The sequence below is a fragment of the Egbenema bharatensis FJBBOT/2019 genome (assembly GCF_048077055.1).
GTDB classification, from domain to species: domain Bacteria; phylum Cyanobacteriota; class Cyanobacteriia; order Elainellales; family Elainellaceae; genus Egbenema; species Egbenema bharatensis.
On sequence record NZ_CP182236.1, the window covers coordinates 1,985,344 to 2,043,014 of the forward strand.

The following is a 57,671-nucleotide window of genomic DNA, read 5'->3' on the forward strand; positions in this document are numbered from 1 at the left end:
GTCAGTATTCGGCGGCAGTCAAAATCGGATCCCAAGCCCACCGAAGACTTCATTTACACCGACTTGTACAATGCCATTTGCGAACGCCATCTACCGCCAGATACGAAGTTGGGTGAGGCGATGCTAGCGGATCACTACGGAGTGAGCCGTACCATCATTCGCCAGGTGCTCCTACGGTTGTCGAGCGATCGACTGGTGAAGCTGGAGCCAAACCGTGGGGCGTTTGTGTCCCGGTTGTCGCTGGAGGAAGCCCGGCAAATCTACGAGGCCTGGCGGTTAGTGGAAGCAGCTATTATTCGGGATGTTACCCGATCGATCACTCCAGAACAGGTGGCTTCTTTGCGCGCACTGATTGCCGCTGAACGGGTTGCGTGTGATGAACAAAACTATCCCCTGCTGACGCGCCTATCGACTCAGTTTCATATGCAGCTCGCTGACCTGTGCAGCAACAAGTTCCTGAGCCGGTTTTTGAAGGAGCTGATTCCGCAAACTTCTCTGGCTTATTTCTACGAAATCCGCAAGATGCCCGTGTGCACCAAGGATGAACACAGTGATATTTTGGAACTGATCGTCGCGGGAAATGCGGAGGCTGCCGTCGAAACCGCTCGCAAGCATTTAGATGGCATTGAGGCGGCCCTGAATGCCCGTGCCGCAGTCGATCGGCGGATCAGCCTGGTGGACAAGCTAAATTCTCGACTTTCTTCTTTGTCCTGAGGCTTGTTTACCTTGAAGGTTACATGGGCGGGCAAGCTGCCCACCCCATAATGCTTTCAGGTTAGTCGTTATTCAGTGATGGTTCAAGCTTCTGGCTCGATCTCTGGAGTCGGAGAACCGATGTTGTAAGGCAGGAGCCAGTTGAGCAGAATTGCTGTCAGACCACCGGTGGAAATTCCGGAAGAGAGCACATTGCGAATCAGGGCGGGTTTGCCCTCCAGGATTTCCGGTACGTATACTACACCCAGCCCTAAAGCCAGCGATGCCGCAATAATAATCAGTGCCCGTCGATCGATTTGGGTAGAAGCCAGGATATTGATGCCAGCAACTGCGATCGACCCAAACATGATGATTGTGGCTCCACCGAGAACCGGCTGAGGGATGGCCTGGAAGATCCCGCCCACCAGAGGCAGTAAACCGAGCAGGGCAAACAATCCAGCCACATAAAATCCGACATAGCGGCTACCCACGCCCGTCATTTGGATTACCCCGTTGTTCTGGCTGAACGTCGTGTTGGGAAATGTGTTGAAAATGGCGGCCATCAGCGAGTTGATGCCATCTCCCAGGACTCCACCCTTAATCCGACGAAAGTAGACTGGCCCTTTAATCGGCTGTTTGGATACGGCTGAGGTCGCAGTCAGGTCGCCGATCGTTTCAATCGCCGTAATCAGGTACAGCAGGGCAAAGGGAAGATAGGCCGCAAAGTCAAAATCCATCCCATAGCGGAACGGAATCGGCAAGCGCACCAGGGGTAAATCACTTAATGCACTGAGATTCACCATTCCCAACGCCAGGGAGATGATGTAACCAATGGCTAATCCAATGGCGATCGATCCCATGCGCAGGTAGCGGTTGCCCATCATATTCAGCACAATGATAATGGCCAGCACAAACCCACCCAAAGCTAAATTTTGGTAGCTGCCAAAGGTTTCGTTTTGCTGGGCGATCGCCCCTCCTGCCAGGCTAAACATGCCTGTGCGAATCAGGCTCAGTCCAATAATCAAAACCACCGTACCCGATACCACCGGGGTAATAATTTTCTGGGCCAGGTGAAGAAATCGGCTCAGAATGATTTCTACAAACGCGCCGAAAAAGCACAATCCAAAAATCAAAGCAAGGGCCTGTTCTGGGGTTTGTCCGGCTCCCGTTGCGGCTGTTCCCACCCCGATGATCGGCCCCAGGAAGGCAAAGCTCGTGCCCTGCAAGCTCAGTAACCCCGAACCCACCGGGCCAATGCGCCGACATTGGATAAAGGTTGCGATACCGGAAACAAACAGCGACATACTGATGATGTAACTGGTCGTTGCCGCATCCGCCCCCAGGGCCGAACAGATCAGCAACGGTGGTGTAATGATCCCCACGAAGGATGCCAAAACGTGCTGCACTGCTACAAACAGTGACTCAACAACCGGAGGGCGATCGTCCAGTCCATAGAGTAACTCTGAGCCAGGTGTGACTGGAACCGCCGCCTGGGTTTCATCAACAGTAATTTCTTGATTGGATTGGGCCATGTATCCTCCAATAATCTAAATCATGGTCTGGAAATGAGCGTTTCTGGATCACCGCAGAGGGCCTGCCATAATCACTTTGGTGATAGCATCCGTGACATCGGTTGGTTTTTCCACTGCCAGTTGGCTATACCATTCCTGAGTAATCGCTGGATCTTTTCCGTGAATTTGTTCAGCCCGTTTGCGAGCTTTTTGGACGACTGCATTCGCTCGTTCAGTGCGTTCCATTTCGTACCGCTTCAGGGCATATTCAACGCCCAGATTGGTTGTCATCAGGTATTGCGTCAACACCCAGGCATCTTCCATCGCCTGACACCCTCCCTGACCCATATCCGGACAGGTGGCATGGGCTGAATCTCCCAGTAACGCAACCCGACCTTTGACATAGCGATCGATCGGCCCCACATCGTGAATTTCAGGACGAGCCACTTCATTGGGATCAAATAATTCAATTAAGGACTGAACGGGAGCTGCCCAACCCTGGAAGTGTTCTTTTAGTTCTGCTTTATAGGTTTCAGGATTGGCAGGTGTCCCTTTTGGTAGGGGCACATCAAAGAAAAAGTAAAAGCGATCGCCGGCAATGGGCATCATGGAGACTCGTTTGTGATCACCGACGTAGATAATCCAGCAATCCTTCGGGGCCAGGGCTGCATCGGCAGGCACTAACCCATTCCAGTTGGTATAACCGCCGTATTTCGGTTCAATCTGCTGCCCTAATACATGCGTCCGCAGAATCGATCGAATTCCATCGGCTGCGACGACCAGATCACCCTGCGCTTTATGACCATTTTCAAAAATCGCCGTTACGCCCTTCCCATCTTCTTCTACGCCAATACATTTATGCCCCAGCTTCACCTCACTGGGAAAAGCTGCCAGCAGCATGGTCTGCAAATCCCGACGCGCCACTGGATACGGTCGCTGACCGACGGTATGGATCAGGGGAGAGAGCGTAATGTTATTCAGCAGTTCTCCCGTTTTCGTGCGGTATTCCATCCGCTCCATTTTGCCGCCAATTTTTGCCATCTCCGCCCCTAAACCCAGGCGATTCAGCACCTTCACGCCGTTTGACCATAGGGAAATTCCGGCTCCTACGGGGCGTAGTTCTTGAACGCGATCGTATACTTCGACTTCGTATCCTGCCTGCGACAGCGCAATACCAGCCGTCAGCCCACCAATTCCAGCGCCGATCACCACCACTTTAAGGTTGTTCATGCTGCTTGTCTCCAGAAAAATCTACTTGCCATTGTGCAGGGTGGAGGCTGGTACACCCAAAAATCAAAACAATCCATTGCACCTGGTTCATGCCTAAAAGAAAAAATAGAGATAAATATTTAGGAGCTTTTTCCTTGCCCTAAAGATGGAGGTCAGGCAGGCTTTGCCCCTTCAGATCCGCACTAAACCAGACAAGCTGAAAATTTGCAATGTAAACAGTAAACGAGAGTCAATGCCTGAAATTTGTATTTAAGACTACGGTTTTCGTTTCCATAGAAGGGAATCTTCACGATCGCCCAATCCTACTTTTCTTCCTATAAATCCATGATTTGCTTGTGGTAGTCTCTGGTTACGGCAGATCTGAGCAACCTTTGCAGATCCAATGCACGAGTAAGGTGAATGATTATGGTGGTGGTAGCAGTACAGTCCAGTTGGGATTTTTTAAGAGGGGCATTTCAGCTTAATCCTGAAGCATTTCAGCAAATTAGCACGGCTTCTGGCGGTTTGATGCTGGCCCTTGCGGTTGTAGCGGGGGCGGGACTGTCGATCGCCATTGCCCAGAGTATTATTCTATTTATTAATCAAGTTAAACCCGCTCGCTTCGTCTTCAGCCTGCTGCTCAATGTGGTGCTGTTCACAGCAGGTTTTGTATTTTTGGTGTTTAGCACCTGGTTAATTACCCTGCTTCCCTGGTCAACGCAGGTTTCGTTTTTCCGCCTGGTGGCGGTGTTGGGACTGAGCTATGCCCCGATCCTGTTTGGCTTTTTGGGCAGCTTACCCTACCTGGGCAGTCCCCTCTTGTCCCTGCTGTCGGTCTGGCACTTGCTGGCAATGGTTGTCGGGTTTGAGGCGGTGACGGGAACGGGGTTAACTCAGGCGTTTGGATACGTGGCGTTTGGCTGGTTGGTGCTACAAGTGCTTCAGCAAACCATTGGACGGCCGATCGCCGACCTGGGACGACGGTTGGCGAATAGGGTGGCTGGCGTGGAGCTAATCACCAGTCGGCGAGAGGTGGCAGAGGTGGTTCGCAGCCGGGGGAATGCGTCTGCAACGGATTGGCAGCAGGAGTTTCTGCGGCGGGTTGATGAACTGCGGCAAGGGGATTTAGTCGGTGCGCTGACGGGAACGGAGGGACTCATTCCCAGCACTCCGGCTGCTTCAGTGGGTGGCATCGGCACAGTTGGCGATCGATTGGTTGAGGGTTCTGCATCCTCGACCAGGACGACTTCAGCCCGACGAGCCGATGCGGATCACACGATCTTAAAAACCCTGGTGGCCTTAATTGGGATTGCCCTGCTGACGTTTCTGGTCGTCATTTTCCTCAGACCCGTCCGAGATGCCTGGTTTGGCTGGTATACCAGTTTGCCAAGGGTGCTGCGGTTTGTGTTTAATCTGGGCTGGATTGGGGTGATTGCCCTGGTGGTAGCAGGATTGCTGGCTCCGCTGGAAACGCTGGGCTGGTGGGCTGGCTGGTATGACGATGAAGTGGATACAACCGTCAATGCCGGCGAATTGGCCCAACCCGTCGCCAATCCCAAGGAAATTTCTCGCTACGTGGTGTATTTAGATGGCATTGGCAAATCCACCTTTGAGTATCTGCCGGATATTGAAGATTTTCTCAACGGATTAGCGCCCACACTGCCGGAGGATGTGGCGTTGGTGCGGGGAATTATGCCCTATTCGGTGATGAATAATCCCCTGGTGGAGGATCGACCGCTGGCATTTTTGTGGAAGCTAGCCGATCGCAATCGCTACGATAACCCTGCAGATTTACTTGGACTCCTGGTGAACCTGCGGAATGTGTTGATTGTGGGGGTTTCTGCCGATCGGCGGTATGGGCCGCTCTACAACCAGGGCATTGCTCAGGTGGTGTTCAATGGATTACTCAAGAATGGATATCAGTTGGGCAGTGGCATTCCAGTCACGCTGATTGGCTATAGCGGGGGTGGGCAAATGGCCTGCGCCTGCGCTCCCTTTCTCAAAAAGGCCCTCCGCGCTCCGATCGATGTGATTTCGCTGGGGGGAGTGATTAGTGCCAACTGCAATTTTTTAGCCCTGGAACACCTTTATCATTTGTCCGGACAGAAGGATTCCGTTGAGCGGATTGGTGCGGTCATGTTTCCCGGACGCTGGAAGTGGCTGCCGTTGTCCTACTGGAACCGGGCTAAACGACGCGGGAAGATTTCGTTCTTTGACATGGGGGATGTTGGGCACCAAGTTCCGGGCGGCATTCTTGACCCTAAGTTAGTCCTGTCGGATGGCCGCAGTTCCCTCCAGCACACCATCGATACCATCAACGGCATCTTGAAAGAAGAAATTTTGCCAGCGGAAGACCTGACCTCCGTTAAGCTGAGTAACTACGAACACTACATTCAGGCGGGCGCATTCAACTGTCCCAGCTATTACCCGATTCAGCAGTCCTTATCTCCAGAGTGGTATCGTCCGATCGGTAACTGGATGGGGCGATTGATTTTGCCCAAGGCGGAGGAACGCAAAACGGTGCGCGGCGTACTGTTTGAGGTCTACCACACTGATACAGCCCATCAGCATCTGGTGGGTCAAATCGTCCAACTCCGCTGGAACCACGACCCGATCGTGCAAATGCTGGTGAGAGCCGTCAAGCAGGACATTCACTTCAGTGCTGAAGCATCCTACACCAGCAAATACGGTGGCATGGTGCATCCCGATCGCCTGAATCACTGGTTGCAAGTGGGGCCGCTGGAATCTCTGGCCGGGTCACGTCCAGAAGATGACATCATCGTGATGTTGAATGAACCCGTTGAAGTGGAGGGATCTATTCTTCGCATTGGCAGTCAGCCGGTGCAGATTAGCGGACGCTTCTATGCCCTGGTGCAATTTTTGGAGTCGATCGCCAACACGGATCAGTTTCGGGTGGTTCACTTCAATCGAGCCTCGCGTCAGTTTGATGGATTGCAAGAGGTGATTCGTCTGCCTGCGGTGGTGAAGTCAGAGGAATATGGCAGTACTCCATCCACCACCCGCGATTTGGAAAAATCTCTCCTGAACGAAACAGGTTGGTACATTTACGGTGCCCAGGATGCCAGCGGCATGTTTGTGGTGCAATCCCTGGGGCTTCGGGCCCTGTTTCGGTTGCAGCCGGATGAGGTGGTGTTTGGCAAAAAAGCCTCCTATCACTACATCCGCAAGCGGGCCTGGGCCGATGCAAAGGCGCAAAAGGGGCGAATCACCTCAGTGTTATGTGCTGGACAGTTGGATGCTGCTTCCTCAGCCATTCAGTCCGCGATCGATGAGTGGCAGGAAGGCGATCGAGCTTTAGTGGTGCATACCTACGGAGGAATTGGGGGCAACCATAAAGAGCCAGCCGCTGCAACCCCCATCTTCTTTGGACATTTTGCCTTTGGATTGGCGATCGTCATCCGGGAACCCCTGGCCAATGAACTGCGCTTTGACCTGCGCTATGAGCAGGTTTACACCCACAATACAGACGGCATCATTGCTGGAACGCTGCACTGGTCACGGTACATGGGCGATCGACAGTTTGGCTGGTTGGGGAACCGTCCCGTTTGCGATTTGTTAATTAAACAAGATGCCTTTACCAAAGATTTTGACTTTAACGGTGTCCAGCGATCGGCTCTGTATTATACGTTGATGCAGCTTCAGGTCATGACGGCTCGATATCGCACCGGAGATGGTACAGGAGGAACCTACGTCGGGCCGGCCAACAATTGTGCCCAGGATTCCAACCAGGCCCTATTTGCCAGCCTGAAATATATGGAAAATCAGGTACGGGCAAATGTGGAAACAATCCGGCAATGGCAGGCAGAAAATCCGGCTCAGGCAGAACGGTTTGAGCAACTCCTGCAACTGGGACACGAACTCCGGCAATATTTGCAACCCTTAAGTGGAGATTACTCTGCCTGGGAACGGGGCGAATTTAACCTGGGCAGCAGCCTGGAAGATCAACCCCTCCGCAATTTAATTAATGGATTGGGCAGTTGGCGGACGATGTTCCCCCGCTATGCCAGCGACACGGTAGTCCGGATTTTCCTCAAGTACAATGCTTCCGTTTGGGTTTTGCGAACCAATCAAGTCGGTGGCTATGATCCCGATATTGAGCCGATTACACCAATGACGTTGTGAGTGAATTCCGTAGCGCAGGCATCTTGCCTGCCATTGCAACACCACCCCCTACGATCGAGCGCATGCTTACAACGAGGAATACCTATCGTAGGGCAGGGGTTCCGAGGGCAGGGGTTTGTTATTCTAAAAAAGCCGCAGTCGTACAACCGTTGATTTTGACCTATGTCTGCTTCTAAACCACTCAAAGGAATTGAACTTGTTGATTGTGCAAAGGCGAATGCACGTCAGGGAGTCGAGGTCGCCGCTGAGCTATGTGGCTACGGTCAGGATATTATTAGTTTTCAGCAGGAACTACAGCAAGCCTGTCAGGGTATGGGCGTAGAAATTTCGGAATTGAGTGATTTAATCACGGAGCAGCAAACCGTACGTCAAAGAGGTGGGGTAGAAATCGCGCCCGATAGCCCCTCTAGTTTGTGAAGCCGATCGCACAACATCATTGCGTGATCTCGATCGTTTAATCTCGATCACGGAAAAATATCCGGCTTAAAGCTTCAGGCTCAAAACTTCAGGGCCTAAAACTTTAGGGCCCGAGACCTCATTTACAGAACCTTTATCGATAGGTGGGAATTGCACGGTCGTCCTAACGGGTTTACGATATCTAGACTAGGTTTATCAAGCTCAAGTTTGCTTTACATTGGTTCATCACAACTTGTTTATCAACTTTTAACAAACTTTAGTCTGGGCTAAACCTGTCATGCTTACTAGTACCAGTTCTCAGCTAGATACTGCTCTAGCTGCACCTGTATCGACCAGGGAGCTGAACGTGACCTATTCAAATCATATTATTGGTGCTGCAATTTTCGACCTCAACGGCTTACCGAAAGAATATTTCACAACAAACGAAAGTTCTGATGTGAACTGGGTTCAAACCATTTTCCAGGCATTGGGACTGCAATCGCTGCTGCTGTCTTCCTTACAGCTTGAGGGCTTTCGCTATGTCGTGGTTCACGGGCGTGAATGTCGGGCGATCGTCATTAAACAAAAATCCTGTTATACCGCTATCTTATTCCGGCAGGTAAGCGAGGTTGCTTCCGAGATGTTTGTGAAATGGGCCCAGGAGTTTGAACCCGCCTCTCTGCGGTCTGATTCCCGCTTCAAGGTGATTTGATCTGTTCAGGGGTAATGCAGGATCGCCATACCATCCTGCAATTTCGAGCGAACTCCCATTGCCCATCCCTTGACGATCGCCGTTTCCTCTTTAACAATAGAGGTATAGTATTAAGTTTTGTGTATTTAAGCCATGACGAACCCCCAACCTTCCGTTACCCCCAAATTAGAAGAACCCAAGTTCGGTTTTAATTCCTACGCTGAACGGTTGAACGGTCGCGCGGCCATGATTGGCTTCGTTGCCACCCTAATCATTGAGTATGTGACGGGTCAGGGATTGTTGTCCTGGTTAGGACTGTATTAGTGGCATCAACAGTGAATTAGCAGGCGAAATTAGAGGTTCGACAAGGCTCCCCCTGATCGAGTGAGCCTTGTCGAACCTCTAAACGAGGGTGCAGTGAGGTGATGTAACTTTATGGATGGAACTGTGTTTTCGCTCCTCCAATTTCACCCTTTATGCAGCATCCATCCTTGCGGGGCGGGCATCTTGCCTGCCCTTTTATATTAGGGTGGCGTTCTGTAAGCGCATCCGATCGTCTCCCCAGGCAAACTGCTAACGCTCCGGTCTTGGTAGGGGCAAACTATTTTCCTACAGCCCCCCCTACTCTACAGCCTGCGATCGAGCTACCATTCTCTAATCCCCATTCCCCACTCCCGACTCCCCACTTCCCCATGCCCCATTCCCCAGCATCTACCTTGCAAAACTACATCAATGGTCAGTGGTGCACCTCCAGTGCCACTGAATACTCAGATGTCATCAATCCTGCTACCCTCGATCGCCTGGCTTCTGTGCCGCTTTCTCCAGCCACCGAAGTTGATCAAGCGGCTCAGGCTGCTGCTGTGGCGTTTCAATCCTGGCGACGGACTCCACCCACGAAGCGAGTCCAGTATCTCTTTCAGCTCAAGTTTTTGATGGAAGAACACTTCGAGGATTTAGCTCAGACCATTACCCTGGAGTGCGGCAAAACCCTGGATGAATCGCGGGGAGAACTGCGGCGGGCGATCGAGAATGTGGAAATCGCCTGCGGGATTCCCATGATGATGCAGGGAACCAACCTGGAGGATATTGCTGCGGGCATCGATGAATTTATGATCCGGCAGCCGTTGGGGGTAGCGGCGGTGATTGCGCCGTTTAACTTTCCAGGGATGATTCCGTTCTGGTTCATGCCCTACGCGCTGGCCTGTGGGAATACCTACATTGTCAAGCCCTCGGAGAAAGTGCCGCTGACCATGCAGAAAGTATTTCAACTGCTGGAGCAGGCTGGGTTTCCGCCGGGAGTAGTCAACCTGGTAAATGGTGCAAAGGAGGCAGTAGACGCAATTTTGGATCATCCATTGATTCGAGCCATTAGTTTTGTTGGTTCCACACCTGTAGCCCGCTATATCTACAGTCGCGCAGCGGCAAATGGTAAGCGGGTGCAGTGTCAGGGAGGGGCGAAAAATCCGGTGATCGTGCTGCCTGATGCGGACATGGAAATGACCACTCGAATTACGGCCGATAGTGCCTTTGGCTGTGCAGGTCAGCGTTGCCTGGCAGCCTCGATCGCAGTCACTGTGGGAGCAGCAAAACAGACCTATACAGAGGCGATCGCCCAGGCGGCAGAAACGCGCGTGGTGGGGTTTGGTCTGGATGAGGGAGTGCAGATGGGGCCGGTGATTACGTCCCAAAGTCGGCAACGCATTGAACAACTGATTCAGCAGGGAACTGAGTCAGGCGCAACGCTTTTAGTAGACGGTCGATCGCCTCAGATTCCCAATTACGAACGGGGTAATTTTGTGCGCCCCACGATTTTCCAAAATGTCGATCCCCAAAGCGAGATTGCGAAAACTGAAATTTTTGGCCCAGTGTTGAGCCTGATTCATCTGGATACGATCGATGAGGCGATTCAGTTCATCAACAGCGGCCAATACGGCAACATGGCCTGTTTATTCACCAACAGTGGCGCGGCGGCCCGGAAGTTTCGCTACGAGGCAGAAGTCGGCAACATTGGAATCAACATTGGAGTGGCGGCTCCAATGGCGTTTTTTCCCTTTAGCGGTTGGAAGGAAAGCTTTTTCGGTGATTTGCACGGGCAGGGTCAGCACGCGATCGAGTTCTTTACCCAAACGAAGGTGATTGTGGAGCGGTGGAGCCAGAAAGTGTGGTCGAGAACGTTTTAAGGATCGTTGACTGGGCGGGCAGGATGCCCACCCCACAAGATCAGAACCCCACAAGATCAAAACCCCATAAGATTTCCAGATTATTCAGTTCGCATTCCCAAGCATAGAAAGTTAATCACTGGAGTTCTGGGGGGGTAAGGAACGCGGATTAAATAAAATCGAAAATTTAATCTCCAGAAGGGGCGCACAGCAGTGCGCCCGTACAGAAAAAATCGGAGTTATTTAATTTGCGTCCCTAAGTATCTTGCCTGTTTAACGAAGCCTACAGAAGTCTTGAATCGCTTGCCAGAGGTCAGATTGGACGTTTGCCAGACTATGATCGCTGGGAAGTTCGATCAGCTTGACCCAGGGACGGTGGGCAGCAAAGGCTCGGCTGGCTTGCACCGGGATCACCTCGTCCTGTTCTCCATGCAAAATTAGGGTCGGAACCGGGCGTTGGATCTCAGCTTCATCGTACTGAGCCAGATCGGTGACAAAGCCATAGTCGATCGCCATCGGTTTGGCTTCCCCGTAGTGGTAGGTGACGAGTGATTGCTCTGACTGCCACTGCTGCATTTGGGCTGCTCCCAGTTTTGGTTCCCAGTGGGCTAAAAACTGGAAGGCGGGGGCCAATAGAATCAGGCGATCGATCTGGGGATTCCTTTCTCCCAACCAGGCTGCCGTCAATCCGCCAAAGCTAGAACCCATTAATGTGATGGGTGGGTGGGTCGGAAGTAAATCCTCAACCTGATGAATCTGGCGAGATAGGGTGAGGTGATAAAAGTCTCCCTGGTTTAAGTCGGGGATCGTGAGCGAGATCCCCAATGCCTGGAAGCGATCGGCGAAATACTGAGCCTTGGCAGATCGAGGACTTGAAGCAAATCCATGTAAGTAAAGGTAAGGGGCTATTGGTAAAATCATGACCAATCAAACCTGAATTACTATGTCTTCCTCACTTCGCCCCCTGATCGCTCAACCCATTACGGCTGAGGCTTTTCGCCCCTATGGACAGGTTATTTTTGCTAGCCCAGACGGAAAACCTTACGATTCAGACGATGCGCAACTTCACTTAAACCAGGGAACTCCCCGCTTTTACATCATGCAGTTGCAGAACCGGGGCAAGCAGTTTTCCCACATCACCCGCCATCAAAAGTGTACCCAGTGTTTGGGTGCGCTGGCGGATCAACCGTGGCTCATTGCAGTTGCGCCACCGGGTGAGTCCTCCCACCCTGCCCTGGAGGCGATCGTTGCCTTTCAGATTCCCGGAAACTGCTTCATCAAGCTCAATGTCGGCACCTGGCACGCTGGCCCCTACTTCGATCATGCAGTGGTGGAGTTTTACAACCTGGAACTGGCAGATACCAACATCACGGATCACGATACTTGCAATCTGCGGACAGTGTATGGCGTTCACTTTGAGCTAATTGAGCCAAAACAATAGGAGGATCTCAATACAGATCCTCCCGATATAACAATATATGAATCAATTCATCCATCAAGAAGTTGATGGGTAGAACCATTGATTAACCCGATTAAATGAACTAGCTCCTGTCTAGACGGTTTGCCCTCAAGGTAGCTTTTAAGGCGATGAGCAACACTGACACCATTGATTTCAACATCAACAGCCCCATTGATCTCCATCACCATATTGACGAGTTTAATCAACGTACGCTGGCTGGGAATTTCCCCGATTAAAACTACAACTGCTCCCCGCTGCTTGATCCGCAAGTTACCAAGCTCGTCAGGGGCAAAGTTTTGCTCAACTGCCAGAGCGACCCGCTTTGCTAAACCTCTATGATCATACTCCCCGAACAACCCGATTCGTTCTGGGGGAATGGACTTGAATAGTGGAGTAAAGGTAGACTGACCCATCGATCACCCTTCGTTCTCTATAAACCAACTGAATGAAAGTTGTAGCTGCACCCTTTTGAAACTCAGGCTCCACCGATCGAAACAATGCATGAAATACACAAATCTTTCATGGAGCTGTACCGTAAGATTCGATGAATACTTGTTAAGCCTCTATGAAGATTACAGACACTCTAGCATAAAAATCTGTCGTAGATACTACATAAAACCACTGGATACGGAGAAACGATGGTTTATGGCTGCTTGAGTGATTTTGCCTGATGCTTACAATTAAGTTCCGCAAAACCTTATGGAGTCAGCATTTTCTAAAAATGCCCCAAGCAAGCTGCCGTTATTCACAGCAACTTATTCAAAAACGGCTACAGACGCTCGCTGTAGCAAACTCTACCAGTATCTTCACAGTTCCCTTGAATTCCGCGAATCAGCTTTCAATTCGGATCTGGCCCAGAGGTCACCTCTAAAGGGCCCATCCGTAAACTCATCCTGGCTGCTGACTAGTCGCTAGAGAAGTCGCTCAGGGAACCGCCAAGGGAGGCTCAGGGAACCGCCAAGGGAGGCTCACCTACCTAGAAGGACGATCGCTAACTGTGAATAGTTCCATCCGGCATAATTAACCCTGACAACTTGGCCCCTGTTAACTTCACCATCAGGCGATCAGACACACCGATCCGTGCTCCGCTTAAGTCGGCTCCGCTCAAGTCGGCTCCGCTCAGGTCAGCACCAATCAAGTTCGCCCCTTGCAGGTTGGCGTTCTTTAAATTTGCTTCCAACAGGTTGGCTCGGAACAGGTTTGCTCCAGCCAGATTTGCTCTAGCCAAGTTTACTCGGTGCAAAAACGCATCACTGAGATTTGCATTACTCAGGTTAGCATCACTCAGGTTGCGTCCCGACAGGTCTTTTTCTCGCAGATCAGACCCACTCAAATTTATACCACTTAGATCTTTGGAATTGTTCCAGGTGCGACAGTAGTTTTTTTCGGAAGAGTCGTGATCGGCACGAGGAGACTGGTGGGATCGAGAGTAGGAATGATTGGGGGGAGATGAGGATTTGGGCGGGGAGGAAGGGGGACGAGGAGGTTGATAGTAATGGTAGCGGGGCGGGACTGTATGTCCCGACGCAGAGGGGCGGGGGGGCGGCGCGGGGGAGGGCGAAGGCGAGGAGGAGGGGGGTGGGGAGGAGGAGGGGGGTGGGGAGGGAGAGCGGGGCGGCGCGGTGTAGGGACGGCTCTGAGCGCGATGCTGCGTCCAGGGCTGATACCCATGCTTTTGCCCGTTGTTCTGCCCGTTGTTCTGCCCGTTGTTCTGCCCGTTCTGCCCGTTCTGAGAGCGGTTTTGCTGATGCTGGCGCAGGTGCTCTCTGGCCTGGTTCAGCTCCTTCAGCTTGGCCTGAGCTTTTTCCTGGAGGCGCGGATTATCCTTGGGCAGGCGATCGGGATGCCAAACAAACGCCAAGTCCCGGTAGGCCTGGTTCACATCATCTAACGATGCGCCAGGCTCCAGTCCCAGTATTCGATAGTACCGCTCTAAATCACTCATCTAAAATCAACGCCACGTTGTTGGACTTTCTTAAAATCATTACAAACACGTTGCTGCCGCTTCAGCCAAAACGATCGAACCACGGGAAAGTCGTGATGAGTGCAAGTAGGATCCAGTTAGGTGACTGGAGATTGGGCAGCAAGAACTGTTGAGTTGAACAGTGTTTCACCTGGGGAAGATGATCAAAAGCAATTGGCTAAATTACTCTTATTCTACAGAGCCGATCGCTGAATCGATAAATTGCAATGGGAGTTCGTGTGCTGAGGAGATTGAGAAATGCTTAAAAATGTAGAAGTTCTGCCCGATAAAGCGGCATTAGTCCAGCGATCGTTGGAGTTGGTTCTGGAGCGACTTCAGACTGCGATTCAGGAGCGGGGTATGGCCTCGATCGCCCTTTCAGGGGGAAGTACCCCCAAGCCGCTGTTTGAAGCCCTGGCAGAGCAGGATTTACCCTGGGATCGCCTGCATATTTTCTGGGGAGATGAACGTTATGTTCCCCCAGACCATCCAGACAGCAATGAGGGAATGGCTCGTGTTGCCTGGCTCAACAAAGTCCCGATTCCACCCGGTAATATTCATCCCATGCCCACCGATGAGCCAGATCCAGCCCTTGCTGCCCAACGCCATGAGCAAGAAATTCAGCAACTGTTCCAGACAACACCAGGAGAGTTTCCCGCCCTGGATGTGATCCTGCTGGGCATGGGGGATGATGGACACACCGCTTCCCTATTTCCCCATACCGAGGCATTGCAGGTGCGCGATCGGCTGATTACAGTCGGGAATAAAGACGGTCAGCCCCGCATTACCTTTACAGCTCCACTCATCAATCATGCTCGATGCGTGATTTTTATGGTGGCAGGGAGTAATAAACGCCCAGCCCTGTCTCAGGTCTTTGCTGCCGAGGCAGATGCCATGCATTATCCTTCTCGTTTAATCCAACCGCAGGGGGAACTTTGGTGGTTGCTGGATCAGGCGGCTGGAGACGGAATTGTCTAGGAGCAGGGGTGATCTGGGATTGCGGGTGGAGTCATCTCTCTTAAGGATCGTGGATTAAATAACCTGTCCACCGTTCTGCTTATCTAACCAGGCGGGCAAGATGCCCACCCCACAAGTCATAGTGCGGACAAGATGCCCACTCCACAAGAGTTACAGCGAGCGGGATAGAGAGTTGTCGATGGGTAAAACGGGCCCAGGCTTCATACGAAATGGTAGGGGGGCAGGGCATCCCCCAGGCTGATCTGCCAGTAGGACGATCGCATCTGCCATTCCTGTACCTGGGTTTTGAGCTGGGACTCATGGCGGCGATCGTCCAAAAGATAGATGCGCTCGATTCCGTCGGTAGCTCCAGTCTGCACCACATTGGGGTAGGACTGACTAATAAACTGCTTTAAGGTTTCCAGTTCTAACTGCTGACCCGTTTGCCATTCCGTTTGATGTTGGTATTGCTGCTTTTTAGCCAGAAAATACGATCGTCCTTTTAATTCTGAAGAAACAACGGCATCGGGCAGTGAAACTGGCTTTAGTTTTAATAGGTATTCTGCTTGCCCAAAGAGGTGCTCCAACTTTTCTAAGTATTCAGCACTGTGGCTACCTAAATGCTCTACAAGTCCCTGCCGTGAGACGAAGCAGGTTCCAAAGCGTAAGGGGAGAACTGGAGTTTGCTCAAACACCTCGCGGATCACCTGGTCATGGTACAAAACCGCCCGCATCAGCACATCATCACTCGTTTGCAGGAACTCTAACGATAAATCGGGTTCTACTAGTGCCGCCAGTTGGTTAACTATTATGAGCTGAAGGGAGCCTGAAATCCCTTCAGGGAGGTCTAAACCGTTGGAAATGGGTAGAAATGCATAGGTGTACATTGTTGGATTGGGGGTTAATAGAGCAAAAGCAGTCTCAACACCTTTCTCTATTCTGCAAAAAGAAAGCAATATAAGGAATTGCCCAGCCTCCCATCGTTAAATGGATTCCAGAACTGGGCAATTGATTAACGCAAAGGTTCAGATACAAGGATCGACGGTCAAACACCAGGGATCGGAGACAGGAAAACCCAATAATGGTTTGGATCACAGATATCTAGGCTCGATCGCCGATCTTAGACTTCCAACTACCGATGTCCCATTGCCGAGGCTGCCTCTTCAACGGAGTGATCTTGAGCCGTCTTAGCGTGTTTTCCATTGGTATGCCCATTGCCATTACGCGGTTGAATCACACCAAATCCGCCATGATTGCGTTCATAGATTACGTTGATTTCACCTGTCTCAACATTGCGAAACATATAGAAATCATGATCAACCAGTTCCAACTGCTCCAGTGCTTCGTCGATGGTCATGGGCGGCATCGCAAAGTACTTCATCCGCACCACATCGGAGGGTAATTCAGGGGCGCGATCCTGAACTAAGTTAGGAGCGACAGGTTCCTGGGGCAGCACTTCAGGCGTTCTGACGGAAGCATGCAGTTGTTTCTCCCGCCGCTTCTCTTTATATTTCCGCAATTGGCGCGCAATCTTGTTAGACACAAGATCAATGCTGGCATAGAGGTTTTCGCTGCTCTCTTCAGCCCGAACAACGGTTCCGTTGGCATAGATTGTCACTTCAGCCGTTTGCTTGGGGTTTATCCGGGGATTGCGAGCAACCGACAAATGAACATCAACTTCTGTGGTTAAGGTTTGAAAATGACTAACGGCCTTTTCGATTTTTTGATGTACATACTCACGGATTGCATCGGTAATCTCAATGTTTTTGCCCTGGATAACAAGCTTCATAGTTAAGCTTCCTCCCCTAAAAACTTGGGTGTGTCCCCTAACATTTGGGGTTATATCTTCACCCTAGCACCTTGTATTTTGTACGACAGACTCGTTTAAAATGTTTTGCATCCGTTGATAATTCTTGACCAGAACTAGCCCCATTAGGTAACAATTTACGTTGATCCACGCTTGATCTGTGGGAAAAGGAATGAGTTAAGCTAAATAGTTGGGGGTGAAAATCGATCGCTTCACGTCGCTGTTTATTTTATGCTCCGGGACTTGTTTCCTATCGCGTTGCCTGGGACTGGCAGCGATCGCTAGTGGCGGCCCGTCGGACTCAACCCCACCTGGAGGATGTACTGATTCTGCTAGAGCATCCCCCGGTTTACACCCTGGGACAAGGTAGCCGTTTAGACTTTCTTAAGTTTGTTCCCGAACAGTCTCCCTATGAGCTACACCGAATTGAGCGCGGTGGGGAGGTCACTTATCACTGTCCAGGGCAGTTGGTTGGCTATCCCATTCTCAATTTGCGCTACTACCAGCAGGATTTGCACTGGTATCTGCGGCAACTTGAGGAGGTCGTGATTCGAGTCTTGGCTCTGTACGGACTGGAAGGAGAGCGCATTGCAGGACTGACGGGAGTTTGGGTGGCAGGATATAAAGTGGCTGCGATCGGCATTAAGGTGAGTCGCTGGATTACAATGCATGGATTTGCCTTAAATGTATGTCCAGAGTTAGCCGGGTTTCAGCAAATCGTACCCTGTGGAATTGCCGATAAACCCGTTGGTAGTCTGGCCCAATTTATTCCTGATGTGAATCTAGAAACAGTGCGCCATCAGCTCATGCACTGCTTTGCTGAGGTATTTCAAGTCCACCTGGTTGAAATGGAAGGGCCACCCGTTGATGCTGTTGCAGTCAGGGGCTTTGATGCCTGAATCTAGATCAGCTTGGCAATCTAAAATGAGCTTCACGGTTTTTCGTACAGATTTTTCGTACGGGTTTTTCGTACAGGTTTCTCATACAGGCTAAAAGATATCGCTTGACTGATTAGTTTCTTTAATGTTCTATTTTTGACCGATCTACAGATTCAGGGATTTACGAGGAATTGACGTTGCTGATGATGAATCTTCAAATTCCGCCCTCAACCGCATCAAGTTTTGATGTGCTTTTAATCACCTGCACCTACCCGCAAAAATACTGTATATACTCGTAATTATCAGGGTGCTGATGAGGAATTGTATCGGTTGTTTCGCTCAATTAAACCGCAAAAGCTTTACGATGCACTCACTACGCTTAAACACGTAAATGAAGGGTTCAAGCGAACCTCGTACTTGCTTTATTGGTTTTATTCGTATGAAAGCAGCCCCCAGTGATTCTCGATCGCTTGAAACAGATCGCTATACTAATGCCCCGCACCACTACATAGATAAACTGCTGCGGAATGATGAACGAATGCAAAGTGTAACCACTGATGCCCCTTCCGAAGGTTGCCTTCCCAGTCATACGGCGACATTGATACCTTTGCGCAATCGAGATCTGGAAACCCTCTCTGAGTTATTTACCCTGGATGAAATTGAAGCGATCGAGGCAGATATTTTGTGTAACCTCACCCGTCGGTTGCCGGAACCCTGCTGGGAGGATAATCCGTTTGACTTTTTGCAGGACTATCTGTAACCTTGCCGTGGGTCATTCAGGTTCGCATTGCAGTTTGTATTAGTTAGGGTTTTCCAAGGATCTGTGGAAAACTCCCGGAAAGTCTGTGGAAAACTCAGGTTTGCCTGTGGAAAACTTGAGGATCAGGGCGATCGTTACTGCAAGGCTCATTGCGAGACTCACCGTCCCATTTGCCGCTTCAGGTCTTCCAGTTCCTCATCGGTTTCCCATCGTCTGAAGGTTTGTTCTAACGGATCCGCTGAAGTGGAATAGCCGAAGCCCCGGTTCCAACCTGTGGTTTGCCACTGCTGTTCTGTTTGAGCCTGATAACTGGACTGAGCCGCCGCTGCATGAGCCTCTGCTACTTTCGCTTTTACCTCTTGGCGACGAGCCTGAATCTGTCGTTGCAGCTCAATGGTTTGCTGAATTCGCTGTTTTACCATCTCCATCTGTCCCCAGAGTTGGTTCCCCTGACGCAGGAGTGCCGCTTCCCGTTCTTCCGCAGGTTGAGCCAGATCTAGCCGTTGGGCTGCCTTTGCCTTCTCGACCCGAACATGCCAACGCTGGACTTCCTGCGCAGTCGATAAAATTTCATCCTGTAACCGCTTCTCTCGCAGACGTAAATCACCCAGCAGCTTAATTGTTTCCTGCTCCTGATCCCGCAATTGCTCTTCTAAAGCCTGTAACTCCAGGTGCGGATTGTTTCGCAGAAATTCTTCCAGTCGGGTTTCCAGGAAGGTGCTAAAGTCTTCAAACAAGCCCATTACAGGCACTCCTGTTCAAGGTACGCCGCTCCTATCCTAGCAAGGGAAGGGGGGAGTGGGGAGGAGGGAGGAGAGAGGAGAGAGGAGGGAGGAGAGAGGAGAGAGGACTGTTGCTTGAGGCAGAAGGGGAGGGAAGCCCGGATTAGAATGGGAGTAGGGAGCGGAGGCGTTTCCTGTTTGATGTTTTGGGATAAGAGATTTAGATTCAGGAGAGTGGGCTGCTTTATGAATCGCGTGTGGACTCGGTTGGTGCGATCGCCCCAGGGAAGAGAACCAATTTCTCGGTTTATTTTGACGGCTGGACTGGTGGACGCTGTGATTGGCGGCGTGGGCGGGCATTGGTCACTGCTGGCGGTGGGATTGAGTGCAGTGAGTGTGGCGATCGGGTTACGTTGGCGATCAAGACGATCGAGGTTCGAGCCGATTCAGCCGAGAGAAAAACCTCCCACACGGTATCTGACAGCTCAGTCGTCACGGACAATGTTGCCAACGTTAACATCATCCCGCCACAAGAGGTAGAGGCACATCGCAACGCGCCCGCACAAGGCATAGGGTAGGGGCGCATTGCATACGCTCGTGCAAAGAGAAAGGAGTGGATAGTGACGGCAACATCGATTAAGCATTGGTTGAAAATTGGTGAGGTGTCGGCAATGAGTGGTCTGCCGATCAAGACCATTCGCTATTACGAAGAAATTGGCTTGCTGAAACCAACCGTAGAACGATCGCAGTCAGGCTATCGGTTGTTTACGCCGGATGTGCTGAATCGGCTGGCCTTTATCAAACGATCGCAATCCCTGGGGCTTAGTCTGGATGAAATACAGCAAATTCTGGTGGTACATGATCAGGGAAATTTGCCCTGTGGCGAGGTGAAGCAGCACCTGGAAGCAAAGGTTAGTGAGATTAATCAGCAGATCGAGGCGTTATTGACGCTCAAATCGGAGCTACAGGGAATTCTTTCGGGCTGGCAAGATCACCCCTCACCAGAGTTGGTGAATCATACGATTTGTCCGAATTTGCAGGGAAGTGGGGAGTCGGGAGTCGGGAGTCGGGAGTCGGGAGCATCCCATTTATAGAAAATCGATTGCCGTAGCGCAGGCAGCGAGATATTTGTTACTCCCTACTGCAAGTTTGGAATAATTTGAGTTTCTACTCTACCGCCACTAACGACGATCGTTTGATCCTGCAATTTGCCAACGGCTCTGGGCCCACGCAGGGTGGTGGGGGGATCGGGTTGGGTGTAGACGACGTTACCTTCGGCATCCACTTGTTGGGAGGCGATATTCCAGGTGAGGCGATCGGAGGTTAGTAAACTCTGGTCATCCAGTCCACTGGCGCGAACATTACCCGTGAAGTAGGCAATTTGAGGGTCGTACTCGATCCTGCCCTGGTTGGCAGTCATGATGATATTTTCTTCTCGCTGGAAGGCGGTAATGGGCTGATCGGAAATCAGGGTTTGCTGATCAATATTCCAGAGGAAGGCATCGCCCGACAGTTGTAGAGGCGGATCCGCTAAAGTCAGGATGGCCGTCTGCATCAGCCGAATTGTTTTAGCCTGAAGATTGACTTCAGCGGCATTACCGTTTGCCTGATTTGTCACCTGCTCTCCTTCAAATTGCTGCACCTGGACTGGACGTTCGCTGATCACCATTTCCTCATCCAGTTTCCAGATCAACCGTTCCCCTTGCAGTCGCAGTTTTGGCTCCTCTTCAGTAAATGCTTCGATCGGTGCGCCGAAGAGTTCAATCTGGCGATCTTCATTGGTTGCTCTAGCTTCAATGGCGGTGAATCGGAGTTGGGGATGGGTTCCGGTTAAGTTGCCTTTTACAATCAGCAGATCTTCGTAGGGTTGCCATTCCATTTCATCGCCCCTTAAAACTGCTCCGCTTTCGATGTCAGTCGCAACGACATTGCCTCGCATAAAAATCCGATTGCCATCTCGCCGGATTTCACCCTTTTCCGCCTGAATCTGGTAAACCGCTTTGCCCCCCTGATAGAGTTCACCATCAGGGTTGATAATATCGGCATTGCGCTGATCAGGGCTGTAGACGGCCTGTTCTGCATCGACCTTCCACAGCAGTTCCCCATTTTCATCCACCTGCTCCAGGGTAATATTGTTGAACACCAAATTGGAGTCAACTTCATCCGCTGCAGAGCTACTCTCTGCTAAACGATCGGCTCCTCGCCCCTCAGGACGACAGCCTACTCCTGTGATTAACAGACTAACCAGCACCACTGGCAGCGCGATCGACCTTATCCAGCCCATTTTCTTCACCCCGTTGACTCTCTGCCAACGCCATTGATGGTTGATATTAGATACCGATTGATATTACTCGATTATCCGGTGTGATGCTTCCCGTCGGTTGACTACACCTGAATTGGGATCATCTGAAACGGAATCCAAAAGTGATATAAAGGCGATTCCTCCAAAAGTCATCCTGTAGCGTTAGACGGATATCCTCCCTTTTGCTTCCCACGATCACTCCTCTACATCCAATATAATGAAAATTAGAAAATGTAAATATTTGTAAAAATACCTCATGACACAACAGAGCTTAAAGCAGATCGCAGTCCAACTGGAAAGTGAAGATACCAAAGATCGAATGCTGGCCCTGGCTTCTTTGCGGAATGTTCCAGCAGAAGATGCAGTGCCTCTAATTAAGAAAGTTCTGGATGATGAGAGCCTTCAGATTCGATCGATGGCAGTTTTTGCGTTAGGACTGAAGCCGACAGAGGACTGCTATCCCATCCTGGTGAAGCTGTTGGAAACCGATCCGGACTATGGGATTCGAGCTGATGCAGCAGGTGCTTTAGGATATCTAGAAGATTTACGGGCCTTTGAACCCCTGGTTCGAGCCTTTTACGAAGATACAGATTGGCTGGTTCGCTTCAGTGCGGCGGTTGCCTTAGGGAATTTGAAGGATCAGCGGGCCCACGATGTGTTGGTTCAGGCACTGGATAGTGAAGAAGTCGTCCTTCATCAAGCGGCCATTGCAGCGATCGGTGAGATTCGGGATGTAACAGCAATAGACCATATCCTGCGGTTTGCTCAGTCGTCCGATTGGCTGGTGAGGCAGCGGTTGGCTGAAGCTCTAGGTCATTTGCCGACAACCAAGAGTGTGTCTGCTCTGAAGTACCTGGAGAAAGACAGCCATCCCCATGTATCGGCAGCAGCAACGATTTCATTGCAGCGATTAGCGGAGAGTGGAGAGGCGATCGAAGGCTAACTTGTTGATTTTTTGTAACGGTGAGAGCAGACTGACGTAGTCATTTAATATCCTGTATTGGGATATTCAGTATCAGGATATTACGATTCCTTCCAGTCGAGGGAATCAGCATGACTTCATCTGTTTTCACAGAGCAATACGGAAGATGTCGGGAACTGCTTGTTCAGTATCGTCAAGCGAAATCAATGACTCAGGTACAACTTGCAGAGGCATTGAACCGTCCGCAATCTTTCGTATCCAAGTACGAGAGTGGTGAACGTAGACTTGACCTCGTTGAATACCTCGAAATTGCAAATGCCCTTCAATTTGACCCATGTGAGTTGATCAGGCTAATCAGCAACGAGGTCTTGTCAGAACCGACCATCATGGATGAGTGGGAAGTTACCGCTCAAGAGTTAACAATTCTTGTACGGGAAAATCCAAGTCTTCGAGGCATGCTGTTTGGCTACGTGGCAGAACTCAAGCTTCGGGAAATTGTTTCTGCTTTTCCAGGAATCAGGGCGATCAAGAAGTTCGACGACCACGATAGGAAGAAAAAAGGCGATTTACACATCATCTATCACCATCGTGCTTTTAATGTGGAGTCCAAATCCTTACAAACTAGCCAGATTAAATTTGATGCGGAAAATCAAACTTGGTCAGGCAAAGCTCAAGTAGATGCGAGTGACAGCCGTATCGTTACATTGCCCAGTGGCCGGACTTTGAAGACAACCCTTTTGTTACGGGGTGAATTCGACATCCTCGCTGTCAATTGCTACGAATTCAACCAGACATGGCATTTCCAGTTTGCCCGAAACCGAGATTTACCCTGTTCCTCCTACAAGAAATATAGTCCAGAGGAGCAAGATGCTTTGATATCAAGCCTAATTCCAGTCACTTGGCCACCTCGATCACCTTTTCATAGTGACCTGAGGGTATTACTGGATGAAATGTTAGAAGCTGGTGAAGGCTCTGATCCTTCAGAAATTGGCTTGGATTGCTAAGCTGAAGCCTAGTTCTTTTTGACAAAAACCAAAAAGTAGGAATGGTTCTTCCTAGCATGAACTTGCCTTTTTAATCTGCTGACTGAAGGCTTATTTGTTCTTACCACTACAAACAAATCTTTTGTGTAATAACCATTCTTTTCGTACTCATTGATGATTTCAACGTGAGTAAGCCATTGCTTTCCAGCACTCACCTCATCCTGGCACTTCACAATCAATACTCCGTTTTTCTTTAAAACTCTATAGGCTTCAATTCCGGCTTTGAAGTACATATCTGTAACAGCAGCATGCCATTTCTTAGTGCCCGTATTTTCGGTATCGCCGTTAACCTCATTACCATTGGAGTACGCCTTTGAAAAAGCCGAATGCGTTCCAGAACCAGCTTTTTGCGAGTTCTCCCTTCTATAAAACCCTTCCATGTAGGGAGGGTCTAAAACGACGCAATCAATAGATTCGTTTTCATAAGGCAAATTGCGGCAATCAACTCCTGTAGAGATATCCGTTGCCAGCACTTTGTACTGACAGCTTGGGACATTTCGCCAAAACACACCCTTACCCCAAGTGACATCTGCAACAACTGCTCCATCAGGCACATAAAGCTCAAGGATTTTCGGGAAAACTTCTGCATTGCCCGCTGAATATGCCGACATCACTAGATCTGAGGTTGTTTCACCTCCTTGCTGCCGTTTTCTTACAGAAGCATCGTCGTCAGATTCCCAGATTGATGGCTGTAGGTATCGCATGATCCAAGTTGTGTTTGTTTGCCCCACTCAATTTTGCCCTTTTTACTCCCCCCTCGCAGCAGCAAAAATTCTGGCAGCCTCTGGTGAACCGACAAACCGCCAGTGCCAGGGTTCAAAGTCAATGCCCTGAGGGTTATTGAGGGGAAAAGATAGCTCAAAGCCAAATTCATGGGCGTGAACCTGCATCCACTGAAACGCTGGGGTCTGTTCAAAGGCATAGAAACCCAGACCAGACCCATCTGTTACATCGATCGCATACCCGGTATGATGTTCGCTATATCCAGGGGGGGCAACAAACTTTGCCGCTTCCTCCACTGACCCCACCACTCCAGTTCGGTCTTCAAAGAGTCGCTGTTGGGTGGTTAAATCGCGGAAGCCAGAGACTAGAACAATCCAAACGCTATCCGATCGGGCCGCATTGATCATCGCCTCCAGGGCAGCAGCGGCATCCGGGTGTAACGTTTCACCGGAACGACTGGCGTAGGGATAGGGCGAGGCCTGGTTGGGAAAAGGGATGAGGGAGGGCAGATCCGCTTTCGGGTAAGGGAGATGACCGAAATGGGCAGCCAGGGTAGCAGCATGGCTCCAGAGGGACGGTTGAGTCAGTCCGACGGTGGCGCGGGGCAGGGCATCGGTCTGGGAACCGGTAGATAGAGGCGCAAAGGACTGGATGGTTTGAACCATTGACTCACCCCATACATGCAGGACGGAAGATCGCGATACCTGGGCAACGGCGATCGGCATGAGGGCAGTCAGAATTCCCAATATCCAACTCACTACCCAAATAAGCCAAATTCGTTGTCGCCACGGTGCTGGAATAACTAGAAACCTGGCTCGTGTGGCTCTGTCGTTCTGACCTCCACCGATCTTCATAGACTTGGAAGAATTTGACCGATCGGGGCGATCGCGCTTCTGCTTTGAGGGATTTACCCAGATTTTGACTGATTTAGACGAACCATAGCTAGACGAACGATGGCTAGACGAACGATGAGATGAATCGGGCTTCTGTGTCACGCCGCATTGACTCTCCACATTGTAAAGCAGCAAGCAAACAAACAAGCAAATAAACGAACTCCCAGACGTAAGTATAAGCAACAATTACAATTCTTGATGGGTATCAGTGGACGCTTTGCTCCCATCCTGAGGGAATGGCCCTCAAGCCAGGCTGAATGAATTTTCCTGCTATGGTTTTTCGATGCTTTGCGATACTTTCCGATTTAGATTTCACGACTACAATGATCACAAAATGACTGGATGACCTAACCACCTATAGGAATAATAGAGACAGATTGATGCTGAAAAATTTGTACATTACAGCGATCGAACCGGGAAGTGGTAAGTCACTGATTGTCCTTGGCATCATGGAACTGTTATCAAAGCGAGTGAAGAAGCTGGGATTTTTTCGTCCCGTCATTCACGATGGCGATTGTCCGGACAATGATATTCAACTGATCCGCAGCCGTTATCAGTTGGACTGTGACTATGCCTCCCAATACGCGCTCACCCATCAGGAAGCCCAACAACTGGTTGCGGCTGGTCAATTTGATGAATTACTCAAGCGGGTGGTGGAAACCTACAAAAAGCTGGAGCGATCGTGTGATTTTGTGGTTTGTGAAGGCATTAATCCCACCGATATTGATCCAGCTTACGTGGATAACTTCGATACACAGGTGGCCAACCATTTAGCCGCTCCTTTAGTCATTGTGGTGAATGGATTTGAAAAAACGCTGGATGAAATTTTGGCCACGGTACGAGCCGAGCGGGAAACCTTTCTGGGGGAAGGATGTGCGATGGTTGCAACGATGATTAATCGCGTGGCTTCAGATCGGGTTGAGAACGTTTCTGAGGCATTAAAAAATTTATGGAATTATCCCGATCCAGTCTTTGTTTTACCGGAAGAAGAACTTCTGAGCAAACCGACGATCGCAGAAGTGGTAGAGAATCTAAACGCAACGCTGATCTATGGAGAAGAGGAGCAATTTCGCCGTGAAGTTTTGAGCATTAAAGCAGTCTCAATGCAAATTCCCAACTTTCTGGATCACCTTCAGGAGGGGGGATTGGTGATTACGGGGGGCGATCGGGCAGATGTTGTGCTGGGCTGTTTTGCCTCAACGCTGTCTGAACAGTATCCCACGATCGCAGGCATGATTCTGACGGGCGGATTGGATCTGGCACCGCAGATCAAAAAGCTCATTGATGGCATCAATCGCTGGACTTTTCCCCTATTCAGCGTTCAGACCGATACCTATGAAACGGCGACAAAGGTCTACGCCCTCCGAGGGGAAATTACGCCAGACAACGATCGCAAAATTGCCTCTGCCCTGGGAGTGTTTGAATCGAACGTTGATTTAACCAAACTTCAGGAGCGAATTGCCATTGCCCGATCGACCCGCATTACGCCCATCATGTTTGAGTATGAACTGATTGAACGGGCCCGATCGAACAAACAGCATATTGTATTGCCGGAGGGAACGGAGGAGCGGATCTTAAGGGCGAGCGAAATCCTGTTGCGGCGCGGAGTTGTGGAGCTAACGCTGCTGGGCAATGAGCAAATTATCCGTGAAAAGATTGCGGCTCTGGCTCTGAATTTGGATGGAGTGAACATTGTTGATCCCCTTCAGTCTGCCTGGCTGGAGGACTATGCAGCCACCTATTTCGCTTTGCGCAAACACAAGGGAATCACGGAGGATTTTGCCCATGATGTGATGCACGATGCCAGCTACTTCGGCACAATGATGGTCTACAAAGATCTGGCGGATGGGATGGTATCCGGTTCCGTTCATACGACAGCCCATACCATTCGTCCTGCTTTTGAATTTATTCGCACCACCCCTGATGTCTCGATCGTCTCCAGCGTGTTTTTGATGTGTCTGGACGATCGGGTGTTGGTGTATGGAGATTGTGCGGTCAATCCCAATCCCAACCCCCAGGAGTTGGCTGATATTGCCATCAGTTCGGCGGCCACTGCGAAAACCTTCGGCATTGATCCGTTGATTGCCATGCTGTCCTACTCCACCGGAGAATCGGGGAAAGGGGCAGATGTAGATAAGGTAAAAGAGGCAACTCATCTGGCCCGTCAGCTTCGTCCAGATCTAAAAATTGAAGGGCCCATTCAGTATGATGCCGCGATTGATGAGAGTGTGGCTCAAACGAAACTGCCGGATAGCCAGGTAGCAGGACGGGCAACGGTATTTATTTTTCCTGATCTGAATACGGGAAATAATACTTATAAAGCAGTTCAGCGATCGGCAAATGCAGTTGCGATCGGCCCCATTTTGCAGGGACTCAAGAAACCTGTTAATGATCTCAGTCGGGGCTGTACTGTAACCGATATTGTGAACACAGTAGCGATTACGGCGATCCAGGCGCAGGCCCTTAAACAAGGTTAGGAAAAACTCGTTAAGAGAAAATGGTGTAGAGCGTCAGAGAGAATACCTTGAGGAGAAGGTAGTCAAGTAATGGGCTAATGTATCTCTGCGTTCTACACCAAGCTTTGCATACTTTTTGTCATGAAGACTGAATGTCATGAAGACCGAAAGGCAGTTTCCCTATGCTGATCTGGTGCTCATCTAAAATTACGATGCTGTAGTGCATAGGTAGATTGGACTCGATGAACAGACTTCATCGCCTGGTGATGGGCCGATCGCTCCATTGATTCAGTACACTGATCCAAAACTGAGTCTGCATGAATGGAACGTGACTCAAAAGATGGCTCAGGACGGGGTTGAAACGTTGGAAAATGAATGTAAAACATGGCCGGTATTCTCTGAGGTGAATGACAGGGCCAGCCAATTCGATCGCAACTAAACGAAAGCTTCGGTCGGCAGGCTGGCGATGGAAAAATTATTAAGCATTTTATTGTGCATCATTCGTATCGCCATTACCTCCTCAGATTGGGTTGAATTCGGTAGCCTGATCGTAGGGGACGGGCAGTTCATCGTACTTCACCCAATGTGCTCATCCGATCGGGTGAACGACTGAATTGCCTAATTGTAAACTTCCAGTTCAGCAATCTTTCGATCGCACTTCACTGTTTCATGTTTAACTTCATTGTAGAGATCAATCAGATTTGCCTGAAGTTCCTGCTGGGTTTCGGCTTGAGTCCAGTAGTCGGGATAATCTTCTAAATACCCTAGCCAGAGATTTTCATCCTGCCAATAGATGTATTTTTTCCGTTGCGCCATCATTTGTAATGCAGCCTATGGTTGGGAGAAATGAAAGGGTTTCTGCTCTTAGTTTAACGCAATGTAGTTCAAATGTACTAATTCATTCGCGGCAAAATGGGGTACTCTCCAAACGGGTCTGCGTGGAGAAAGTGGGTGAAAGTTGCGTTACTTACGTTAATCATCGGTGGGATGATCAGCCTCTTGCTGCTGGAGTTGGGCTTGCGCTGGCGATTTGGCTTCGGCAATCCTCTGCTGTATGTAGCGGATTCTGAAATTGGGTACTTGCTGGCTCCCCGGCAGCGAACTCGGCGTTTCGGCAACCGGATTGAGGTCAACCAATACTCAATGCGCAGTCCTGAGATTTCTCCAACCCGCTCAGAACAAACGTTTCGGGTGTTGCTGTTGGGAGATTCTGTGGCCAATGGTGGCTGGTGGACGGATCAATCCGAAACCATCTCTGCCTTGCTGGAACGGGAATTGGCCCGATCGCCCCAGCAGTCCCATCCGCAGATTGAAGTGTTGAATGCTTCAGCCAATTCTTGGGGCCGCGGAATGAGTTGGCCTATTTGCAGCGGTTTGGCAGTTTTGAGGCGCAGGTGGTTGTGCTGATCATAAATACCGATGATCTGTTTGCGACAACGCCAACTTCAGTGCAGGTAGGGCGCGATCGCAATTATCCAGCTCGTAAACCACTGTTAGCCATAATTGAAGTGATTCAGCGGTATGGAATGAAGCAGCCTCCGATTCCAGAGTTGGTTGAAATACAGCAGGAGAGTGGCGATCGGGTAGGGGCAAATTTGGCGGCGATCGGACAAATTCAGGATATGGTGCAGCGATCGGATGCTCGGTTCTTGCTGGTGCTAACTCCTTTGTCGCGGGAGGTGGGTCAGCCCGGTTCCCGTGATTATGAACTGAAGGCCCGTCAGCGACTCACGGAGTTTACTCAGCAGCATCAAATTCGCTTTATTGATATGCTCCCTATCTTTAATCAGGTGAGTCCGGCATCGCGGTTTTATCATGATAGTATTCACTTAAATCAGGCAGGAAACCAGCAAGTGATGGAAGCGATCGCCAAAGAAATTTAGTCGGCATGGTTGAAGTATCGGGTTCTCCAAATCATTCTGCCCATTATCTTGGTATTGACTTTGGCACATCGGGAGCCAGGGCGATTGTGATGGATGGCGATCGGCAGATTCAATCCCAGATCACTGTTAACTTTACTGGCAAACAGGATGGTGAGATGTGGCGATCGGCGCTGTTCGATTTGCTGATTCAAATCCCTCCAGCCCAACGGCAGCAAATTCAATCGATCGCCATTGACGGCACCTCTTCTACGGTTCTGCTCTGCGATCATCAGGGACACCCCCTCACGGCTCCCATGCTCTATAACGACTCTAGTGGTGCAGGTGTTCTAGATCAAGTGAAGGCGATCGCCCCTCCCCATCACACGGTCATCAGTACCACCTCCAGCCTCACGAAACTCCTCTGGCTGACTCAAACCACGCCCCTTCCTTCTTCCGCCCCATCCCATTTCCTCCACCAGGCGGACTGGCTCTCCTTTCTCCTCCACGGCAAGCTGGGTGCCAGTGACTACCACAACGCGCTAAAGCTGGGCTACGATGTCGAGAATCTGTGCTATCCGGATTGGTTGCAGCAGCTTGAGGTTCCCGTGCGGTTGCCTGAGGTATTTACCCCCGGAACGCCGATCGCGCCAGTGTCGGCTGAAATGGTCGATCGCTTTGGTTTTCCGTCCCATTGCCTGGTCTGTGCCGGAACAACGGACAGTATTGCAGCATTTCTGGCCAGTGGAGCCAGTTCACCGGGGGAAGCCGTGTCCTCCCTTGGCTCAACGCTGGTACTGAAGTTGCTGAGTCGAACCCGGGTGGATGATGCCCGGTATGGAATTTATAGCCATCGGTTAGGAGATCTCTGGCTGGTGGGGGGTGCATCAAATACAGGGGGGGCAGTCCTGAAAATGTTCTTTACGGATGAAGAACTGGGCGATTTGAGTCCGCAGATTCCATCCGATCGCCCCAGTCCGTTAGACTATTACCCCTTACCCAAACCAGGAGAACGCTTTCCGATCAATGACCCGAACCTGCTGCCCCAACTGGAACCCTCCCCCGAAAATCCGGTGGAGTTCCTGCACGGAATTCTGGAGAGCATCGCCCGCATTGAAGCCAGGGGATATCACCTGCTCCAGGAGTTGGGAGCCACGCCGTTGACCCAGGTTTATACCGCTGGCGGGGGAGCCAAAAATCTGGCCTGGACTAAAATTCGATCGCGCCATTTGGGCATACCTGTTACACCGTCTGAGCAAACGGAAGCAGCCTATGGTACGGCATTGCTGGCCAGCAGCCAGGTTTAGCTAATTTCGGGTGAGTGACCCAACGGATCTCCCTCCTTCGATCGATCGGTTTTCTTAACTTGAGAGCTATGTAGGAAACTCAAGAAACCTGCAAGAATTAAGGGGTAATTGAGGGGAGAAGTTCAATGAATAACCCAGTGCAATCGCTTTACAATTGGTATCGTAGTACGCTTCGTAATCCTAAATATCGCTGGTGGCTGATTCTGGGAACCGCACTCTATGTCATCAGCCCGATCGATATCGCTCCAGATTTTATTCCGATTATTGGTCAGATTGATGATGTTGTGATCGTCACGCTGCTGGTTTCCGAGGTATCGCAACTGTTGATCGATCGGATTAAGGCTAAACAAGATCGATCGGTGGTTGCTACGGCCGATGGAGTGAGAACAGCGGATACCGTAGATATCAACGCAGTGGAAATTGACTAATCGGGAAATATTCGATCGGCTGGTTCAGTACAATTCCCTTAGAAGATTGGTAGGTTATTTTTCTAAAGTTGAAGGTTAGAAACCGATTGAAGCGCAGATAAATCGTCTGCTTCTCCGTTCGTTGCCTTTTTGATCACAGCGATCGTTCCCGAAGTTTCCATGACAATGGCTTCCACTTCGCGTAGGGAGCCAATTTTATTTTGCCGCACAATTCCCAACAGTTCTGATTCAGTGACCCGCTGCTCTCGCATGGCTTTTTGCAGAAATTGCCCGCGAAAGTAAAGCAAGGTTGGGTTTGCGGTCACCAGCTTTTCCACGAGAGAGGAGCGAACCGTTAACCAGGAGATCAAATGTTGCAAGCCAATGAGTACGGCAAAGGCAGTCATACTTTCCACAAGGGATACTCCTTCAGCGGTGATCAACCGTCCAAAGGTAGAACCGATCGCAATGGTAATGATGAAATCAAAGGCAGTCATTTGGGTGAGGGTGCGTTTTCCAGAAACCCGCAGCAAAATGATCAGGTTGAGATACGCTAATGTCCCAATCACAATGATGCGGGCGATCGGTTCAAACCCTCGGTAAAAGAAAACTACTGATTCCATGACTGCCTATCGTGATGCTAATTTGTTCTCAGCACAAGCGGTTGTGCCTCTTGAATCTATTCTGACATTTTGGCTGGCTCTAACGCATGATGCGATGCTCGGTGCTGATGGCCATGGGCACGGTGGGGTCGGGAGTCGGTAAGAGGGGACTCCAGCTTTCAATGCGCCGGAAGTCCTTGAGATAGAGATCGTGAATGGTGGCACGAACCACTTCTTTCGAGCCAAAGATGATAAGTTGACCATCGCAAAGCCAGGGACAGGAGGAGTTCAACAAAAACGCTAAACTAGTCCAAGCCCGACGGACAGCTAAGGTTGTCTGTGGGGCTAGAGGTATGTTGTAGTGCCTATCTACTTCATACCTCGCCAGGTTGCTGGGAGCCAGGCTACGGCAAATACGCACTATGTAGCCGTAAATTAAGGCGTTACCAGATCGATCGCCTCAGTCAAGTGTTCTGTTTTACAAATTTACTGGCGCGATCGAGGTTACGCCATTGGTTGCCACTGGATAATGCCGTTATCAAGGGTGTTATCCAGCAAAAGTGACGGATAAGCACCCTGATCTCCATACTTAACTATCAAAAGTGACGGATAACACCCCAGATTCCCGGTCTTAACTGTCAATTTTTCTGTTTAAATCCTAAAAATCTGGGTATTATCCCGCAGATCTGATGGATAATCCTGGAACATAGGGGTGTTATCCCGCACTTTTGACGGTGAATATATAGCTAGCCTATCGTTAGCTTGCAATATGCAACAGCCTTTTGAAGCAGGCGCGCCTCATCTGCTATTCTTCATGTGAAGAATAAGCTTTTCTATGATTGTTTCTATAGGCAAATCTATTCTGGAGTCTTTATTTGATGAGGAATATGTATTCAGGACTTCGCTACAGAATCATTTTGAGAATACTATTAATAATTTAATTGAGTTCGTTGCCCTAGTTGGGTTTGCGGGTCATGCTTTGTACACTGGGCTGTTTGGTATGGGCTTGAGACTTGCCTGCCAAACGACACGCCGCTGGTTATGCTATACGGCTCCGATCGCAAATGGCGCGTGCAACAGCAGGAACAGGATGTGAATAAAGATGAGTTGGTGGCATCTTGGCGGGATGCGTCAGCTCACTTGCGAAGCACTAAAGAGACGCTCGTGGCATGAGTTGGATTGAAGATCTAAAGCCACTCCCTGCCTCATGTACTCAGCGGTGGCGTGATTCAATGTCTCATGCCCCGGTGTAGGGCGCTGCACTCAACCCTTTTATCAAGAAATTTTGGAATAATAACTGAGCCTATGCTCTAATCTGACTCACGTTGTTTATTTCTTCAGGAACACCCGTAATGACTCACTTCTTCACTCGTTCACTTGGACTCACGACCCTTGGCGTTACCATCATTACGGCCACGCCAGCGATCGCCACTCCCCCCACCAACCCTGCCTGGGAATCTACCGACTGCTCCACTTTTGGACTGAACGCGCTGCAAAGTGCCATGTCTGACTGTGGCTATGTCACCGTGCCAGAGCGCCACAGCCAACCCGATGGGCCGACCATTCAGGTGGCGGTCGTCCGTACCCGCAGCATTAGCAACAACCCTGCCCCCGCCCCCTTGTTTATGGAAAATGGTGGCCCTGGCAGCCCTACCATTAAAACCTTTGCGGTCGACGTGTTACCCAACTGGCCGGTGTTGCCCGCCTTGCTGCAAGAGCGCGATCTCGTGTTTGTCGATCAGCGGGGCACTGGGCATTCACGCCCCTTCTTCAACTGCCCTGAGAGAACCGAGCACAATATAGCGGTGGCTCGCGACGAGATCCCCCCCACCGATACCCAGTGGATGGTGGCCTGCCGCGATCGCAGTCTTGCCGATGGTATTAATCCTGACGCCTTCAACACCATCGAAAATGCCGCCGATATCTATGCTGTAGCCGAAGCCCTGGGCTACGACCAATTTAATTACTACGGGGTGTCCTATGGCACGCTGCTGGGGCAGTACGTGCTAGAGCAGGCGGAGGAACACACCGCCCAGCTCCGCAGTGCGATCATCGACGGGGTGGTGACGACGAATATTGACTTTAACCTGGCCGCCACTTATACCTTGAGCGGGGCGCTGCGCAACCTGTTTGCCGCCTGCGCCGCCGATGCCCAGTGTAATCAGACTTACCCCAACCTGGAAACCGTCTTTCTGGACCTGCTGGATCGTCTAGAGCAAACCCCCGTGCCGCTGACGCTCCACATCCCCGGCACTGAGGAACCCCTTGAAACCACGCTAGACCGAGACGAATTTTTGCTGTTTTTTGAACCCTATATGGCCGGCAGTATGAATGCCTCAGCCCTGCCGCAGAACATTTACCAGGCGGCTGAGGGGGATTTTAGCTGGGCTGTATCCGCACTCTCGGAGGGGATCCGGGGAGATGTTGAAGCCACAGGTATGTATCACGCGGTGCTCTGTTCGCGGGTCGATTCCGTGGTGGTGGAGCCTTCTACCGTGTTTCCCGCCCCCTACGAGCCGCTGATCGCGATTGGCGAGAGTGAGAGTGCTTCCACCGAGAGCTTCTGCGAACTGCTTCAGGTTGAGCGAGAGCCGGTCTACGTCTACGACAACACCGAGATTCCCGTCTTAGTTCTCAATGGCGGCTACGACCCGGTCACGCCCCAACTCTACGGCGAGACCGTCGCCCGCAATTTCCAGAATGCCTATGTCTACACCTTCCCCGGTGTAGGTCATGGCTCGATGTTTGCACCACCGGGCACTCCAGCCGCGACCTGTGTAGAGGCGATCGCCCTTGATTTTCTTGCCGATCCCGCCCAGATACCCGAGAGTAGCTGCCTGACCGAAGTCACGCCCAGGTTTGAGTACGAGTAGTGCAATCACTGATCGCATAGGTTGGGTTGAGACACGAAACCCAACATTTACATGCTTTAGTTAGCACAATGCAATCGTTACTTACAGGTAACAAACGCAGGCTAACATAGCCTCTGAGCCGGACGGTCGAAATATCTCGGTAGGGCTGCCGAGATGATCTGCCGCTGCTCAACTTCACCGTTCTACTGCTTCGTTCAAGGGTTTTGGTAGCCTTTGAAGTCAAGTTGTTAAACAGCAAGTTACGCCTAATGTGAATTAGACAGAGCAGTTTAAGACTGTTGGAAGGTTAACACATGGATGCCAAACTGCTGTTTGAGCAATAACCGCAGGGTATGGCTTGCCAGTTTAGCTGCAATGTGGACACAAAAGCCCTCTACGGTCTTGTTGAGCAAGCGTTCGGGGTTACGTCCAGTGTTTTGAATTTCATGAAACACCCCTTCAATGCGCTGACGCACTTTGGAGATGAAGCGATTGAGGGATGGGGGATGCTGCTGTTTCTGATTTTTGCGCAAGACAGTCCAAATCTGATTGCCGGTGCGCTGCTGCACTTGGAGTTGCCAGTCCTGGTCGATAAACCCCTTGTCACCGTAGATGGTGCACCCTCGGGCGACCGCTAAGAGCGACTCAATGGCAACCCGCTCATCGGTGTTGGCTGGGACTAAATCATAGGCAATCGGAATCCCGTTCCAGGTACTGAGTAAGGCGAGTTTGTAGCCGAAGTAATACATCTGGCGCGACGCACAATAGCCAGGGGTTGCATTGCCAGAAAAATCACTGCGTGTCTTGTCCCGCTTGAGTCCCAGTACGGGAATCGGTTTGGTGTCCACCAGCAGATGCGTTTGCTGGGTCGCTCCTAATGCCACGACCCAACTGCGTCGCAGTGATTCCAGCATCCCATCTAATTGGCGTAAGCGCCGATTGAATTGACTCTGATCCAACAACTGTGGAAACCAGCAGAGATAGTTGGCACGCATAAAGCCGAGAAACTGGGTTTCACCCGGAAAGGGCAGATAGTCCATCAGCAGTGCTAAGGTCAGCATTTCGCTATCACTCAATTGCGCTTGTACTCCTGGTCGGGGGCAGTCTAACGGTGCAATCTGCTGGCGATACCAATCGTCTACCAGAACAAAAATGGTGGTCATCAGGCTGGGAAAGTCTATGCTAGTCATGGGAGAGGTGAGCTTCAAAGGTGGTACTTCGATTCTCAACCTCTCCCACCTTTTTGTCCAATTCACATTAGACGTAAGTTTTGAATCAGAACCAGAGAACTGGGATCATGGTCTAGCTTTGTCATGGCTGATGAATACCAGATTGTAAAATGAAAGCGGCAAACCATTATTCTTGAGAAATCTATGTCTGCTGCTGCTATTGCCACAATCGTGAAGATGGTCGAATCCTTGCCCGATGAGTTGCAGGAAAAAGTTGTAGAACACATCCGAGACTACATTGCGGATTTAGAAGATGAAAAGCGTTGGGATACCTCATTTCAACGGACACAGGGTAATCTAGTTGCGGCAGCCCGGAAAGCGAGGCAAGAAATTGCAGCGGGGCAGTCGGTGCCGATGGACTATGAGCAACTATGAAGTCTGCAACGCTACCCTCTTTTTGGTCAAGGTATCGAAAAAATTAAGCGGTTCCGTGAGGGCAGGAGCGCGAAAAGCATACCGATTGTGGGCAGAGAACCCATTTCATCCATCGTTGCATTTCAAGTGCATCAACAGCGAGGAGGGAATTTGGTCTGTGCGAGTGACACGAAGCCATCGTGCTCTTAGAGTCTTGGAAGGTGACACAGTGACGTGGTTTTGGATCGGTGATCACGACGAGTACGAGCAATTTTACTCATAAGTGCCAGCAGTAGAACAAATCTGTTGGAGCGGACTGACGAAGTTGATTAGTGTTGTGGCAAAATGTTCGTGACAGCCGCTCAACAGACCCGTTAGCTGGCTTCGTTTGTGGGTTAGGACTATACTTAAGGCTGTCTGTGGAAGGCTCAGTGTTAGGTTAGTCGAGGCTATATCGATGAGTTGCAGACCAATGGATGAAATTGTCATCACTGAGTACGACCCAAACTGGGTGCTACTTTTTGAACAGGAATCTGCACAGGTTCAGGCTGTTTTAGATGGAGATCTCATCACTCACATTGAGCATTTTGGCAGCACAGCAGTTCCAGGATTAGCGGCAAAACCCATCATTGATTTATTGATAGCGGTACGCTCACTTGCAGAAGCAAAGCAAGTTGCAGTCTCTCAGCTAGAGCGCTTGGGCTATGCTTACTGGTTTGGGAATCCCGACCCTCAACGGATGTTTTTTGTAAAAGGTTTACCACCCAACGGTTCACGTACTCATCACATCCATATGGTTGAACCAGAGAGCGTCTTGTGGAAGCGTTTGTTGTTTCGGGACTACCTCCGCACGCATTTAGATGAAGCGGCACGTTATGCACGATTGAAGTACCATCTTGCCCAGCGTTTTCCGAATGATCGAGAAGCATATACAACAAGCAAAGCGGAGTACATTGAGTCTGTCATGCAAAAAGCTCGACAACTACCAGCCAGCTAACATAACATCAGTGCAACGATTGACCAGCGATCGCGGTACTTAGTTCAAGGCTATCTGCAAGCGCTGACTTTTGCCGTTGGGCTGCCTTCGTTATAAATACACAAGTGCTTTAAGATTCTGAAATGAATACCTCTGGCAAAGATAAAGCTGAGTATGCTGCAATTATTCGGTCAATGATTGAGTGTGAAAATCGTTTGCTTAATGATCGGATCAATTGGTTAGTTACAATTCAGGTCTTTGGTTCTCCCGTTAGTAAGGTGATAACTTTTTTTAATCAGAAAAGCAAGCTAATAGCCTTTCTCGGAAATTGTTGAAGTTTGCGAAGCCATAGGCTTGCCGTTTAATCAGCTTAATTCGATTATTGATTCCCTCCATTGCACCGCTAGTCGTCCGATTCCGAAAATAATTACTAATTCCATCCAAGTGATTACGGATCGTTTTAATTGCTTCACTATAAACGGCTCGGGCTTTATTCAACCACTCCTGGATCTGACGTTTCCCTTCCTCAACAGTTAATGACTGCTCATAAATAGCACGAAACTCTTCCTTCCATTGATAGGCTTTTGCTAATCGCTTTGACCTTTTCAACAACGATGCTAACCTTTTCGTTTCTTCTGGAGTTAGATCCTTTCCGTTCTTCAATTGCTGCCTCGGTCTAATATACGTGGTATCCGTACACAGGGTAAAGCAGAAAGAGTGAGCGATGTGAGGGTAAGTCTGCTAGGCTAAAACGCATGGAATCCCCGAATGCCTTTTTAAGCGAAATTTCAGCAGAGGACTGGGCCAACACACCGGAGAGTGTCAAGCAGTTGGTGCAGCGTCTATTGGAGCGTATTGAGGCATTAGAGGCAGGCCAGCAAGCGTTACAAGAGCAAATTCAGCGCAATTCCAAAAACTCCTCGCAACCGCCTTCGCAAGACCCTCCGAAGGGATTCAAGGCTACCCCGAAAAGAAAAGTGGGAAAGCGCGAGGCGGACAACCGGGACATCCGGGACATTCGCAGGAACTTTACCCGCCGGAACAATGTACGCGCATTGAGGATCACTACCCTGAGGTGTGTTGCGAATGTGGACATCGCTTGAGAGGGAAAGATGCCAATCCGCAACGGTGTCAGATCGTAGATTTGCCACCGTTACAACCGATTGTTTTGGAACATCGCTTTCATGCGTTGGAGTGCCCCCAGTGTGGGGTAAGCAGCCGTGCCTATGATGGCGAGATTGTGGATGGTTGTCGCTATGGGGAAAGGCTGTGTGCATTAGTCGCACTGTTGAGTGGAGAGTATCGTCAAAGTCACCGGATGGTGGTGCGGCTGTTGAGTGAATTGTTTGAGATTCCCATCTCCGTGGGCAGTGTCGGACGCTTGCGGCAACAGATGAGTGAAGCGATTGAGCAACCCGTCGAAGCGGTTCATCGCTATGTGCAGCAGCAACCCGTTGTTGGGATAGATGAAACGAGTTTGCCTCAGGGTAACGCCGATGGGAACAATGGCAAGGGGAAGCGAGGCTGGTTGTGGGTGATGGTAACCCCGTTGGTGTGCTATTTCCAGGTGGCGTTAAGCCGCTCTCAAGCCACCGCTCAAAGCATCTTAGGAACTGATTTTGCTGGGATTGTCAACAGCGACCGCTACAGTGCTTACAACTGGTTAAACTTGCAATGGCGACAATTGTGTTGGGCGCATCTGAAACGCGATTTCACCAAAATTGCCGAACGGGGTGGGGTGAGCCAGACCTTGGGAGAGCAACTTCTCCAACAGCAAGAGAAATTATTTGAGTTATGGCATCGGGTGCGAGATGGAACCTTAGCACGCCCCCAATGGATAGAAGCCGTAGCACCCATTCGACAACGGGTGAAAGCACTGTTGGAAGAAGGAGCGGCTTACCCAATTGGGACCAGAGAAAAGACACCTTTGGCAAAGACGGTGCGAACCTGTCAGCAGTTACTCAAAGTAGAACCTGCTTTATGGTTATTCGTCACAACCGTTGGAGTAGAGCCAACCAATAATGCAGCAGAACAGGCGATTCGTCCAGCAGTGTTGTGGCGACGCTGTAGCTATGGCTCCCAAAGTGAGGCAGGCAGTTTGTTTGTCGGACGAATGATGACGGTTGTAGCAACGCTGCGGCGGCAAAATCGCCATGTCCTCGATTATCTCACCGATGCTTGCTATGCCAAGCGTCGGGGCTTGCCTGCCCCTTCTTTACTTCCGCTTCCCGACCTACAGCGATCCTCCTGACTACCTTGCTAACCCTGTGTACGGATACTATACGTGCCTGTCGGCGGATCCGATTTAATTCTGTATTCACTACTTTAATGACATGGAAGCGGTCAATTACAACTACTGCGTTGGGAAACACTTTCTTAACTACTTTCGGGAATCCTCCCCACATGTCAACGCTCACTTCCTCAACCTGCTCTCGTACCTCCAAAGGCTGCTGCTCCAGCACTTCGATAATGTCTTCTTGTTGGTGACTGTCTATCACTTCGATTAACTTCCCGGCTTCAATGTCCCCGATAACTGTGGCAAAGTTCTGGTGCCCTTTACGCTTGCTGATTTCATCAATTCCGACCCGTTTAACTCCCTCCCATCCAGAGTTTTTTTCTGAGCGTACTGATGCTTAAAGATTCCTTGAATCCGGTCAAAACTTAATCCTTCTACTCGGCTAACTTGTTCAATACTGGACAGTTGCACTTGCTGATAAATATGCTCCTCATATCGTCGGGTATACTGACCTCCTTCATCCATAAATGTCAATGCTTCGGTGAAATAACGTTGACAATCACGGCAATAAAACTGACGACGAGGAACTTTCAGGTAAGTGACTTGACCAAAAATTGATAAATCCCGGATTAAAATCGCTCGATTTTGATGAACCCCTGAACTTAATGTCTGACAGTGGGGACAGTTAGCTTCCTCATTGAGCAAGCGCAGCTTTAAGTACACTTCATTGCCTTGTTGAGCGCAACTTTCAACCGTAACATGAGGAAAATTCAGCAATGCATCAAGATGAAAGTCCATTGGCGAAACTCCCACTAAAAGTATTTTATTATACGGTTTTCACCCCGGATCCGGAAGAGCCATTGTGTGTCATTACTTAGTAGCATTGAATTTGTTGATAAAGCTGAGGCACAAACAATGGCATCAGGTAACTTTAATCGATACTTTTTACGTAACGCGATGTGCTTCGCACACGCTACGCGAACGCATAACTTTTTACAGTTTCGTCAATACCGATCACTATCACTTGAGACAAAAACTGTTGCACTTTCAATCTCTCAGCTTCAGCGATCGCTGGATAGGAAAGCATCTCTATCTCACTGATTACAGATAAGTAAAACTCGCCAACAGGTAAAGGATTTAGTAGTCTCCCACCCAAAAGGTACAAAACGACATTCGTATCAAGAATATATCGCATAACCGCTATGTCCATTCATCTCGAATTTGCCGTTGAAACTCAAGCGGATCGTCTGGCAGTTGAAGAATGCCCCCAAATGAATTTAGATCAACAACACGACCTACAGTTTGGCTCTTATCCTGTACCAATTGCGTCTTCAACCAACTCTGCTCTTCTTCCGACAGCGATAAGATCAATTGTTTAATTGATTCCACCAATTGAATATTCACGATTACCTCCTTTTAGTGCAACATCCTCATCATAAAAACCCATAAATTGACGTACTTTACCACGAATTGCATCTCGAAATGCCATCACTGCATCAAACTGTGCTTCAGGCTTCACATATTGCGCTAACAGAGCCATATCCAAGTCTGGCAGTAATTCACTGGTTTCAATTAACTCATAACCCTGCGATCGCAAATGATAAATCAAAAACTGCCCAGCCTGCCACTGCCAAACTTCTGTAACTCCCAGCCCCCGGTAGATCTCCAGCTTATTGATCAACCCACTGGTAACGACAACTTCAATTGCCAGGTCAGGGAACTCCTTCTTTTGCCCCAGACAATAGCACTCATCCGGTTCCAATCCTCGCTGCATTGCCGCCTTACGAAACGTTGTTGAACCTCCTGCATGAAATCGAGTTCGTGTCTCCTGAAAATATGCCTCCACCAACATGCCAATCATTTTTTTCAGATCTTCATGCTCGGAAGAGTTCGTCATGATTTCCAGCGTTCCTTCCAGGTAGCTGAGCCGCAAAGTAGGAAAACCATCTCCCAGCACATCCAGAAGCGATTCATATTGCTGCCAACTAACTCCATGCAAGAGAACTCGCTGTTCTTCATTTAAACCTGGTGATTGAGTCAGAAGTTGAGCATCCATAGGATAACTAAGAAGCGAGAGAAGTTTCTTGTGTTTCACCTGTACCAAAACCCGTAAATTGGCGTACCGCAGGCTCGTGAAAAGCTAATACAATATCTTGCTTTGGAACGCCTAGTTCAACCAGTTGATTGGCAATTCCTATTTCTGTTCCATCATGCTGAACCCAGATCTTTCCATTCTTAATATCCAAATGCAAAATACAACCAAACTCCCGTTTATTTCCTCGCCAGCCTACATGCAGCAGTTGATAATGATCCTGCTCAGTATCAAACACCGTCTGCACCTCATATTCCTGTACATTTTGTTGATCTGAAGCGCGTTGGGCACGTTGGGAAAGGAGTTGTCGAATGTATTGACGGTAATCTTCTACAACCATTGAGCAATGACCTCCTGTTGTACGTCGTAAACGATCAGGCGCAACTGATATCGCTTAATCGCAGCTACAATGAACCGCCGCTTAAAGAAACTCTCGTAGATCGGCTCTCGCACCGCTAAATAAAGCTGACGATCTGGTTCAACGATTTCTAATGCATCTCGATAATTCAAGAACTGCCCCAGTGCCGTATGAAAATCTGAAACATTAGATGGACTAATAAAGCTTTTAATTTCTACAGCAATTTTCTGATTCTCTCTTGTTGCTGCCAACAACTGCTCTGCTGCCAAATCAATCTCAAATTCGATATCATTGACCGCAATCTCGTAAGGATCAGCCGTAATTTGCCAACCCTCCTTTTCCAGAGCCGTTCTCACAACATCATGAAACCGATCTTTAACCATATCCAAAAATCAATGATTAGAAAGGCTATGGGCGATCGCTTCCACACAATGCCCGATGCCGCCACTCGTACGTTCACTGGAGGCTTCTGCAATCCCATGACCTGCGTGGGTGATCGCCTGACCCACGCCCTGAAAACTGTCACCCTCCGGAATGATGCCCGACTCATAACAGGTCAAATCGGTTTCCGGTACAGGTTTCTCTACCAATTTACGTCGATTTCGGTAAACATCGGCACAGAAATAGCCAACTCCCAACGCCGTGGATGAACCGATCAAAAGGGGGATCAGGGGCATGGCAAGTACCTCATGGCATGGATACCTCCCATTATAACTTTACAAAAAATAGCTCCTGAAGGTGGGGCGCGATTCTCTTTCTAAGACATTTTATGAACGCACGAACCGCAACCCTGTAAACCCATTCATCACAGAATTAGCAACAATGTTCCTGCCAATACGAATACCGTTCCTAAAACCACCTTGAGCGTCAACGGTTCCCCTAACAATAAAACCGATAACAAAAGCACTAAAACTAATCCTGACTTATCAACGGGTGCCACCAAAGACGCATTCCCAATTTGTAATGCCTTAAAGTAGCAAAGCCATGATAATCCGGTCGCCACTCCAGATAGAATCAGAAATAGTAAGGTTTTGGACGAGATAGAGAAAATTTACTGAATATGACCATCCTCCCAGACAATTCCCCAGGCGATCGCCAGAATGACCACTGTACGGATAGCAGTTGCCAGGTTGAAATCAACATTCTCAACGCCAACTTTAGCAAAGATTGTGGTTAGTGCTGCAAAAAAGGCAGACAGTAAAGCAAAGATCCACCAGGCCTTTTCGTATCCCATCAGGTTTATCTCAATTATTATTGTGTTGCTTATGATACCTCGTTCAGCCCGTAGCTCTCCGTTAATCCGATTGCTCCGCTATGGCAAAACCAGCCAACCGCAAGTTTTTGGAGCGATCGCCTGCTCCATTCTCAACACCGTCTTTGACCTGGCTCCCCCCTACCTGATTGGTATTGCCATTGACGTGGTGGTGAATGAAGAGAACTCTTTAATTGCCCAATTCGGCATCGCCAGCATTACCGGACAACTGGCGGTACTATCCCTGCTGACCCTGTTGACTGGAGTTTAGACTAAGGCTCAATAGGTGTTTCAGGGAGATGGAGGTGTAGGGGAAGCTGCTGGTAGGATAGCAGAAGCATTGTAGGGGTTAGGTGCGATGAGTATCAACTTAAGTACTCTGATTGACGATGCCAAATGCTATCAACTGATTCGCCAAACTCGTTGGACTGAAGGGGTGAGATGCCCTCGCTGTCAGAGTGAGCAGGTGGTCAAAAATGGCCGCGATGAAACTCAACCTCAGCGACAACGTTACTGCTGCAAATCCTGTAAAGCCCATTTCGACGACCTGAGCGATACGATTTTTGCAGGGCATCATCAACCCTTGCAAAAGTGGATTAGCTGCTTGTATTTGATGGGACTGAACCTATCGAGTGAACAAATTGCCACCGAGTTAGCCCTGGACAAGGACGATATTTACCAGATGACGATGCAACTGCGTCAAGGCATTGTGGACAACAAGCCGGAGGTGCACTTAAGTGGAGAGGTCGAATTCGACGAAGTGTATCTGACAGCGGGGCATAAAGGCCAACCCCATGAAGTCAAAAAAAGGGGCGCAAAGGACGGCGCCATAAGCTCAAAGGGATTCGGGGACGGGGGACGCTTGCCCAAGAAAAGCCGCCGATTTTCGGCATGATCCAACGTCACGGCTTGGTGGTGATTCGGATGCTGGAAAATGTCCAGCAAGAGACGATTAAACCCCTCATCCAAGCAACGGTCGCTCCTGGAAGCCAGATTTATACAGATGAGTATGGCATTTACAATGGGTTGACATGCTGGGGCTATGAGCATAAAACCGTGTGTCATGGGAGTGGGGAGTATGCCCGCGATGAGGATGGCGATGGATTCTATGAAATCCATGTCAACACAATGGAAGGGTTTTGGTCGTTGCTGCGTTCATGGTTACGACCTCATCGAGGGATTTCTCAAGAGAAGTTGCCGGTGTACCTGGGCTTTTTTGAAGTGGTTCACAATGCACGTAAAAGAGGCAGAGCTTTAATTTCCACTCTCCTGGAAATCCTGCTGCCTATCTCCCCGAAACAGCTATAGAGCCTAGACTAATTGGGAAAGAAAAGCAGCCAAACCGTCGGGTTTGGCTGCTTAATGGTCATGTTGCATCAATAATGATTGACCATGACTAATTTTGACCGCTTGAGGGCGTTTCGACATAAATCCTACATGCTGATTGGCAACGGCAAGGATGCTCTCTTCGACCTGATGGATGCCGTGCTAGTGAGCCGCAGTGTGTACTCCTTTGCCGAACTGTCGGTTGCCCCTGTCTTTCGACGCCAATGGCCGAGTTTGTATGAAGCCCTACAGGATAGTAACCCGCCTCGACTGGAGTGGATGGGGTTGTACCTGGAGCAAATGCCCCAGGACGAACGGGTTGTCTTAGCGGGAGACCACACGGCATGGTCAAGGTTACAGGCACAAACCCTGCGAGAACGGACGTATGAACATCAAGCAACTCCGATGAGTGGAGCCAAACCGGTGACGTTGGGACAAGGATATAGTACGATTGCGTGGATTCCAGAGGAGCAGGGCAGTTGGGCATTACCGTTGCTGCATGAACGCATCACTAGCGCAGAGAGCCCCATTAGCAAGGCAATAGTGCAATTGCGTCAGGTGTGTGAGCAGTTCCAGGTTCGTCCCTTATCTTTGTGGGATGCCGAATATGGCTGTGCCCCATTCCTCAATGGTACGGCGGATATTGCTTGTGACAAGTTGATTCGGTTGCGTTCCAATCGAGTACTGTATGGACCACCGCCTGTTTATAGCGGAACGGGTCGTCCTCGGCAGTATGGGGAGAAGTTCAAACTTAACGATGCCACCACCTGGTGGTCATCTGATGCCGAACTCCAGGTAGAAGAGTCCCGGTGGGGACGATTACACGTGCGGATGTGGTCATCAATGCGACTGCGACGCGTTGCCAACCAGACGATCTGGTTAATTCAACTGCAACGCCTCCATGACTCTGCCCTCCACCCCGCCAAACCTTTGTGGCTAATTTGGGTGGGACAAGCACCGCCCGACTTAGAGACGGTGTGGCAACAGTATTTCCGTCGCTTTGCCATTGACCACTGGTATCGCTTCGCTAAGCAACGATTGCACTGGACGTTACCCCAGTTGGCAACGCCCGAACAATCCGAACGCTGGAGCGATCTGATGCCCTTGCTCACCTGGCAGTTGTGGTTGGCTCGTTGCCACGTCCAGGACTCCCCCCTGCCCTGGCAAAAGTCATCTGCTAAGCTATCTCCGGGACGAACCGCAAATGCCTTTGCCTCTGTTTTAGCGTTGATTGGCACACCTGCCCCCCCGCCCAAACCACGCGGAAAGTCACCGGGGTGGACTCCAGGGCAACCCCGTTCCCGCCGTATTCGCTATCCAACGGTCAAAAAGCGCTTCACCAGACCCAAGAAGGTGGCGAACAAGACCGCTTAACCACTAAATTTTTCCCAATCTTCAGTCTCGCTCAATCCAGATAAGGGGTTGGGCTATTTCTGCTGTGATTAGTCTAAACTCCAGGCAACAAAATGGCATCCCAATGTTTGATGTGGGGGGGCACTGCTGTCATTGGTGTTAACTTAAGCGTCTTAAGTTGGGATAGCGGGATAACATCCTGGGACGCTGCCCCAAATGTCCTCCCATTGTTGGTCTTGTTGTCGGTGTCGTTTTCGCCTCAGTTTGACCAATCCCAACAGCTTCTGGTGCTGTTGATAGAAGGGAATCAGCTCGGTAGCGTCATCGCGCAACCGGGCTCGACTGTAGTGGTAGAGGCCCCGAAAGACCATCTCAACCGAAATCCGTTCCAAGGGTTGACGCAACGCGACCGCCACTTGGGCACAGAGGTCATTGAGGACCGCATAGAAAATCCAGGTGGCGACGATTTGGAGTTGAATCCCATTGGTATCGCCCACCCAGACGTAGGCTAACCCTAACAGCCGTTTGGTGATGCAAAAGGCATCTTCAATGCGCCACCGCCGCCGGTAGAGGTCGCAGACGTGTTGGGCACTGAGATGCTCTGGGTCAAGCACATTGGTGAGATAGCGATACCAGGTCGTCCCCCAAAGCACCGAGACCATACGAACGGGATGACGACAGGGATTCGACCGGTATTGCCCCATGTCGATAATCTCGTCGCGATACCGCTTCCCCTGGATCAGTACGCGCTGACCGGTATAAGCCGTCTTCTCCCGCTGCCGGGTCAGGAAGTAGCGGCGGGTATCGGTGAATTGGTCAAACCACGGGAAGGCGAAAAACCCTAAATCAACGACGAGCAAGCCCCCCTCCGGCAAGGTGCTCAAGAGCCAGTTACCAAAGGTTTTGTCATTGGCTTTGGCGTTTTCGTCATAGTGCATCGCCACCGGGCGATGGCTAAACAACTCCACCACCATCATCAGTTTGCCGGCTAAGACGGTCTGCGGCTTCTCCCTGAGGGCTTTGAGCTGGCGACGCAATTCTTCGAGGGTGGTGCCGTCGGCAATCCAAATGACCGGAAACCGGCCCTGCAACGCTTGCCAGGATTCTGACAGCACCGTCCCCGTCGGACGCTCGACCAGGTGGACCTGCACCTGAGTCAACAGTTGGCTAAAGAGGGCCACTGGCAGTTTGCGAAACCGCTTATCCAAAGCCGGGTGACTCACGAGCAGCGGCTCAACCCATAACAGCCCTTCTAGCTGTAGTACCCGCAGTAACTCACCCAGCCCGTTGATTTGCCGGTACACCAGACTCAACACCACCGCTACCATCACGGGCAACGTCAAGATCCGGTTCCGGAGTCGTTTGCCATCGGTGTTACGTTCCCCGACCTTCGGTTTGAAGGTCGCAGGCGTGAGCCATTGCTGTAACTGACGTTCCACGTCCTCAATCGGGGGACTGGGAAACTGTGGACGGCGACGCAAGTCTGGATTCGCGTCACTAAACGGGCGACTTCGGGCCATAAGCTAGCCTCCTAATGCCAATCAAGGTACTCATGTTTATACCCTCTAGTCCCGTTTTAAGAACCTTAAGTTAACACTAATGACTGCTGTGCGCCCCTACCGGGTTTAATTGGTCGTCGTGAGTTCTGGACGGACTTCAGCTACCGGGGCACGTTGTTTCAGTTGTGCTGCAATCAGACCTGTGACTAACGTACCAACGGCGATCGCCACAATATATAGCCCCGCATTGCCTACAGCATTGGGAATTGCCAGAACGAAAATGCCGCCATGAGGAGCCTGGAGGGTGCAGCCAAATAGCATGGACAGACCACCAGCGATCGCTGATCCGACAATGCAGGCAGGGATGACGCGCAATGGATCTTTGGCGGCAAAGGGAATGGCCCCTTCCGTGATGAAGCAAATACCCAATACGGAAGCCACCTTTCCGGCTTCCCGTTCCTCATGGACAAATCGTCTTTTGGCAATCAATGTGGCTAGGGCCAATCCTGGGGGGGAGTCATTCCGGCGGCCATTACTGCCGCCATTGGTTGGCTGATATTGCTGGCGAGTAGCCCTACGGCAAAGGTATAAGCCGCTTTGTTGATCGGCCCGCCCATATCGACGGCCATCATGCCGCCCAGGATCAAGCCCAGCAGTACGGCATTGCCCTGTCCCATATCTTCCAAAAATGCGGTGAGTCCATCGGTTAAGGCGCGAACGGGCACACCAAACACAAAGACCATTAACAGACCGACCGCTAGCGTGGACAGCAAGGGAATTACCAAAACCGGTTTAATCCCTTCCAGGTTTTGCGGCAAGTTGACATGATCCCGTACCCACCGGGCAATGTAACCTGCCAGGAAACCGGAAATAATCCCGCCAATAAACCCCGTTCCTAAGTTGGCGGCTAACATCCCACCCACCAGACCAGGAGCCAAACCAGGACGATCGGCGATCGAGAAAGCAATGTACCCGGATAAAACCGGCACGATCAGGGCAAAGGCGGCCTCTCCCCCAATCTGCATCAGGGCGGCACCGATGGTTCCTGGGGCGGGATCTAGACCAAAGGCGAAGGACAGGGCAATAATTAATCCACCTGCCACGATGATCGGCAGCATGTAGGATACGCCTGTCAACAGGTGCTTATAGGGCCCTGATCGCTTTGCGGACTGTTCGGCTTTAGCTTGCTTCACCGAATCGGCATAGTTGGTTTCGGCTCCAGCACTACCGGCGACGGGTTCGGGCATTGCTAAGGCTTCCGTCAGGATTGTCTTGCCTTCTTTTAACGCTTTTTTGGTCGAGGTTTGATAAAGTCGCTTCCCACCAAACCGGGATAAATCCACATGGGTATCGGCAGCAATCACCACTGCATCCGCCTGGGCAATTTCCTCTGGAGTCAAAGTATTCTTAGCTCCCACAGAACCCTGGGTTTCCACCTTCATTTCATGGCCCAAATCCACTGCGGCCTTGCGGAGGGACTCAGCCGCCATGAAGGTGTGGGCAATCCCCGTGGGGCAAGCGGTGATACCGACCAGTCGTTTGGGGCCAGGTGTTGCGGTTGGAGGCGTATCCGCTGGAGGTGGAGATTGAGCGGGATGAGAAACACTAGAGGAGCCATCCAGGGATCGATCCGAGGCAACGGGTTGGGGTGGAGCCGTCACAGCAGATTCAGAAACCTGAGCACCATTACTCTCCAACCGCGTTTGGGACACAGCCGCCTCAATCACTTCCTCCGTATTCCGAATCGCCTTGCTGGTGGAAGTGGCGTAAATCGGCTTATCTGCGAATCGGGCTGGATCAACATGAATATCGGCGGCAATGATCACCAAATCCGCAGCATTGATGTCCTCCGGTTGCAGGATATGCTTTGCCCCTTCTGCACCCTGGGTTTCCACCTGCATGTCATAGCCTAGATGAGCGGCTGTTTTTTTTAAGGCTTCGGCGGCCATCAAGGTGTGGGCGATGCCCGTGGGGCAGGCCGTCACTGCCACAATGTTTTTGATCGGTTTCATAGGAGTTGGAATTTTATGCGATTGCAAACGAGAACAAAATCAATGGGTAATGGGTAATCGGTAATGGGTGATGGATAGTAAGAAATGGGTAGGGCGGGCACTGCCCGCCTAATGCAGAGATTGCACCCTCACCTGCTGCATCGTAGATTCGATCGCGGCGATCGGGGGGAGCCGCGGCCCAATCTGTGTGAGTGCGCCCAGGGAGAAGGCGGTGGCCAGGCGGGCACCGTCCGTTAGCGGTAAACCTCGGAGTTTGGCAGTGACAAAGCCTGCTACCATAGCATCCCCAGCCCCCACCGTACTTTTCACTTCAATTTGGGGCGGTCGCGCCAACACAACATCGGCTTTTTCTACAAACATGGCTCCCTTTTCCCCCATTGACACAACGACTGTGTGAATGCCCTGTTCCAGCAAGTTACGGGCGGCTTGAATCACTTTGGCTTCAGTATCCAGAACCGTTCCCAGCACTTCTTCTAGCTCATGGATATTAGGCTTAACGGCATAGGGCGCGGCGGTAATGGCTTCCCGAAAACTATCACCACTGGCATCTAATACCACGGTTTTGTTCTTTGCCTTTAACCGATCGATTAACTCGGCATAGATGCGAGTCGGAATGCCCGCTGGAATACTGCCCGATAAAATGAACCAATCGTAATCAGCCGCTAATTGATCGATCGTCCGGATTAAAGACTGGATATCTGACTCGATCGCCGTTTGTCCAGGAAAGTTCACATCGGTAATTTCCTGCTTCACCTCATCCACGATTTTGACGTTCACACGGGTCTTACCCGGAATGCGAACAAATCGATCGGTGATTTGTTTCTGTGTAAAGAATGCTTGAAAGATTTCAGCATTCTCTTGACCTAAAAAACCAGACACGGCGATCGAATATCCGAAATCCGCCAAAAACGAAGCCACATTCACCCCCTTTCCCCCCGGATCAGACTGCTCCCACGCCACCCGGTTCACGGCTCCCGCCTGAAAGTTAGGAATGGCAATCGTCTGGTCGATCGCAGGATTGAGGGTAATGGTGGTGATTTTGGTCATCGTCAGTGAGGGGGGAGGAGGGAGTGCTGAGGACTGAGGACTGAGGACTGAGAACTGAGGAGGGAGGAGGGAGTAAAGGAAAGGATAAAGCAGGAAGTAGGAAGTTCTTTGGTTTTGCTTTTCGTCTTCCGCCTTCTGTCTTCCCTCTTGTGGGATGGTCATCTTGCCCGTCCCTGCCCAAACCACCCAACTCCCTGCCAGAATTCGATCTACGAGAGGGCGCGAACCTCTTGAGCAGTGCGGCAAGCCAGGGCGCGTTTGGCCAAACCCTGAGTTTCGGCAAAGGACATCCCCCGGATTTTGGCTTTCACAGCAGCAACACTGGGAATGCTGACACTGAGTTCGGTGACACCCAGCCCCGCTAAAATGGCGGCTCCTTTGGGATCTCCGGCGATACCGCCACAGACACCGACCCATTTTCCTGCGGACTGGGCTGCCTGTACCGTTTGGTGAATCATCCGCAGGACGGCAGGGTGTAGACCGTCTGCCTGTTTCGCCAGGATAGGATGACCTCGATCCATTGCCAGGACATACTGGGTCAGGTCGTTGGTGCCGATCGAGAAGAAGTCTACGATTTTGGCGAATTCATCGGCCATGACTACGGCTGAAGGCACTTCCACCATCATGCCAATCTCAACGGGATCGGCTCCGACTTCCTGCCGGACTGACTCTGCCAGCTTGTAGGCTGTATGGAAATCCTCCAGGGTGGCAATCATGGGGAACATGATCTTAATCGGGCCGGTTTGGGCGGCCCGGAAGATGGCGCGAAGTTGGGTTTTAAAGAGGTCTGGCTGCACCAGGCAAAGGCGAATACCGCGGATACCCAGGAAGGGATTTTCCTCTGCAGGCAGGTTGAGGTAGGGAATCTCTTTATCTCCGCCAATGTCCAGGGTACGAAGGATCAGGGGTAAACCGTTCAGTGCCTGGGTCATCTGGCTGTAGGCGGCAAACTGTTCTTCTTCTGAAGGGGGAGCCGATCGCTGCAAAAACAGAAACTCAGTTCGCAATAGCCCAATCCCTTCTGCCCCAGCATTCACTGCCTGTTCCGCTTCGACTGCCGCGCCAATGTTGGCCACCACTTCGATGCGATGGCCATCGGTCATCAGGGCCGGTTGATAGCAGGCGAGGCGTTCCGCTTCCCGCAGAGCTTGCAGGTCTTTGAGGGCCGTTTGAGCCGTGACGCGATCGGCTTCCGTGGGATTAGGATACAGATTGCCGTTTGTGCCATCCAGAATGCAGGACGTTTCATCTGCCAGATGTAAAATGGCTGGCCCTGCGCCAACGATCGCTGGAATGTCGAGCGATCGGGCAATGATCGCCGTGTGGGAGGTGGGGCCTCCAGCTGCCGTGCAGACACCCAGGGTCAACGCGGGATCAAGCCCTGCGGTGTCTGAAGGAGTCAGGTCTTCCGCCAGCAAAATCACGGGATAGTCGGGTAGGGACTGCTCCTCTTCGATCGTCTCTGCCAGCAAGCGCAACACCCGTCGGCCGACATCGCGCAGATCGACCGCCCGTCCTGCCAGCAATGGATCGTTCAATTGTTCCAAGGCACTGGCCCGTTGTTCGATCGCCTGCTGCCAGGCCCACCCCGCACTGTGCTGATGTTTCAGTTCATCGATCGCCTCATTGAGCAAATCGGGGTCATTCAAAAATTCCTGGTGGGCTAGAAAGATGGCTGCCTTGGATGCACCCGCTCGGGCTGCAACATCGTTGTGCAAATCCTCTAACTCGATTTGAGCCGTTGCGATCGCCTGACGTAAATACATTTCCTCCGCAGCCGGATCTTTCGCTGTGGCTTCCACTACAATCTTGCCCCGCTTGAGCTGATGCACCTTGCCGATCGCCATCCCTGGAGAAGCGGCAATTCCTGGAATCGCTTCCGTTTCAAAGCTGGGCATCCAGTCCAGGGTCGGAGTGGGTGCAGTTTCTTCTTCCTCCTCCAGTCCGGCCACCACGGCTGCCTCTAATGCTCGCAATGCCTCATCTTCATCTGGGCCCTGGGCCATGATTCGCACCGTACTGCCCCCTTCCACGCCCAGCTTCAGCAGCGATACCATGCTTTTACCATTGGCGGTTTTGTTGCCGTAACGCACCCGAATCTCTGAGTCAAAGGATTTAGCAATGTTGACAAAGGTGGTGGCAGGGCGGGCGTGGAGTCCTGCTTTTCCGGCGATCGTCACCTCAACAGCTTTGGCGAAGTCGGGTTCTACTTCCGCAGGGGATTCATCCACAGGACGCTGGTGGGTCAGGGTTTCGACAATATCAAGTGGGTCAGACGTTTGCGCTAACCGATGCACGGCTGCTTCATCGTCTAACACCTGGGTCAGGTTGGCTAATACCTCAATATGCTCATCCGACTTGGCGGCAATGCCCACCACCAGATACACCACCTCCCCCGGATTCCACTCCACCCCCCTGGGAACCTGCACCACCGAAATGCCCGTTTCCAAAATTAACTCTCGATCGTGGGGCAATCCGTGGGGAATGGCAATCCCGTTGCCCAAATAGGTATGAGCCACCTTTTCCCGGTTCATCATGCTGTCAATGTAGCCCGGTTTCATGTTGCCATTGCGGATCAAAAGCTCACCCGCTTGTCGAATGGCATCGGCTTTGTTGGCAGCTTGAGCATTGAGTTGAATGCTATTTTTTCCCAGATTAATCATAAGAATTGCAGCGCAAAAGTAAGCGAATTCCCCTTGGGAACACACGAAGAATCAGATAGTTGAACCTCAAACCAACGAAGCAAAACCGATCGCTTCACTTCATTGATTGTGCTGGACTTGACCTAGCCATCCATGAATTACGATGTTGCAATCTGCCAAAAGGATTACTTTTGATATTTCTAAATTGAAATCCCTCAAAAGGATGACTGCTAAACAATTGAATGCGTTTAACCTGATAACCAGCAGGCAGTTTCCTGAGACTTTCGGCATTGAGTGACTAACTCAAAAGTGATAAAAACTGTAGACTCAAAGCGGGTTGAAAAGGGGCAAAAATTTTGTTTTTTAAGGTTTCTGTTACAGTTTTTATCTTCTAAGGCGAACCATCTTCAAGCAGTATTGGAAAGTAACGTTAGATTTTGCCTGGTTGTATTCGGCTTACTAACATCCATCCTAATGGATCAAATATCATTTCAAGGGTCGCCTTCAGAGGAATTGCAGTTATTCTTAACTTTTTTCGTGACAAATTCGGGAACTAGGATGGATTCATGAGCTTAAGATTGTATTTTTTGCGGCATGGCGAAACGATTTACAGCCAATCGGGGGGTTACTGTGGCGAAATCGACCCAGAGCTGACCCCTGAAGGGCATCAAATGGCCCAGGATTTTGCTGAAGCCTACAAAGATTTTCCCTGGCAGTCCATCTACGTCAGTCCTAAAAAACGGACGATAGCGACTGCAAAACCGCTGTGTGAGGCGATCGGGGTAGAGATGCAAATTCGGGAAGGATTGCGGGAGATTGCCTATGGCAAATGGGAGGGGAAGTCTGCCGAGGAGGTGAGGGATCAGTTCCCGGAAGACTACGTACGGTGGCTCACGGAACCCGCCTGGAACCCACCGACAGGTGGCGGTGAAACCTCGGTGGAAATCGCCAGTCGGGCGATGGCAGTGATTGCTGAAATTAAGCAAAATCATGCTGACGGCAACGTCCTGATCGTTTCCCATAAAGCCACCATCCGAATTATTTTGTGTAGCTTATTAGGAATCGACATTGGGCGTTATCGTGACAGAATCGACTGTCTTGCTGCGTCCATTAGCATGGTCAAAATGGACATTCATGGGCCACTCTTGCAGATTTTAGGCGATCGTACCCACATGAGTGATGAGTTGCGCGATCGGCCGGGAAGCTGAATCTAAAGGCTGCGGGATGCTTTGGGAGGCAGTACCTAATGACTCGGTTGATCTTCTGCTTCTTCGCTAATGATCACACAAGTGTTGAATCCATCATCCTAAGCCGCCTGGGGTTGACATAACTCATCCGCCAAAATCAACTCTTGTTCCAGCATGGTTTGAACCGAGTGGCTCACCACTTCCTGAACCTCCATCCCCTGATCGATCAGTTTCAGCCAGCGTTGAGCCTCGTTCCCCTCCCGCAGAATCTTTTTCACAGGAGTCAGGAAGCAACCAAATCCCTGCTGTTTGGCGATCGGATAGCATTCCTGGTAAAGTTCTTCAATCCAATCGCGGGCCCGGATCGGTTTGCCATCGCGCCAGTGATGGAGTTCTGCCTCCAGACTGGCTTCAGCCGCTGCAATCTCATTGGCATCGGTCAATTCCACTAAATCCTCAGCGCGGGTATGGGCAGGGAGCTGGCTGGACTCCAGCGGATCGAGGGTTGGATCGGCGAGGAGCTGCAAAATCCGGGCTTCCAAAAGGGCAACGACTCCCAACATGGCGATCGGATCGCTGATCAGATCACAAATTCGCAGTTCTAAACGATTCAGGCTATAGGGACGACGATCGCCATTAGGACGCACCGCAGACCAGAGATGGCGCACGTTTTGCATGGTGCCCAGTTTGAGCTGTTCCTCGACCCAGCGAATATAGTGGGCATGACTATCAAAAATCGGCACCCATTCCGGGGTTTTGGGAAACACCTTCCAGCGAGTGGAATGATTGCCTGTAACTTCACCCCCTAAAAACGGAGAAGCGGCACTGAGGGACAGGAATAGGGGAGCTTCAACCCGTACCAAGCGACAGGCTCGCATCAGTAACTCTGGATCGCTAATGCCAATGTTAATGTGAATGCTGGCGGTAACAACCGTTGTACCGTAGGTCTGCTCAATGTAGGTATGGTAGGGATTGCCTGGATCAGAACGATAGAACCGATCGCTTTCTCCCAGGGGTAGCGTACTCCCCGGAATCAGGGTGTAGTTCCCCAGGCTTTGCAGGTAGGTTCGCAACTTCTGGCGGGGACGTACTAATTCACATAGGGATCGTTCGTAGCGGCAGAGCGGTGGCGTGGTGTACTCGACGTTACGGCTATCGGGTTCGCGGACAAATCCATCTAACGCGGCCACAATTTTGTCGGATAGCCCAACGACTTTCCCCTGGGGTGTTCCGGTGTACAGTTCCACTTCAAAGCCTTTGGTTAGCATTACGGTTGCCCCTCGATCGGTTGTTCAGTCGGTCAGGTTTTCTGACAGGTTCATTTAAACAAGTTCATTTAACAAGTATCGGGGATAGGTGCCCATCTACATCCCCCAGAAGGGTAATTCTCTTGTGGGGCGGGCATCTTGCCGGGAGCATCCCTCTTTTGTAATAGGGTGAAAATGAAAAGCCAGGTGAACGCAGGCAAGATGCCTGCGCTACGGATAGTTCACGATTGAGTTAGTTCGATGTCAATTCGATCGCCCGTTTCACCAGAGCCTCAGCCGTAATGCCGTTAAGACCCATCAATTCTCCAGCACTGGCAGTGGTTTCTCCTCGCTTCCAGGCGAAGGTATCGCGGCGGCTGGTACTCCGCAGCATCAGTGGTTCCAGCATCAGACTGGCTCCCCCGGTTACACCCACCAGAGCATCTCCCCCAAACAGGCGATCGAATCCGGCATCATCCAGGAAGCCTCCGTCCGGCTCAGAGCAGATTTCCCAGGCCACATCGCTAGCTCGATACAGCCGTCGCGGATTAATCACCGACACAATCCGAACCCCGATGCCCTGGGATTGTAATTGCTTCGCCGCTTCAAAGATCGGGAGCAAGATCATGTCGCCCACTGCCGCAAACACCACCGTTTTCTCGCCAGGGGTTTCCTGAAGGACGATCGCCCCATCCTGTAGGGCCTGCCGGGTTTGTTCAAAGGTTGTCCGAATTGGCAGGGGTGATTTGCTGGCGGTAATCACGACTCCTTTGTTTGCCGTGCCCAATGCCCACTCATAGCAAGCTTGAATGCTATTGGCATCGGGTGGGAACAGAGGAAAGACATTACCATTCCGCATCATCGCCGCAAAGTAGGCTTCAATCTCCGGGCGTTGGTGCGTCCAGCCGTTGCGCCCTTGCTCCAAAGCTCCCGCCGTAAACAGCGTCACCGTAGACGGGGTGGTTCGACGCAATTCGGCCATCGCCTGAGTCACCGTTTGCCAGATGGGCAGGCCGTTGATGGCAAACGACTCGTAGGAACACCAGAGCGATCGAGATCCCATCAGGGATAATCCTGCCGCCAGCCCCGCACAGGCATCTTCGCTCAGGGGTTCGTAGACTTGCCCAGAGGGAGTTTGATTATACAGATCATCCGTCGTGGGGTGAATGATCTTCAACGCCTTGTTAATGTTGCCGATTCCCGACGCTTCGTTGCCATCCGCATTCGTCACCAGGAAATTGGCATCGATCTGCCCTACCTGCGCCACCAGTTGCCCCATTGCCGTAGTGGACACCTTCGGATCGCCTCCCACAGCATATTCTTCTAGTTGTAAATTCTGAATTTCCGGCAGGGGTAGCACCGATTCCGTCACCGCTGTTTGGCTGGCCGGGCCACCGTTGGCTCGTTCGCAGTTCGTCCGCACCAGTTGCCAGACTTCCGGGGAAAGGGCATTGGCCTGGAGTCCGTTGACAATATCAGGATTATCCAGGGTGTGATAGCCATAGAGGTTGTGGGATTTGGCCCCACGGGCATGAACCCCTGCCCCTTTGAGTTGTTTGATGATAAATGCCGTCAACTTACCGCTGAGGGCCGATCGCGCTGCTTCATCAACTCCCATTAAAACAGCCTTCGTGAAGGCCAGCCGTTGGGCAAAGGAGAAAGCTGTGCTGTCTACAAATGCGCCTGCCTGATCCTGATCATCAAAATCCTTGGCATCCACCAGTACCACTTCTTCAAACCCATTCCCGTGCCAGTAGGCCAGCATTTGCTCATTGGTTTGCAGCGACACCATACTGTGATGTTCCTGGGAAAAGCCGTTCCACACCAGCACCGGCAGGAAGTTCGTCACACCAGGAAATGCGGTATGAAAATGGATCATGCTGCTCATGGGGTAGGGTTCGCCCATGCCGCCATCCCCCAGGGTGAAGGGAAAGAGAGTATCCCGATGGAGGTAGGCCGCTGCCATCGCAAAGTGCTGTCCCTGACCCAGGGGCCCTGCTGGAGCTAGCAAGCCTGGAATGTAGCCCGAAAGGTGCCCCAGTAACCCATGCCGTTCCCGGAACCGATCGCGCAATTGCTGGACGGTATTGATCCCCATTGCCTCCAGGGAGCGGTCTAAGAACATGGCGCTATAGAACCCTGGCGCA

At 50.8% G+C, this 57,671-nt stretch carries 52 protein-coding genes and 6 pseudogenes (2 of these 58 only partly in view); 27 read left to right on the forward strand and 31 right to left on the reverse strand.

Features of this window, described 5'->3' with window-relative positions; all coding sequences use genetic code 11:
• Positions 1–714, forward strand: partial view of a GntR family transcriptional regulator gene (locus tag ACM1PF_RS09300; RefSeq protein ID WP_416674212.1) — the 3' portion only. 3 nt of this gene lie to the left of the window's left edge; the window shows 714 of its 717 coding nt (coding positions 4–717); the start codon falls outside the window, past its left edge; it ends in the stop codon at positions 712–714.
• Between the two features lie 83 nt (positions 715–797).
• Here the strand turns inward: ACM1PF_RS09300 and ACM1PF_RS09305 are convergent, their stop codons facing one another.
• A complete protein-coding gene (locus ACM1PF_RS09305) occupies positions 798–2,225 on the reverse strand; it encodes a nucleobase:cation symporter-2 family protein (protein WP_416674214.1) in 1,428 nt (475 codons plus the stop codon).
• 48 nt (positions 2,226–2,273) lie between these two features.
• Positions 2,274–3,434, reverse strand: coding sequence for an FAD-dependent urate hydroxylase HpxO (gene hpxO / locus ACM1PF_RS09310; RefSeq protein ID WP_416674216.1), 1,161 nt, complete (start codon positions 3,432–3,434; stop codon positions 2,274–2,276).
• Between the two features lie 405 nt (positions 3,435–3,839).
• On the opposite strand from hpxO, the gene ACM1PF_RS09315 reads away from it, so the two are divergent.
• From ACM1PF_RS09315 to ACM1PF_RS09335, 5 genes are all read left to right on the forward strand, one after another.
• Positions 3,840–7,556, forward strand: coding sequence for a CAAX protease (locus ACM1PF_RS09315; RefSeq protein ID WP_416674217.1), 3,717 nt, complete (start codon positions 3,840–3,842; stop codon positions 7,554–7,556).
• Between the two features lie 162 nt (positions 7,557–7,718).
• Positions 7,719–7,973 (forward strand): hypothetical protein, encoded by a 255-nt coding sequence (locus tag ACM1PF_RS09320; protein ID WP_416674218.1) that lies wholly within the window; start codon positions 7,719–7,721, stop codon positions 7,971–7,973.
• A 346-nt stretch (positions 7,974–8,319) separates the two neighbouring features.
• The gene (locus ACM1PF_RS09325; RefSeq protein ID WP_416674219.1) at positions 8,320–8,664 is read left to right on the forward strand and encodes a hypothetical protein; all 345 of its coding nucleotides are present in this window, start codon (positions 8,320–8,322) and stop codon (positions 8,662–8,664) included.
• A 132-nt stretch (positions 8,665–8,796) separates the two neighbouring features.
• A complete protein-coding gene (locus ACM1PF_RS09330) occupies positions 8,797–8,967 on the forward strand; it encodes a chlorophyll a/b-binding protein (protein WP_416674220.1) in 171 nt (56 codons plus the stop codon).
• Between the two features lie 368 nt (positions 8,968–9,335).
• On the forward strand, positions 9,336–10,823 hold the full coding sequence (locus ACM1PF_RS09335) for a CoA-acylating methylmalonate-semialdehyde dehydrogenase (protein WP_416676602.1): 1,488 nt from the start codon (positions 9,336–9,338) through the stop codon (positions 10,821–10,823).
• 252 nt (positions 10,824–11,075) lie between these two features.
• On the opposite strand, the gene ACM1PF_RS09340 is transcribed toward ACM1PF_RS09335, so the two are convergent.
• A complete protein-coding gene (locus tag ACM1PF_RS09340; protein ID WP_416674221.1) occupies positions 11,076–11,723 on the reverse strand; it encodes a YqiA/YcfP family alpha/beta fold hydrolase in 648 nt (215 codons plus the stop codon).
• A gap of 22 nt (positions 11,724–11,745) precedes the next feature.
• Between ACM1PF_RS09340 and ACM1PF_RS09345 the strand changes: the two genes are divergently transcribed.
• The gene (locus tag ACM1PF_RS09345; RefSeq protein ID WP_416674222.1) at positions 11,746–12,243 is read left to right on the forward strand and encodes an ureidoglycolate lyase; all 498 of its coding nucleotides are present in this window, start codon (positions 11,746–11,748) and stop codon (positions 12,241–12,243) included.
• Between the two features lie 47 nt (positions 12,244–12,290).
• Here the strand turns inward: ACM1PF_RS09345 and ACM1PF_RS09350 are convergent, their stop codons facing one another.
• Positions 12,291–12,674: a hypothetical protein gene (locus ACM1PF_RS09350; RefSeq protein ID WP_416674223.1), complete on the reverse strand. Its 384-nt coding sequence runs from the start codon at positions 12,672–12,674 to the stop codon at positions 12,291–12,293.
• Between the two features lie 578 nt (positions 12,675–13,252).
• The gene (locus ACM1PF_RS09355; RefSeq protein ID WP_416674224.1) at positions 13,253–14,206 is read right to left on the reverse strand and encodes a pentapeptide repeat-containing protein; all 954 of its coding nucleotides are present in this window, start codon (positions 14,204–14,206) and stop codon (positions 13,253–13,255) included.
• A 276-nt stretch (positions 14,207–14,482) separates the two neighbouring features.
• Here ACM1PF_RS09355 and pgl point away from each other — a divergent pair, with 276 nt between their 5' ends.
• Positions 14,483–15,202 (forward strand): 6-phosphogluconolactonase, encoded by a 720-nt coding sequence (gene pgl / locus ACM1PF_RS09360; protein WP_416674225.1) that lies wholly within the window; start codon positions 14,483–14,485, stop codon positions 15,200–15,202.
• 200 nt (positions 15,203–15,402) lie between these two features.
• Here pgl and ACM1PF_RS09365 read toward each other — a convergent pair whose 3' ends face one another.
• Positions 15,403–16,068 carry a GvpL/GvpF family gas vesicle protein gene (locus tag ACM1PF_RS09365; RefSeq protein WP_416674226.1) on the reverse strand — a complete coding sequence of 222 codons (666 nt, stop codon included), beginning with the start codon at positions 16,066–16,068 and terminating at the stop codon, positions 15,403–15,405.
• Positions 16,069–16,313: 245 nt separating this feature from the next.
• On the reverse strand, positions 16,314–16,970 hold the full coding sequence (gene hpf / locus ACM1PF_RS09370; protein WP_416674227.1) for a ribosome hibernation-promoting factor, HPF/YfiA family: 657 nt from the start codon (positions 16,968–16,970) through the stop codon (positions 16,314–16,316).
• Positions 16,971–17,194: 224 nt separating this feature from the next.
• Here hpf and lipB point away from each other — a divergent pair, with 224 nt between their 5' ends.
• Both lipB and ACM1PF_RS09380 read left to right on the forward strand, forming a co-directional pair.
• On the forward strand, positions 17,195–17,887 hold the full coding sequence (lipB, locus tag ACM1PF_RS09375) for a lipoyl(octanoyl) transferase LipB (protein WP_416676603.1): 693 nt from the start codon (positions 17,195–17,197) through the stop codon (positions 17,885–17,887).
• A gap of 418 nt (positions 17,888–18,305) precedes the next feature.
• Entirely contained in the window at positions 18,306–18,626 is a 321-nt protein-coding gene (locus tag ACM1PF_RS09380) for a hypothetical protein (RefSeq protein ID WP_416674228.1), read from the forward strand.
• A gap of 158 nt (positions 18,627–18,784) precedes the next feature.
• Here the strand turns inward: ACM1PF_RS09380 and ACM1PF_RS09385 are convergent, their stop codons facing one another.
• Complete coding sequence (locus ACM1PF_RS09385; RefSeq protein WP_416674229.1) at positions 18,785–19,369, reverse strand: TIGR04376 family protein; 585 nt, start codon at positions 19,367–19,369, stop codon at positions 18,785–18,787.
• 225 nt (positions 19,370–19,594) lie between these two features.
• Between ACM1PF_RS09385 and ACM1PF_RS09390 the strand changes: the two genes are divergently transcribed.
• Together ACM1PF_RS09390 and ACM1PF_RS09395 are read left to right on the forward strand one after the other, a co-directional pair.
• Entirely contained in the window at positions 19,595–19,888 is a 294-nt protein-coding gene (locus ACM1PF_RS09390; RefSeq protein ID WP_416674230.1) for a hypothetical protein, read from the forward strand.
• Between the two features lie 80 nt (positions 19,889–19,968).
• Positions 19,969–20,442, forward strand: coding sequence for a heavy metal-responsive transcriptional regulator (locus tag ACM1PF_RS09395; protein WP_416674231.1), 474 nt, complete (start codon positions 19,969–19,971; stop codon positions 20,440–20,442).
• 44 nt (positions 20,443–20,486) lie between these two features.
• Here the strand turns inward: ACM1PF_RS09395 and lptC are convergent, their stop codons facing one another.
• Complete coding sequence (gene lptC, locus ACM1PF_RS09400; protein ID WP_416674232.1) at positions 20,487–21,632, reverse strand: LPS export ABC transporter periplasmic protein LptC; 1,146 nt, start codon at positions 21,630–21,632, stop codon at positions 20,487–20,489.
• A gap of 274 nt (positions 21,633–21,906) precedes the next feature.
• Between lptC and ACM1PF_RS09405 the strand changes: the two genes are divergently transcribed.
• The gene (locus ACM1PF_RS09405; protein ID WP_416674233.1) at positions 21,907–22,593 is read left to right on the forward strand and encodes a HEAT repeat domain-containing protein; all 687 of its coding nucleotides are present in this window, start codon (positions 21,907–21,909) and stop codon (positions 22,591–22,593) included.
• A 110-nt stretch (positions 22,594–22,703) separates the two neighbouring features.
• Positions 22,704–23,576 carry a helix-turn-helix domain-containing protein gene (locus tag ACM1PF_RS09410; RefSeq protein WP_416674234.1) on the forward strand — a complete coding sequence of 291 codons (873 nt, stop codon included), beginning with the start codon at positions 22,704–22,706 and terminating at the stop codon, positions 23,574–23,576.
• 8 nt (positions 23,577–23,584) lie between these two features.
• Here the strand turns inward: ACM1PF_RS09410 and ACM1PF_RS09415 are convergent, their stop codons facing one another.
• Together ACM1PF_RS09415 and ACM1PF_RS09420 are read right to left on the reverse strand one after the other, a co-directional pair.
• Positions 23,585–24,319 carry a DNA methyltransferase gene (locus ACM1PF_RS09415; protein WP_416674235.1) on the reverse strand — a complete coding sequence of 245 codons (735 nt, stop codon included), beginning with the start codon at positions 24,317–24,319 and terminating at the stop codon, positions 23,585–23,587.
• A 42-nt stretch (positions 24,320–24,361) separates the two neighbouring features.
• Positions 24,362–25,333: a M15 family metallopeptidase gene (locus ACM1PF_RS09420; protein ID WP_416674236.1), complete on the reverse strand. Its 972-nt coding sequence runs from the start codon at positions 25,331–25,333 to the stop codon at positions 24,362–24,364.
• A gap of 278 nt (positions 25,334–25,611) precedes the next feature.
• On the opposite strand from ACM1PF_RS09420, the gene pta reads away from it, so the two are divergent.
• Positions 25,612–27,708 (forward strand): phosphate acetyltransferase, encoded by a 2,097-nt coding sequence (gene pta, locus ACM1PF_RS09425; RefSeq protein ID WP_416674237.1) that lies wholly within the window; start codon positions 25,612–25,614, stop codon positions 27,706–27,708.
• 176 nt (positions 27,709–27,884) lie between these two features.
• Here pta and ACM1PF_RS09430 read toward each other — a convergent pair whose 3' ends face one another.
• Positions 27,885–28,073 carry a hypothetical protein gene (locus ACM1PF_RS09430; protein WP_416674238.1) on the reverse strand — a complete coding sequence of 63 codons (189 nt, stop codon included), beginning with the start codon at positions 28,071–28,073 and terminating at the stop codon, positions 27,885–27,887.
• Between the two features lie 232 nt (positions 28,074–28,305).
• Entirely contained in the window at positions 28,306–28,506 is a 201-nt protein-coding gene (locus ACM1PF_RS09435) for a type II toxin-antitoxin system HicB family antitoxin (RefSeq protein WP_416674239.1), read from the reverse strand.
• Positions 28,507–28,599: 93 nt separating this feature from the next.
• Between ACM1PF_RS09435 and ACM1PF_RS09440 the strand changes: the two are divergent.
• The 3 genes and pseudogenes from ACM1PF_RS09440 (at position 28,600) to ACM1PF_RS09450 (ending at position 31,281) form a co-directional block, all read left to right on the forward strand.
• Positions 28,600–29,570: pseudogene (locus ACM1PF_RS09440) on the forward strand (SGNH/GDSL hydrolase family protein).
• Positions 29,571–29,575: 5 nt separating this feature from the next.
• On the forward strand, positions 29,576–30,853 hold the full coding sequence (locus tag ACM1PF_RS09445) for an FGGY-family carbohydrate kinase (protein ID WP_416674240.1): 1,278 nt from the start codon (positions 29,576–29,578) through the stop codon (positions 30,851–30,853).
• A gap of 125 nt (positions 30,854–30,978) precedes the next feature.
• Positions 30,979–31,281 carry a YkvA family protein gene (locus tag ACM1PF_RS09450; RefSeq protein ID WP_416674241.1) on the forward strand — a complete coding sequence of 101 codons (303 nt, stop codon included), beginning with the start codon at positions 30,979–30,981 and terminating at the stop codon, positions 31,279–31,281.
• 62 nt (positions 31,282–31,343) lie between these two features.
• On the opposite strand, the gene ACM1PF_RS09455 is transcribed toward ACM1PF_RS09450, so the two are convergent.
• Both ACM1PF_RS09455 and ACM1PF_RS09460 read right to left on the reverse strand, forming a co-directional pair.
• Entirely contained in the window at positions 31,344–31,883 is a 540-nt protein-coding gene (locus tag ACM1PF_RS09455) for a DUF421 domain-containing protein (RefSeq protein ID WP_416674242.1), read from the reverse strand.
• Positions 31,884–31,962: 79 nt separating this feature from the next.
• Positions 31,963–32,157, reverse strand: coding sequence for a hypothetical protein (locus ACM1PF_RS09460; protein ID WP_416674243.1), 195 nt, complete (start codon positions 32,155–32,157; stop codon positions 31,963–31,965).
• 1,057 nt (positions 32,158–33,214) lie between these two features.
• Between ACM1PF_RS09460 and ACM1PF_RS09465 the strand changes: the two genes are divergently transcribed.
• Complete coding sequence (locus ACM1PF_RS09465) at positions 33,215–34,735, forward strand: alpha/beta hydrolase (protein WP_416674244.1); 1,521 nt, start codon at positions 33,215–33,217, stop codon at positions 34,733–34,735.
• A gap of 269 nt (positions 34,736–35,004) precedes the next feature.
• Here ACM1PF_RS09465 and ACM1PF_RS09470 read toward each other — a convergent pair whose 3' ends face one another.
• Entirely contained in the window at positions 35,005–35,904 is a 900-nt protein-coding gene (locus ACM1PF_RS09470; protein WP_416670324.1) for an IS982 family transposase, read from the reverse strand.
• A gap of 183 nt (positions 35,905–36,087) precedes the next feature.
• Here ACM1PF_RS09470 and ACM1PF_RS09475 point away from each other — a divergent pair, with 183 nt between their 5' ends.
• The 3 genes and pseudogenes from ACM1PF_RS09475 to ACM1PF_RS09485 all read left to right on the forward strand — a co-directional run bounded on the left by ACM1PF_RS09475 (position 36,088) and on the right by ACM1PF_RS09485 (position 37,294).
• Entirely contained in the window at positions 36,088–36,318 is a 231-nt protein-coding gene (locus ACM1PF_RS09475) for a hypothetical protein (protein WP_416674245.1), read from the forward strand.
• Positions 36,315–36,580, forward strand: a pseudogene (locus ACM1PF_RS09480) (hypothetical protein). Before ACM1PF_RS09475 ends, ACM1PF_RS09480 begins: the two are co-directional and overlap by 4 nt.
• Positions 36,581–36,769: 189 nt before the next feature.
• Complete coding sequence (locus ACM1PF_RS09485; RefSeq protein ID WP_416674246.1) at positions 36,770–37,294, forward strand: GrpB family protein; 525 nt, start codon at positions 36,770–36,772, stop codon at positions 37,292–37,294.
• Positions 37,295–37,564: 270 nt separating this feature from the next.
• Here ACM1PF_RS09485 and ACM1PF_RS09490 read toward each other — a convergent pair whose 3' ends face one another.
• Positions 37,565–37,936: an ISL3 family transposase gene (locus ACM1PF_RS09490; RefSeq protein WP_416674247.1), complete on the reverse strand. Its 372-nt coding sequence runs from the start codon at positions 37,934–37,936 to the stop codon at positions 37,565–37,567.
• Between the two features lie 92 nt (positions 37,937–38,028).
• Here ACM1PF_RS09490 and tnpC point away from each other — a divergent pair.
• Positions 38,029–39,524 (forward strand): annotated as a pseudogene (gene tnpC, locus ACM1PF_RS09495) (IS66 family transposase).
• On the opposite strand, the gene ACM1PF_RS09500 reads toward tnpC, so the two are convergent.
• The 8 genes and pseudogenes from ACM1PF_RS09500 to ACM1PF_RS09535 all read right to left on the reverse strand — a co-directional run bounded on the left by ACM1PF_RS09500 (position 39,442) and on the right by ACM1PF_RS09535 (position 43,193).
• Complete coding sequence (locus ACM1PF_RS09500) at positions 39,442–39,852, reverse strand: ISL3 family transposase (protein WP_416676604.1); 411 nt, start codon at positions 39,850–39,852, stop codon at positions 39,442–39,444. The pseudogene tnpC and the gene ACM1PF_RS09500 overlap by 83 nt on opposite strands.
• Entirely contained in the window at positions 39,777–40,307 is a 531-nt protein-coding gene (locus ACM1PF_RS09505) for a transposase family protein (protein ID WP_416674248.1), read from the reverse strand. Before ACM1PF_RS09505 ends, ACM1PF_RS09500 begins: the two co-directional genes overlap by 76 nt.
• Positions 40,308–40,709: 402 nt before the next feature.
• Positions 40,710–40,913 carry a hypothetical protein gene (locus ACM1PF_RS09510; RefSeq protein WP_416674249.1) on the reverse strand — a complete coding sequence of 68 codons (204 nt, stop codon included), beginning with the start codon at positions 40,911–40,913 and terminating at the stop codon, positions 40,710–40,712.
• The gene (locus tag ACM1PF_RS09515; protein ID WP_416674250.1) at positions 40,885–41,565 is read right to left on the reverse strand and encodes a Uma2 family endonuclease; all 681 of its coding nucleotides are present in this window, start codon (positions 41,563–41,565) and stop codon (positions 40,885–40,887) included. Before ACM1PF_RS09515 ends, ACM1PF_RS09510 begins: the two co-directional genes overlap by 29 nt.
• A gap of 7 nt (positions 41,566–41,572) precedes the next feature.
• Positions 41,573–41,941: a XisI protein gene (locus ACM1PF_RS09520; RefSeq protein ID WP_416674251.1), complete on the reverse strand. Its 369-nt coding sequence runs from the start codon at positions 41,939–41,941 to the stop codon at positions 41,573–41,575.
• Entirely contained in the window at positions 41,932–42,342 is a 411-nt protein-coding gene (locus ACM1PF_RS09525; protein WP_416674252.1) for a XisH family protein, read from the reverse strand. The genes ACM1PF_RS09520 and ACM1PF_RS09525 overlap by 10 nt, the downstream gene beginning before the upstream one ends.
• Before the next feature lie 9 nt (positions 42,343–42,351).
• The gene (locus ACM1PF_RS09530; protein WP_416674253.1) at positions 42,352–42,636 is read right to left on the reverse strand and encodes a hypothetical protein; all 285 of its coding nucleotides are present in this window, start codon (positions 42,634–42,636) and stop codon (positions 42,352–42,354) included.
• Positions 42,637–42,764: 128 nt separating this feature from the next.
• A pseudogene (locus ACM1PF_RS09535) lies at positions 42,765–43,193 on the reverse strand (EamA family transporter).
• A gap of 31 nt (positions 43,194–43,224) precedes the next feature.
• On the opposite strand from ACM1PF_RS09535, the gene ACM1PF_RS09540 reads away from it, so the two are divergent.
• From ACM1PF_RS09540 to ACM1PF_RS09550, 3 genes and pseudogenes are all read left to right on the forward strand, one after another.
• The gene (locus tag ACM1PF_RS09540; protein ID WP_416674254.1) at positions 43,225–43,482 is read left to right on the forward strand and encodes a hypothetical protein; all 258 of its coding nucleotides are present in this window, start codon (positions 43,225–43,227) and stop codon (positions 43,480–43,482) included.
• An 87-nt stretch (positions 43,483–43,569) separates the two neighbouring features.
• A pseudogene (locus ACM1PF_RS09545) lies at positions 43,570–44,519 on the forward strand (IS1595 family transposase).
• Between the two features lie 84 nt (positions 44,520–44,603).
• On the forward strand, positions 44,604–45,911 hold the full coding sequence (locus tag ACM1PF_RS09550) for an NF041680 family putative transposase (RefSeq protein WP_416666339.1): 1,308 nt from the start codon (positions 44,604–44,606) through the stop codon (positions 45,909–45,911).
• Between the two features lie 152 nt (positions 45,912–46,063).
• On the opposite strand, the gene ACM1PF_RS09555 is transcribed toward ACM1PF_RS09550, so the two are convergent.
• The 4 genes and pseudogenes from ACM1PF_RS09555 to ptsP form a co-directional block, all read right to left on the reverse strand.
• Positions 46,064–47,410 carry an IS4 family transposase gene (locus ACM1PF_RS09555; protein WP_416674255.1) on the reverse strand — a complete coding sequence of 449 codons (1,347 nt, stop codon included), beginning with the start codon at positions 47,408–47,410 and terminating at the stop codon, positions 46,064–46,066.
• A gap of 105 nt (positions 47,411–47,515) precedes the next feature.
• Positions 47,516–49,401, reverse strand: a pseudogene (locus tag ACM1PF_RS09560) (PTS fructose-like transporter subunit IIB).
• A gap of 108 nt (positions 49,402–49,509) precedes the next feature.
• Entirely contained in the window at positions 49,510–50,610 is a 1,101-nt protein-coding gene (gene pfkB, locus ACM1PF_RS09565) for a 1-phosphofructokinase (protein ID WP_416674256.1), read from the reverse strand.
• A gap of 47 nt (positions 50,611–50,657) precedes the next feature.
• The gene (ptsP, locus tag ACM1PF_RS09570) at positions 50,658–53,111 is read right to left on the reverse strand and encodes a phosphoenolpyruvate--protein phosphotransferase (RefSeq protein WP_416674257.1); all 2,454 of its coding nucleotides are present in this window, start codon (positions 53,109–53,111) and stop codon (positions 50,658–50,660) included.
• A gap of 545 nt (positions 53,112–53,656) precedes the next feature.
• Here ptsP and ACM1PF_RS09575 point away from each other — a divergent pair.
• Positions 53,657–54,298 carry a histidine phosphatase family protein gene (locus ACM1PF_RS09575; RefSeq protein ID WP_416674258.1) on the forward strand — a complete coding sequence of 214 codons (642 nt, stop codon included), beginning with the start codon at positions 53,657–53,659 and terminating at the stop codon, positions 54,296–54,298.
• A 98-nt stretch (positions 54,299–54,396) separates the two neighbouring features.
• Here the strand turns inward: ACM1PF_RS09575 and gshA are convergent, their stop codons facing one another.
• Positions 54,397–55,545: a glutamate--cysteine ligase gene (gene gshA, locus ACM1PF_RS09580; RefSeq protein ID WP_416674259.1), complete on the reverse strand. Its 1,149-nt coding sequence runs from the start codon at positions 55,543–55,545 to the stop codon at positions 54,397–54,399.
• Between the two features lie 232 nt (positions 55,546–55,777).
• Positions 55,778–57,671: the 3' portion of a phosphoketolase gene (locus ACM1PF_RS09585; protein WP_416674260.1), read on the reverse strand. 308 nt of this gene lie beyond the right edge of the window; 1,894 of the gene's 2,202 nt are visible here — the last part of the coding sequence; its start codon lies off the right edge, out of view; its stop codon occupies positions 55,778–55,780.

Coding starts and splice junctions, on each gene's coding strand:
- pfkB (WP_416674256.1), bottom strand. CDS start 50,610: ATGACCATCCCACAAGAGGGAAGACAGAAGGCGGAAGACGAAAAGCAA.
- ACM1PF_RS09540 (WP_416674254.1), top strand. CDS start 43,225: ATGATACCTCGTTCAGCCCGTAGCTCTCCGTTAATCCGATTGCTCCGC.
- ACM1PF_RS09385 (WP_416674229.1), bottom strand. CDS start 19,369: ATGGGCTTGTTTGAAGACTTTAGCACCTTCCTGGAAACCCGACTGGAA.
- ACM1PF_RS09475 (WP_416674245.1), top strand. CDS start 36,088: ATGTCTGCTGCTGCTATTGCCACAATCGTGAAGATGGTCGAATCCTTG.
- pta (WP_416674237.1), top strand. CDS start 25,612: ATGCTGAAAAATTTGTACATTACAGCGATCGAACCGGGAAGTGGTAAG.
- ACM1PF_RS09335 (WP_416676602.1), top strand. CDS start 9,336: ATGCCCCATTCCCCAGCATCTACCTTGCAAAACTACATCAATGGTCAG.
- ACM1PF_RS09450 (WP_416674241.1), top strand. CDS start 30,979: ATGAATAACCCAGTGCAATCGCTTTACAATTGGTATCGTAGTACGCTT.
- ACM1PF_RS09390 (WP_416674230.1), top strand. CDS start 19,595: ATGAATCGCGTGTGGACTCGGTTGGTGCGATCGCCCCAGGGAAGAGAA.
- hpxO (WP_416674216.1), bottom strand. CDS start 3,434: ATGAACAACCTTAAAGTGGTGGTGATCGGCGCTGGAATTGGTGGGCTG.
- ACM1PF_RS09485 (WP_416674246.1), top strand. CDS start 36,770: ATGGATGAAATTGTCATCACTGAGTACGACCCAAACTGGGTGCTACTT.
- ACM1PF_RS09455 (WP_416674242.1), bottom strand. CDS start 31,883: ATGGAATCAGTAGTTTTCTTTTACCGAGGGTTTGAACCGATCGCCCGC.
- ACM1PF_RS09345 (WP_416674222.1), top strand. CDS start 11,746: ATGTCTTCCTCACTTCGCCCCCTGATCGCTCAACCCATTACGGCTGAG.
- ACM1PF_RS09320 (WP_416674218.1), top strand. CDS start 7,719: ATGTCTGCTTCTAAACCACTCAAAGGAATTGAACTTGTTGATTGTGCA.
- ACM1PF_RS09365 (WP_416674226.1), bottom strand. CDS start 16,068: ATGTACACCTATGCATTTCTACCCATTTCCAACGGTTTAGACCTCCCT.
- ptsP (WP_416674257.1), bottom strand. CDS start 53,111: ATGATTAATCTGGGAAAAAATAGCATTCAACTCAATGCTCAAGCTGCC.
- gshA (WP_416674259.1), bottom strand. CDS start 55,545: ATGCTAACCAAAGGCTTTGAAGTGGAACTGTACACCGGAACACCCCAG.
- ACM1PF_RS09410 (WP_416674234.1), top strand. CDS start 22,704: ATGACTTCATCTGTTTTCACAGAGCAATACGGAAGATGTCGGGAACTG.
- ACM1PF_RS09530 (WP_416674253.1), bottom strand. CDS start 42,636: ATGCCCCTGATCCCCCTTTTGATCGGTTCATCCACGGCGTTGGGAGTT.
- ACM1PF_RS09470 (WP_416670324.1), bottom strand. CDS start 35,904: ATGACTAGCATAGACTTTCCCAGCCTGATGACCACCATTTTTGTTCTG.
- ACM1PF_RS09315 (WP_416674217.1), top strand. CDS start 3,840: ATGGTGGTGGTAGCAGTACAGTCCAGTTGGGATTTTTTAAGAGGGGCA.
- ACM1PF_RS09340 (WP_416674221.1), bottom strand. CDS start 11,723: ATGATTTTACCAATAGCCCCTTACCTTTACTTACATGGATTTGCTTCA.
- ACM1PF_RS09405 (WP_416674233.1), top strand. CDS start 21,907: ATGACACAACAGAGCTTAAAGCAGATCGCAGTCCAACTGGAAAGTGAA.
- ACM1PF_RS09350 (WP_416674223.1), bottom strand. CDS start 12,674: ATGGGTCAGTCTACCTTTACTCCACTATTCAAGTCCATTCCCCCAGAA.
- ACM1PF_RS09445 (WP_416674240.1), top strand. CDS start 29,576: ATGGTTGAAGTATCGGGTTCTCCAAATCATTCTGCCCATTATCTTGGT.
- ACM1PF_RS09555 (WP_416674255.1), bottom strand. CDS start 47,410: ATGGCCCGAAGTCGCCCGTTTAGTGACGCGAATCCAGACTTGCGTCGC.
- ACM1PF_RS09575 (WP_416674258.1), top strand. CDS start 53,657: ATGAGCTTAAGATTGTATTTTTTGCGGCATGGCGAAACGATTTACAGC.
- ACM1PF_RS09515 (WP_416674250.1), bottom strand. CDS start 41,565: ATGGATGCTCAACTTCTGACTCAATCACCAGGTTTAAATGAAGAACAG.
- ACM1PF_RS09380 (WP_416674228.1), top strand. CDS start 18,306: ATGAAAGCAGCCCCCAGTGATTCTCGATCGCTTGAAACAGATCGCTAT.
- ACM1PF_RS09355 (WP_416674224.1), bottom strand. CDS start 14,206: ATGAGTGATTTAGAGCGGTACTATCGAATACTGGGACTGGAGCCTGGC.
- hpf (WP_416674227.1), bottom strand. CDS start 16,970: ATGAAGCTTGTTATCCAGGGCAAAAACATTGAGATTACCGATGCAATC.
- ACM1PF_RS09305 (WP_416674214.1), bottom strand. CDS start 2,225: ATGGCCCAATCCAATCAAGAAATTACTGTTGATGAAACCCAGGCGGCG.
- lptC (WP_416674232.1), bottom strand. CDS start 21,632: ATGGGCTGGATAAGGTCGATCGCGCTGCCAGTGGTGCTGGTTAGTCTG.
- ACM1PF_RS09520 (WP_416674251.1), bottom strand. CDS start 41,941: ATGGTTGTAGAAGATTACCGTCAATACATTCGACAACTCCTTTCCCAA.
- ACM1PF_RS09430 (WP_416674238.1), bottom strand. CDS start 28,073: ATGTTTTACATTCATTTTCCAACGTTTCAACCCCGTCCTGAGCCATCT.
- ACM1PF_RS09550 (WP_416666339.1), top strand. CDS start 44,604: ATGACTAATTTTGACCGCTTGAGGGCGTTTCGACATAAATCCTACATG.
- ACM1PF_RS09330 (WP_416674220.1), top strand. CDS start 8,797: ATGACGAACCCCCAACCTTCCGTTACCCCCAAATTAGAAGAACCCAAG.
- ACM1PF_RS09525 (WP_416674252.1), bottom strand. CDS start 42,342: ATGGTTAAAGATCGGTTTCATGATGTTGTGAGAACGGCTCTGGAAAAG.
- ACM1PF_RS09465 (WP_416674244.1), top strand. CDS start 33,215: ATGACTCACTTCTTCACTCGTTCACTTGGACTCACGACCCTTGGCGTT.
- ACM1PF_RS09505 (WP_416674248.1), bottom strand. CDS start 40,307: ATGGACTTTCATCTTGATGCATTGCTGAATTTTCCTCATGTTACGGTT.
- ACM1PF_RS09435 (WP_416674239.1), bottom strand. CDS start 28,506: ATGATGGCGCAACGGAAAAAATACATCTATTGGCAGGATGAAAATCTC.
- pgl (WP_416674225.1), top strand. CDS start 14,483: ATGCTTAAAAATGTAGAAGTTCTGCCCGATAAAGCGGCATTAGTCCAG.
- ACM1PF_RS09415 (WP_416674235.1), bottom strand. CDS start 24,319: ATGCGATACCTACAGCCATCAATCTGGGAATCTGACGACGATGCTTCT.